43 protein-coding genes and 2 pseudogenes (2 of these 45 cut by a window edge) are annotated in these 57,671 nt (G+C 37.5%); 15 read left to right on the top strand and 30 right to left on the bottom strand.

All coding sequences use genetic code 11. The features are described 5' to 3' along the window. From ACFIJZ_RS01720 to ACFIJZ_RS01710, 3 genes are all read left to right on the top strand, one after another. Positions 1-1,164, top strand: partial view of a cytochrome bc complex cytochrome b subunit gene (locus tag ACFIJZ_RS01720; protein WP_375630843.1) — the 3' portion only. It extends 90 nt beyond the left edge of the window; only the last 1,164 of its 1,254 coding nucleotides appear in the window; its start codon lies beyond the left edge, outside the window; the stop codon is at positions 1,162-1,164. Further along, complete coding sequence (locus ACFIJZ_RS01715; RefSeq protein WP_375630841.1) at positions 1,158-2,054, top strand: cytochrome c1; 897 nt, start codon at positions 1,158-1,160, stop codon at positions 2,052-2,054. Before ACFIJZ_RS01720 ends, ACFIJZ_RS01715 begins: the two co-directional genes overlap by 7 nt. Positions 2,055-2,164: 110 nt before the next feature. Beyond that, entirely contained in the window at positions 2,165-2,605 is a 441-nt protein-coding gene (locus ACFIJZ_RS01710) for a PRC-barrel domain-containing protein (RefSeq protein ID WP_273791238.1), read from the top strand. A gap of 159 nt (positions 2,606-2,764) precedes the next feature. On the opposite strand, the gene ychF is transcribed toward ACFIJZ_RS01710, so the two are convergent. After that, on the bottom strand, positions 2,765-3,868 hold the full coding sequence (gene ychF, locus ACFIJZ_RS01705; protein ID WP_375630839.1) for a redox-regulated ATPase YchF: 1,104 nt from the start codon (positions 3,866-3,868) through the stop codon (positions 2,765-2,767). Positions 3,869-4,134: 266 nt separating this feature from the next. Between ychF and ACFIJZ_RS01700 the strand changes: the two genes are divergently transcribed. Further along, entirely contained in the window at positions 4,135-4,878 is a 744-nt protein-coding gene (locus ACFIJZ_RS01700; RefSeq protein ID WP_273791236.1) for a L,D-transpeptidase, read from the top strand. 190 nt (positions 4,879-5,068) lie between these two features. Here ACFIJZ_RS01700 and pth read toward each other — a convergent pair whose 3' ends face one another. Continuing rightward, positions 5,069-5,695 (bottom strand): aminoacyl-tRNA hydrolase, encoded by a 627-nt coding sequence (gene pth / locus ACFIJZ_RS01695; protein WP_375630837.1) that lies wholly within the window; start codon positions 5,693-5,695, stop codon positions 5,069-5,071. A 76-nt stretch (positions 5,696-5,771) separates the two neighbouring features. Then, positions 5,772-6,401, bottom strand: a complete 630-nt coding sequence (locus ACFIJZ_RS01690) for a 50S ribosomal protein L25/general stress protein Ctc (RefSeq protein WP_375630835.1) — start codon at positions 6,399-6,401, stop codon at positions 5,772-5,774. A 292-nt stretch (positions 6,402-6,693) separates the two neighbouring features. Between ACFIJZ_RS01690 and ACFIJZ_RS01685 the strand changes: the two genes are divergently transcribed. Further along, entirely contained in the window at positions 6,694-8,193 is a 1,500-nt protein-coding gene (locus ACFIJZ_RS01685) for an ATP-binding protein (protein WP_273791233.1), read from the top strand. On the opposite strand, the gene ACFIJZ_RS01680 is transcribed toward ACFIJZ_RS01685, so the two are convergent. The 4 genes from ACFIJZ_RS01680 to lgt form a co-directional block, all read right to left on the bottom strand. Then, positions 8,190-9,122 (bottom strand): ribose-phosphate pyrophosphokinase, encoded by a 933-nt coding sequence (locus tag ACFIJZ_RS01680; RefSeq protein ID WP_273791232.1) that lies wholly within the window; start codon positions 9,120-9,122, stop codon positions 8,190-8,192. The two genes, ACFIJZ_RS01685 and ACFIJZ_RS01680, sit on opposite strands and share 4 nt — an antisense overlap. Positions 9,123-9,596: 474 nt before the next feature. Next, positions 9,597-10,388: a peptidoglycan editing factor PgeF gene (gene pgeF, locus ACFIJZ_RS01675; protein WP_375620697.1), complete on the bottom strand. Its 792-nt coding sequence runs from the start codon at positions 10,386-10,388 to the stop codon at positions 9,597-9,599. A 102-nt stretch (positions 10,389-10,490) separates the two neighbouring features. After that, positions 10,491-11,570: a class I SAM-dependent methyltransferase gene (locus ACFIJZ_RS01670; RefSeq protein ID WP_273791230.1), complete on the bottom strand. Its 1,080-nt coding sequence runs from the start codon at positions 11,568-11,570 to the stop codon at positions 10,491-10,493. Further along, a complete protein-coding gene (gene lgt / locus ACFIJZ_RS01665; protein WP_375630832.1) occupies positions 11,545-12,423 on the bottom strand; it encodes a prolipoprotein diacylglyceryl transferase in 879 nt (292 codons plus the stop codon). Before lgt ends, ACFIJZ_RS01670 begins: the two co-directional genes overlap by 26 nt. 305 nt (positions 12,424-12,728) lie before the next feature. Between lgt and ACFIJZ_RS01660 the strand changes: the two genes are divergently transcribed. Together ACFIJZ_RS01660 and ACFIJZ_RS01655 are read left to right on the top strand one after the other, a co-directional pair. Continuing rightward, positions 12,729-12,974 (top strand): accessory factor UbiK family protein, encoded by a 246-nt coding sequence (locus tag ACFIJZ_RS01660; protein ID WP_375630830.1) that lies wholly within the window; start codon positions 12,729-12,731, stop codon positions 12,972-12,974. A 403-nt stretch (positions 12,975-13,377) separates the two neighbouring features. Beyond that, positions 13,378-13,878 carry a YbjN domain-containing protein gene (locus ACFIJZ_RS01655; protein WP_375629408.1) on the top strand — a complete coding sequence of 167 codons (501 nt, stop codon included), beginning with the start codon at positions 13,378-13,380 and terminating at the stop codon, positions 13,876-13,878. A gap of 45 nt (positions 13,879-13,923) precedes the next feature. Here the strand turns inward: ACFIJZ_RS01655 and ACFIJZ_RS01650 are convergent, their stop codons facing one another. Next, positions 13,924-15,264, bottom strand: coding sequence for an ATP-binding protein (locus ACFIJZ_RS01650; RefSeq protein WP_273791227.1), 1,341 nt, complete (start codon positions 15,262-15,264; stop codon positions 13,924-13,926). 8 nt (positions 15,265-15,272) lie between these two features. Beyond that, positions 15,273-15,977: a response regulator gene (locus ACFIJZ_RS01645; protein WP_375630828.1), complete on the bottom strand. Its 705-nt coding sequence runs from the start codon at positions 15,975-15,977 to the stop codon at positions 15,273-15,275. A gap of 144 nt (positions 15,978-16,121) precedes the next feature. On the opposite strand from ACFIJZ_RS01645, the gene ACFIJZ_RS01640 reads away from it, so the two are divergent. Then, positions 16,122-16,772, top strand: a complete 651-nt coding sequence (locus ACFIJZ_RS01640) for an MBL fold metallo-hydrolase (protein ID WP_273791225.1) — start codon at positions 16,122-16,124, stop codon at positions 16,770-16,772. A gap of 69 nt (positions 16,773-16,841) precedes the next feature. On the opposite strand, the gene ACFIJZ_RS01635 is transcribed toward ACFIJZ_RS01640, so the two are convergent. Beyond that, a complete protein-coding gene (locus tag ACFIJZ_RS01635) occupies positions 16,842-17,465 on the bottom strand; it encodes a BA14K family protein (RefSeq protein ID WP_375630826.1) in 624 nt (207 codons plus the stop codon). Between the two features lie 579 nt (positions 17,466-18,044). After that, positions 18,045-18,665, bottom strand: a pseudogene (locus tag ACFIJZ_RS01630) (sensor histidine kinase); the annotation flags it as partial. Between the two features lie 4 nt (positions 18,666-18,669). On the opposite strand from ACFIJZ_RS01630, the pseudogene ACFIJZ_RS01625 reads away from it, so the two are divergent. Next, a pseudogene (locus ACFIJZ_RS01625) lies at positions 18,670-18,981 on the top strand (MBL fold metallo-hydrolase); the annotation flags it as partial. A 69-nt stretch (positions 18,982-19,050) separates the two neighbouring features. Here ACFIJZ_RS01625 and ACFIJZ_RS01620 read toward each other — a convergent pair. The 3 genes from ACFIJZ_RS01620 to ACFIJZ_RS01610 form a co-directional block, all read right to left on the bottom strand. Beyond that, positions 19,051-19,833 carry a BA14K family protein gene (locus tag ACFIJZ_RS01620; protein WP_273791223.1) on the bottom strand — a complete coding sequence of 261 codons (783 nt, stop codon included), beginning with the start codon at positions 19,831-19,833 and terminating at the stop codon, positions 19,051-19,053. 627 nt (positions 19,834-20,460) lie between these two features. Next, positions 20,461-22,770, bottom strand: a complete 2,310-nt coding sequence (gene uvrB, locus ACFIJZ_RS01615) for an excinuclease ABC subunit UvrB (RefSeq protein WP_375630824.1) — start codon at positions 22,768-22,770, stop codon at positions 20,461-20,463. 258 nt (positions 22,771-23,028) lie between these two features. Then, positions 23,029-23,343, bottom strand: coding sequence for an SH3 domain-containing protein (locus ACFIJZ_RS01610; protein WP_375630822.1), 315 nt, complete (start codon positions 23,341-23,343; stop codon positions 23,029-23,031). A 338-nt stretch (positions 23,344-23,681) separates the two neighbouring features. Between ACFIJZ_RS01610 and greA the strand changes: the two genes are divergently transcribed. Beyond that, the gene (gene greA / locus ACFIJZ_RS01605; protein ID WP_007347010.1) at positions 23,682-24,155 is read left to right on the top strand and encodes a transcription elongation factor GreA; all 474 of its coding nucleotides are present in this window, start codon (positions 23,682-23,684) and stop codon (positions 24,153-24,155) included. A gap of 17 nt (positions 24,156-24,172) precedes the next feature. Further along, complete coding sequence (locus ACFIJZ_RS01600; RefSeq protein WP_375630820.1) at positions 24,173-25,231, top strand: glycosyltransferase family 4 protein; 1,059 nt, start codon at positions 24,173-24,175, stop codon at positions 25,229-25,231. 1,202 nt (positions 25,232-26,433) lie between these two features. Here the strand turns inward: ACFIJZ_RS01600 and ACFIJZ_RS01595 are convergent. Continuing rightward, complete coding sequence (locus ACFIJZ_RS01595; protein ID WP_273791219.1) at positions 26,434-27,828, bottom strand: TrkH family potassium uptake protein; 1,395 nt, start codon at positions 27,826-27,828, stop codon at positions 26,434-26,436. 310 nt (positions 27,829-28,138) lie between these two features. On the opposite strand from ACFIJZ_RS01595, the gene trxB reads away from it, so the two are divergent. Together trxB and ACFIJZ_RS01585 are read left to right on the top strand one after the other, a co-directional pair. Further along, a complete protein-coding gene (gene trxB / locus ACFIJZ_RS01590; RefSeq protein ID WP_375630817.1) occupies positions 28,139-29,095 on the top strand; it encodes a thioredoxin-disulfide reductase in 957 nt (318 codons plus the stop codon). Positions 29,096-29,137: 42 nt separating this feature from the next. After that, positions 29,138-30,043: a LysR family transcriptional regulator gene (locus ACFIJZ_RS01585; protein ID WP_273791217.1), complete on the top strand. Its 906-nt coding sequence runs from the start codon at positions 29,138-29,140 to the stop codon at positions 30,041-30,043. A gap of 1,156 nt (positions 30,044-31,199) precedes the next feature. Here ACFIJZ_RS01585 and ACFIJZ_RS01580 read toward each other — a convergent pair. The 3 genes from ACFIJZ_RS01580 to carB all read right to left on the bottom strand — a co-directional run bounded on the left by ACFIJZ_RS01580 (position 31,200) and on the right by carB (position 36,663). Then, positions 31,200-32,402: a pyridoxal phosphate-dependent aminotransferase gene (locus tag ACFIJZ_RS01580; protein WP_375630815.1), complete on the bottom strand. Its 1,203-nt coding sequence runs from the start codon at positions 32,400-32,402 to the stop codon at positions 31,200-31,202. Between the two features lie 320 nt (positions 32,403-32,722). Then, positions 32,723-32,932: a cold-shock protein gene (locus ACFIJZ_RS01575; RefSeq protein WP_012754908.1), complete on the bottom strand. Its 210-nt coding sequence runs from the start codon at positions 32,930-32,932 to the stop codon at positions 32,723-32,725. Between the two features lie 245 nt (positions 32,933-33,177). After that, positions 33,178-36,663 carry a carbamoyl-phosphate synthase large subunit gene (carB, locus tag ACFIJZ_RS01570; protein ID WP_375630813.1) on the bottom strand — a complete coding sequence of 1,162 codons (3,486 nt, stop codon included), beginning with the start codon at positions 36,661-36,663 and terminating at the stop codon, positions 33,178-33,180. Positions 36,664-37,482: 819 nt separating this feature from the next. On the opposite strand from carB, the gene ACFIJZ_RS01565 reads away from it, so the two are divergent. Further along, on the top strand, positions 37,483-38,007 hold the full coding sequence (locus tag ACFIJZ_RS01565) for a methylated-DNA--[protein]-cysteine S-methyltransferase (protein WP_375630811.1): 525 nt from the start codon (positions 37,483-37,485) through the stop codon (positions 38,005-38,007). On the opposite strand, the gene ACFIJZ_RS01560 is transcribed toward ACFIJZ_RS01565, so the two are convergent. The 9 genes from ACFIJZ_RS01560 to thiC all read right to left on the bottom strand — a co-directional run bounded on the left by ACFIJZ_RS01560 (position 38,004) and on the right by thiC (position 49,710). After that, positions 38,004-40,325, bottom strand: coding sequence for an ATP-binding protein (locus ACFIJZ_RS01560; RefSeq protein WP_375630809.1), 2,322 nt, complete (start codon positions 40,323-40,325; stop codon positions 38,004-38,006). The genes ACFIJZ_RS01565 and ACFIJZ_RS01560 overlap by 4 nt on opposite strands. A 285-nt stretch (positions 40,326-40,610) precedes the next feature. Further along, on the bottom strand, positions 40,611-43,238 hold the full coding sequence (gene pepN, locus ACFIJZ_RS01555; RefSeq protein ID WP_375630807.1) for an aminopeptidase N: 2,628 nt from the start codon (positions 43,236-43,238) through the stop codon (positions 40,611-40,613). Between the two features lie 73 nt (positions 43,239-43,311). Continuing rightward, positions 43,312-44,151, bottom strand: coding sequence for a uracil-DNA glycosylase family protein (locus ACFIJZ_RS01550; protein ID WP_273791211.1), 840 nt, complete (start codon positions 44,149-44,151; stop codon positions 43,312-43,314). A 446-nt stretch (positions 44,152-44,597) separates the two neighbouring features. Further along, positions 44,598-45,356, bottom strand: a complete 759-nt coding sequence (locus ACFIJZ_RS01545; protein ID WP_273791118.1) for a hydroxymethylpyrimidine/phosphomethylpyrimidine kinase — start codon at positions 45,354-45,356, stop codon at positions 44,598-44,600. Continuing rightward, a complete protein-coding gene (locus ACFIJZ_RS01540) occupies positions 45,347-45,952 on the bottom strand; it encodes a thiamine phosphate synthase (protein WP_273791117.1) in 606 nt (201 codons plus the stop codon). The genes ACFIJZ_RS01545 and ACFIJZ_RS01540 overlap by 10 nt, the downstream gene beginning before the upstream one ends. Further along, entirely contained in the window at positions 45,949-46,722 is a 774-nt protein-coding gene (locus ACFIJZ_RS01535; RefSeq protein ID WP_273791116.1) for a thiazole synthase, read from the bottom strand. The genes ACFIJZ_RS01540 and ACFIJZ_RS01535 overlap by 4 nt, the downstream gene beginning before the upstream one ends. A gap of 4 nt (positions 46,723-46,726) precedes the next feature. Beyond that, positions 46,727-46,924, bottom strand: coding sequence for a sulfur carrier protein ThiS (gene thiS / locus ACFIJZ_RS01530; RefSeq protein WP_375630804.1), 198 nt, complete (start codon positions 46,922-46,924; stop codon positions 46,727-46,729). 3 nt (positions 46,925-46,927) lie between these two features. Then, complete coding sequence (gene thiO / locus ACFIJZ_RS01525) at positions 46,928-47,878, bottom strand: glycine oxidase ThiO (protein ID WP_273791114.1); 951 nt, start codon at positions 47,876-47,878, stop codon at positions 46,928-46,930. After that, entirely contained in the window at positions 47,875-49,710 is a 1,836-nt protein-coding gene (gene thiC, locus ACFIJZ_RS01520; RefSeq protein WP_273791113.1) for a phosphomethylpyrimidine synthase ThiC, read from the bottom strand. The genes thiO and thiC overlap by 4 nt, the downstream gene beginning before the upstream one ends. 3,358 nt (positions 49,711-53,068) lie before the next feature. Between thiC and ACFIJZ_RS01515 the strand changes: the two genes are divergently transcribed. Next, complete coding sequence (locus tag ACFIJZ_RS01515; RefSeq protein ID WP_375630802.1) at positions 53,069-54,043, top strand: tail fiber protein; 975 nt, start codon at positions 53,069-53,071, stop codon at positions 54,041-54,043. Positions 54,044-55,170: 1,127 nt separating this feature from the next. On the opposite strand, the gene ACFIJZ_RS01510 is transcribed toward ACFIJZ_RS01515, so the two are convergent. The 3 genes in view from ACFIJZ_RS01510 to ACFIJZ_RS01500 are tightly spaced (at most 5 nt apart) and all read right to left on the bottom strand, a layout consistent with a single transcriptional unit that may run on beyond the window. After that, a complete protein-coding gene (locus tag ACFIJZ_RS01510; protein ID WP_375630800.1) occupies positions 55,171-56,004 on the bottom strand; it encodes a heme ABC transporter ATP-binding protein in 834 nt (277 codons plus the stop codon). After that, positions 56,001-57,098, bottom strand: a complete 1,098-nt coding sequence (locus ACFIJZ_RS01505; protein WP_375630798.1) for a FecCD family ABC transporter permease — start codon at positions 57,096-57,098, stop codon at positions 56,001-56,003. The genes ACFIJZ_RS01510 and ACFIJZ_RS01505 overlap by 4 nt, the downstream gene beginning before the upstream one ends. A gap of 5 nt (positions 57,099-57,103) precedes the next feature. Then, positions 57,104-57,671, bottom strand: the 3' portion of a protein-coding gene (locus tag ACFIJZ_RS01500) for a hemin ABC transporter substrate-binding protein (RefSeq protein WP_273791109.1). The gene runs 335 nt beyond the window's last position; the window shows 568 of its 903 coding nt (coding positions 336-903); the start codon falls outside the window, past its right edge; the stop codon is at positions 57,104-57,106.

Raw genomic sequence — 57,671 nt, 5'->3', positions numbered from 1 at the left:
TTTGTGACTTTTCCTGTTCCACGTAATCTTAATTACTTTTACACATTTGGCGGTATTTTGACCATTATGCTTTTATCACAGCTCTTGACTGGTATTGTCTTGGCTATGCATTATGTTCCAGATATTCATTTGGCTTTTGAAACCAGTGAACGATTTCGGCGTGAAGGGCAGTTTGGTTGGCTTTTTCGTCCATGGCATTGTGTAGGCTCTTCGTTTTTTTTTATTGCTGTTTATATCCATTTGGCACGTGGACTTTATTATGGTTCTTATAAAAACATGCGAGAAATGGTATGGGTTACAGGTATTTTTATTTATATCATCATGATGGCAATAGCATTTTTTGGTTATGTGCTTGTTTGGGGGATGATGTCTATTTCAGCGGCTTCAGTGATTGCAGGGCTTTTTAAAACGATACCTTTGGTGGGGATATGGTTGCATGAGACACTTCTGGGTGGTTATGTCGTAGGACAACCAACGTTGAATCGTTTTTATGTTTTCCATTATGTTTTATCATTTGTTTTGCTTCTTTTTGTGGGGCTGCATATTTGGGCAATCCATTGTGTTGGGCAAGGTAATCCAACGGGTCTTGCTATACAATCAGATAAGGAAACAGTTCCATTTTCGCCTTATGCGCTTATCAAAGATATTTTTGCTATTACTGTTTTTCTGATCTTCTTTGCCTGGTTTTTGTTTTATATGCCCGATTATATGGGGCAGGCTGAAAATTATAGTGTGGCAGATCCTTTAAAGGTACCTCTTCGTGTGGTTCCAGAATGGTATTTTTTGCCTTTTTATGCGATGCTTCGTGCTATAACTTTTGATATTGGTATTTTCTCTTCAAACTTTGTTGGTTTTGTTTTATTCGTCAGTTCGATTTGCATTTTAATTTTTGTGCCATGGTTAGACCGTTCTAAAATATGTTCAGCAAGATATCGACCTGTTTATAAAATTTTCTTTTGGGCGTTGGTTATTGATGTCGTTTTTCTTGGTTGGTTGGGGTCAAGAGAAATAAGTGATAAAATTCTTTTATGGACACAATTGGCTACTGTTTATTATTTTATATTTTTTTTGGTTATTTTGCCGATTTTGCCAGCGTTTGAAAAAAATTGTTCTCTTCCTTCTTCAATTATGCAAGATTTAAAACAGAAAAAGAGACTATGGTAAATGTTTTTGTCGGACTGATTTTTATTGTTGCTATGAGCTTTTCTGCTCAGAGTTTAGCGAGTGATGACTCTGATCAGGAAGAGGGATTTATTTCTTTTCCTTTACAAGTTCCTAAAAAACAAGAATGGAGTTTTTCAGGTCCATTTGGGCTTTATGATAAGGCGCAATTGAGGCGCGGATTAAAGGTTTATAAACAAGTTTGTTCCAGCTGCCATGGTCTAAAATATGTGGCTTTTCGCAATTTAAAAGCTCTAGGGTATGATCAAGAACAGATTAAAGCTTTGGCGGGGCAATATGAAGTGCGCGATGGCCCTAATCGAGAAGGAAAATTTTTTAAACGTGCTGGGGTTGCAACGGATTATTTTCCTTCTCCCTTTTCACATGAAGAAGAAGAAAGATTTATTTTGAATAGTGCTTATCCTCCAGATTTGTCATTGATGGCACGTGCACGTGGGGTATCTTTGCCGTTTCCTGCTTTAATTACTGATGTATTAACTCATTATGATACAGCTGGTCCAGATTATATTACAGCTCTTTTAACAGGATATCAGAAGGCACCGAAGGAGATAAAAATTGCGAATGGTTATTGGTATAATCCTTATTTTATTGCCGGTAATTCTTTAACGATGGCTCCTCCTTTGAGTGATGGTATGGTTGCTTATGAAGATGGAACTCCAGAAATCATTGAACATTATGCGCGCGATGTTTCTGCTTTTTTGATGTGGGCTGCTGATCCTCATATGGAAATTCGTAAAAAAACCGGTTTTCGTGTTATTTTATTTTTAATCATTTTTGCAGGGCTTGTTTATATTTTAAAAAATCGTATTTGGTGTGGTTTAGAAAAAGAGTTAGAGAAAGAAACAAAAGACGAAATAAAGAGAAAAGGGTAAAGCGACAAGGCTCGAAAGAGTATAGAGTATAAAGAGCATAAGGAACAAATCTTTTTATGATGCATTGAGGTTTTATAAAGTAAAAGCAAAGTAAAAATGGAGATGTTAAAATGAAAAAAATTGCATGTACTACTCTTATGTCAATTTTGATGGTTTCTAGTACTTATGCTCAGTCTTTTGAAGTGCCTTCAAAACCTGAAATGATCTCTTCGACGGGTATTGTACAGGTGGGGATAGATAAGTCTGTGCGTTATGTGACACCTTTAGCAACGGATTTTGTAGCTTCCAGTCTTATAGGCGCCAATGTATATAATATAGAAGATGAAAATATTGGTGAAGTAAAAGATATTATTTTACGTGAAAATAATATTGCAGGATTTGTTATTGCTGTTGGTGGTTTTCTTGGCATAGGCGAGAGTTATGTGGTCGTTTCTCCAGAAACAATCCAGATGACAAATGATTATGGTAAATGGAAACTCATTACAAATGCGACAAAAGATTCTTTAAAGGACGCTCCAACATTTAAATACGAAGGGCGTTGGACACGCTAATTTTATATTTTCATTCTTTAATGGATAAAACTGTTGCTATCATAATCATATGCTAGCAACAGTCTTTTTGTTCTAAAAACTCTTGAGAGCTTTTGCGACAAGATTCCAGGGAGCTATTACCAAAGTTTTCAAGATAAACTATTAAGGCAGAGTGAAGATTTAAGTATTATGTTTAAATAACATGATATCGCCATCTTGCACAATGTATTCTTTTCCTTCATCGCGGGCTTTTCCTGCTTCTTTTGCACCGCTTTCTCCACCCAGAGCAATATAGTCATTGTAGCTGATGGTTTGGGCACGAATGAAACCGCGCTCAAAATCTGAGTGAATAACGCCAGCTGCTTGGGGAGCTTTTGTACCACGCGTAATTGTCCATGCTCGTGTTTCCTTAGGCCCACAGGTGAAGTAAGTAATGAGATCAAGTAAATGGTAACCAGCGCGAATGAGGCGATTGAGACTCGGTTCAAAGAGTCCTAAAGCATTGAGATATTCTGATGCTTCAGCATCACTCAGTTGTGTGATTTCCGCTTCGATAGAAGCAGAAATGATAATGCTTTGCGCATTTTGCTCTGTTGCCATTTTTTCAACTGTTTGGGTAAAGCTATTTCCATGAGCGGCGTCATTTTCGCTTACATTACAAACATAAAGTACAGGCTTGGAGGTTAAAAGATTCAAGCTTTTAAGAATGTGGTGTTCATCGGAAGAGATATCTTTGAGCAATAACCGGACAGGGTTTCCCTGTTGCAGTATGTTTAATGCTTTTTCCATAATAGGCAAAATTGTGAGAGCTTCTTTGTCTTTTCCGGTTGCTCGTTTACGAATTTGTATGATTCGTCTCTCAAGACTTTCAAGATCCGCAAGCATGAGTTCGGTTTCAACCGTTGTTGCATCACTAACAGGATCAATACGTCCCTCTACATGGGTAATATCTTCATTTTGAAAACAGCGTAAAACGTGGACAATGGCATCGACTTCGCGAATATTGGCTAAAAATTTGTTTCCTAAACCTTCGCCTTTTGAAGCTCCTCGCACAAGCCCCGCAATATCGACGAAGTTAATGCGTGTAGGAATCATTTCTTTTGAACCAGCGATTGATGCAATTTTTTCCATTCGTAAATCTGGAACAGCAACTTCACCGGTATTGGGTTCAATGGTACAGAAAGGATAATTGGCAGCCTGTGCAGTGGCTGTTTTTGTTAATGCATTAAAAAGAGTTGATTTCCCAACATTAGGTAATCCGACAATACCGCATTTAAAGCCCATGAGAGTCTTTCTTTTCGTTTGATTTTATAGTCAAGATAAAGCTTCTTTTTTATAGCATATTTTCATAAGAGTTATAGTCCTTGCCTTGCGATAAGTGAGAAAAAAGTATAAAGTAGCAGGTATCTGCTTTTTTTACCTTAGTTCTTCTTATCTTAATTCTCTCCTTAGTTTCAAGGATAAGAAAACTTCGAATTAATGTTAATATTGTGCTAAGTTTTTCATGGTATGCAAATCTGCATAAATAATTAATCGGAGAAAATAGAAGAGTGTTATCTCGTTGTGCCTTTTTAATTGCAGCACTTTTGGCTTTGGCTGGATGTGCTACGCATCAGTCAGATATGTCATCGGTTTCTTTTCAACAAGTTCGATACATTCCACCAGAAATACAGGCTTTGTATGGTCCTGTAACGAATGAGACTTATTCGTTACCTGCTGTTGATCTTGCGACAATTGATCCAAAATATTGGCGACAAGAAGTGATTTATTATACATCTTATCCAGCTGGAACATTGGTTGTAGATACGCAAGAGTGTTTTCTTTACCTTATTGGTGAAAATGGAAAAGCTTTGCGTTATGGGATTGGGGTCGGTAAGGAAGGTTTAGCATTTGAAGGTGAGGGGGTTATACAGCGCAAGCGTCGGTGGCCAAATTGGGCTCCTACTGCAGCTATGATGGCTCGAGAACCAGAACGTTATGGACATCTTGGGAAAGGAATGCCACCAGGACCCGATAATCCATTAGGTGCGCGGGCACTTTATTTGTTCAAAAATGGGAAAGATACACTTTTCCGTATTCATGGTTCACACGAATCGTGGTCAATTGGGCGTGCTATTTCAAGTGGGTGCATTCGTTTGCTTAATCAAGATATTATCGATCTTTATGATCGTGTTCCCGTTGGTTCGCGTGTTGTGGTATTGCAAAACAATAGGAGTATTCCTACAGTTTATAGTCAACAATCAAATGGCTATGATCCGCTACAGTCGACCATTCAGCCAAATGAATTTTTTTAATTTTGGGGAGAAGATTGGAGAGAGCTGTTTAAGTGTTTTGGTTTTCTGTTCAATCTTCTCTTTTTCTTAAAAGAGAAAATAAGCCTTTCTTTTTCAAAAGTGCATACAAGCTTGTATTCTGATTCTATTTTTTAGCTTCTCACGTTGCCAACAGATTTTTCCTTTGAGAAAGTTTATAAGAGGATTTTTTTTAAGAGTTCTTATCCATATTCTTCACGCGACTGGGACACTCAAGCCAATGGTTTTGATTGTTTTTTATCGTTTGTGAAACTTCATTCATAAAGAGGGATTTCTCATCTTTTATAAGGAGAGCAATATTTTTTGCAATTGCCTCTAAGAGAGGGGATAACCATTCTTGATCAGATTTGGTGAAATTTCCCAGAACATGCTGATGAACAAGTTCTTTGCTTCCAGGATGACCAATTCCTATGCGTATACGACAATAGTCAGTACCACAATGGGCATCAATAGACTTAATGCCATTATGCCCATTATTTCCTCCACCAATTTTTATACGAACTTTTCCCGGTGACAGGTCTAACTCATCATAAATGATGATCAAATTCTTCAAATCTAATTTATAAAATCGCAAAGCTTCGCCAATAGCTTGACCAGAAAGATTCATGAAAGTTTGTGGTTTTATAAGAAAAATTTTCTCATTACTTATGAAACCATTGGAGATTTCTGCTTGAAACTTCTTTGACCATGGAGAAAAAGAGAAGGACTGATAAATGGCATCAACAGCCATAAAACCGATATTATGGCGGTTATTTTGATATTGTAAACCAGGATTGCCAAGACCAGCAATAAGCCACATGTGTATCTTCAGTCAAAGTATGAGTAAGGGTAATGCCTCATAAATTAAGGCGGAAAAAATTCCCGCCTTTTGAGTTTTATGAAGTTTCCGTGTTTTCTTCATCATTTTCTTGCTCAGAAGTTTCATCGCTGACATCCATGCCAGCAGGAGTTGCAATAGTTGCAATGGTAAAGTCTCGATCTTGGATGATGGGAGTCACATCTTTTGGCAGTTGCACTGCTGAAATGTGAATAGAATCACCAATAGAGTAGCTGGAGAGATCAATTTCAATAGCTTCAGGAATAGCACTTGCTGGAGCTGTACATTCAATTTCGTGCCGAACAATATTGAGGACACCACCCTTTTTAAGTCCAGGTGCCGTATCTTCATTGAGGAAGTGGACAGGAATATTCACTTCTACAACGGATTTTGCTGAAATGCGTAAAAAGTCTACATGGAGGGGAAAGTCACGCACGGGATCTAATTGATAATCTTTTGGCAAAACCATAATTTTTTGCTTGTCAAGAATAATCGTTGCAATGGTGGTACGAAAGCCACCGGCATGAATTTTGTAGAAAATTTCTTTATAGGGAACTGTTATTGCCAAGGGTGGTTGTTTTTCACCATAAATGACAGCAGGAATAAGACCGTTGCGGCGAAGTTCACGGGAGGACCCCTTACCAACCCGCTCGCGTTTTTCGGCCTTAAGAGTGTAGCTTTTACTCATAATTTAAGTCCTTTTTACATGATTGGAGATCCTTCAAAAACAGTAATAGTTTTTGCATGGATATGAAGATATGCGCTAACCAACAGCGATCACTCCATTCTACGTTGCCTCCAAGGGTGTCTACGCAGAAGTTTGTTCTATAGTTCAAACTATTCATAGATGCAAGAGTTGTGGGAAAAATCGATGATTTCTACCGTTAAAAAGGAGGAAATGTTACAAATTGCGGTGTGGATGGAGAATCAACCAATATGTGCTGGCACTGATATGTTCAAAATCAAACACTGGAGATGTTATGAAGGTTGAGATTGCCTTGGGTGAGATGTCAGAGAATCGTGCTTTGCATAAATCGATGCCAGCACTTCTTGACTTAGAAGAATTATTGGCGACACGTCTTCTTGTACAAGGTAATTCCGGTTCAGGGAAATCACATCTTTTACGCCGTCTTTTGGAGCAAAGTGCTAAGTGGGTGCAGCATTGTGTAATTGATCCAGAAGGCGATTTTGTAACTTTGGCAGATAAATTTGGTCACGTTATTGTAGAGGCTCAACGTAGTGAATTAGAGTTGACTCGTATTGCCCATCGCATTCGACAACATCGAGTTTCAGTGGTATTTAATCTTGAAGGCTTGGATACTGAACAACAGATGCGTGCTGTAGGGGCTTTCCTTGGGGCACTTTTTGATGTGGAACGTGATTATTGGTATCCTATGCTTGTCGTTGTCGATGAAGCACAATTGTTTGCTCCAACTGCAGCAGGAGAAGTTTCTGATGAAGCGCGTAAAATTTCTTTGAGCGCTATGACCAATCTTATGTGTCGAGGACGTAAACGTGGTCTTGCTGGTGTTATTGCGACACAACGTTTGGCTAAGCTTGCCAAAAATGTTGCTGCTGAAGCTTCAAACTTTTTAATAGGGCGGACTTTTTTAGATATTGATATGGTGCGCGCTGCTGATCTTTTGGGAATGGAGCGTCGCCAAGCGGAAATGTTTAGAGATCTTGAACGGGGAAATTTTATAGCTTTAGGCCCTGCTTTATCACGACGTCCCTTACCAATCATTATCGGTTCTGTTGAAACTTTGGCACGCTCTTCTAGTCCTAAATTAATGCCACTTCCAACAGAGCGGGATGATGTGCAAGAGCTCGTTTTTACTGCTTCACCAGAGGAAATTTTAACGCCATTTAAACAAACACGAGAGCCGATGAGGGAAAAATCAATGCACGAGATGTTAGAGGAGGTAGTGCATAAAAAACAAGAGCTGTTGGAAGAAAACCTGAGTTTATTTCCTGAACTTTCTGATGTTGAGCGTGACGGCCAAGCAGAACATATTATTCGGGAAATTCTTGAGGATTCTGAGGCTTTTTATCGTTCAACAGCGGTGCTTTATCAAGATTTTTCAGTTCGTTGCCGTATCCATGGTATGTCAAAGGTTCCTTTTAATCTTTCACAATTTCGGCGTAAATTGGCTATTGCTCAGGCTTTTGTTGATGAACAAACGGCTGTCAGTGAACATTGGAAACATATTTTGCAGATATCAGAAAGTTTGGAAGAAGATGTTCAAGGAGTCTTCTTGAATGTGGCACAGGCCGCATTAGGGGGAAAGCCATGTCCATCTGATGCATTTTTAGCACGTCTTTATGGAACTCATTCTTTAAGCCGTGCACGCCGACTTTTAACCTACTTTGAAGAGCGTGGACTTATTGTTATTCATACGCATTTTAGTGGTCAACGTATTGTTGCATTTCCTGATCTTGGTGTTGAAACAGCACCGGGAGACCCCAAGGAACCACTTTAACCAAATAAGCTGGAAACCGATTGTTCTGCTGCTGTCCTTGCTATTGCTTCTCCAATAAGGTCGGCAATGGGCAAAACACGAATATTATGGGTTTTCTCAATAGCTTGTGTTGGCATAATTGAATCTGTAATAACCAATTCTTTCATCTCTGAATTGGCAATTCGTTCGATTGCATTACCAGAAAGAACACCGTGCGTGATATAAGCCGTGACACTATTGGCACCATGTTTAAGCAGAGCACTTGCTGCATTGCATAAAGTTCCACCTGAATCAACAATATCATCAAGCAGAAGGCAATCTTTTCCCGATACATCTCCAATGATATTCATAACTTCTGATTCACCGGGGCTTTCGCGACGTTTATCCACAATAGCGAGCAAACTGTTCAAGCGCTTGGCGAGCGCGCGCGCGCGAACCACACCACCCACATCAGGTGAAACAACGATAACATTTTCAAGAGAATAATGCACTTTGACATCGCGAGAAATGACAGGAACAGCATAGAGATTATCCGTAGGGATATCAAAAAAACCTTGAATTTGTCCTGCATGAAGGTCCAATGTTAAAACACGATGGGCCCCTGCTTCCGTAATTAGGTTGGCAACAAGTTTTGCAGAAATAGGAGTCCGCGGTCCTGGTTTTCTATCTTGGCGGGCATAGCCAAAATAGGGGATAACAGCTGTAATACGACGTGCAGAAGAACGACGAAGGGCATCAATCATGATGAGTAATTCCATCAAATGATCATTTGCGGGATAGGATGTAGATTGCAAAACAAAAACATCTTGGCCACGTACATTTTCATGCAGTTCTACGAAAATTTCTTGATCAGCAAAGCGCTTTACAGTTGCTTTGCCTAAGGGGATGTTCAAATAATTTGCAACATCTTCAGCTAGGCGTGGATTAGAATTTCCGCAGAAAAGTTTCATAGTAGAACCTCTGAATCATCATGGTGAGAATGCGACACGGTTTTTAATTTCTTTTTATTAAATTGCAAGAGAACAATTACAAAAGCCTTACAATTTTATCGATTATTATTAAAGAGCTATGCAGTATGTTTTCTCTTTTTCCAAAAGTTTGTTACTTTTAGAGCAAAGTTTTTTCTCCATGCGGCAAAGAAATACATATTGATTAATCTTTTTGGTTATTACTTTATAAAAATGCTTTCAATATGGGGAATGTTTCATATTTAAGATGAATGAAGGGGAGTGATAAAAAGAAGTATCATCTTGCCTTCAATTATTATAACCAAACATTGAAAATGATCACAGCGAAGGCTATCATATTTTATGTGCTGGTAGATAATTTTGTGAAAAAAGCAAAGTCCAATGGGATTTATTTTTACATTTGGGTAAAAAGTTTAGTTTTGCAGTTTTGGTATTGTTCTCAAGTATAAAAGGGGCTCATCTTTTGTTTTTCAGCATAATAGCAGAAATTTGCCGTCCGTAATCGGGTTCGTTGCGGTGTATTGCACGGCGATAGGAGAAAAAACGCTGTTCATCTTGATAGGTACAAAGCTCTACACAAGAAGCATTAACGCCTGCTTCTTTGAGTTGGTTTATAATAAATGCCCATAGATTAAAATAAAAGCGATTTATTTTGTCTGTTTTTAAAAAATATTTTTGGTATTTGCTGTGGTAATCAATAAATTGGTCGTAAAATTCATTTGTTACTTCGTAGTGATAAGGGCCAATACAAGGTCCAAGGACTGCTGTTATTGATTGTCTTTTGGCTCCTTGTGTTTCCATAACAGCAATTGTTTTCTCGATAATTCCATTTAAGCTTCCACGCCAGCCAGCATGAGTTGCAGCGATGACTCCAGCTTGTGGATCAGCAAACAGAATGGGTCCGCAATCTGCTGTAAGAACCCCAATAACGAGTTCTGGGGTGGTCGTAACCAGAGCATCAGCTTGAGGAGGTGCACCGATAGTTGCTTGATGAGCTACGACAACGTTACAGGAGTGTATTTGATTGACTGTGACTAAATTTTGCGCCTCAATAGAAAAATAATTGGCGATCAAAAGACGATTCTGTACAATATATTCAAGCTGATCATTTGAACCTTTCCCAACATTAAGACTATGATAAAGATTTTTTGAAACACCACCTTGACGTGTAAAAAATCCATGTTTTATCCCATGGGTGTGTAAAGTAGAAAGATTTTTTGCAAGAATGGGATGAGGGATAGATTTCATAAAAGTTCCTTATGGAGATTATTTGAAATGAGGATGGAGATGTTCATATTTGTCAATGAATATTTCAGATACTGATGTGCTTATTGACAAAAGCGCCGATCATCAAAATTGAGGAGGTATGGAGATGTTTTTATCACTGAAATGTAAAACTTTAAATAATTTTCCCATCTGATCTGGACCAGCGAGCCGTTCGATGTCTTGGCGGATTTTGTCTTGCAAAGGAGCACTTTTGCCAACTCCAAGCTGGTTTGCGCGCTCCAGTAGCCCCATTTTAAAAAGAAATTCTCCTTGCTCTAAGATTTCAGCAAAACAGCCCTGTTCAAGAGCTATGTTTTTTAAAAAAGAAAAATCAACATGGGATGTTAAATCATGTTCACCAGGGGCATCAAAAACATCACGAAATCTATGTTTTGAGAGTGCTTGCAAGGTATCGCCAAAGGCAAGCTCACAAGCACCATAGTCGATAAGTAAAGCAGAACCTGTCACTTGCACTAAATGGTGGCTGATTTGTTGCATGAATTGATGCCGTAAAGGGGCATGTTCAAAAATTGTTCCGTCAGGCACTTTAGAACAATAGGTTTGTAGACAAGAAGAGGGAAGTTTATGCGGGGCAGCAATAAAGATGAAATCTCCATTTTGATTGACTGTAATGCAGCGCTCTTTCCATTCTCCATTGACTTTAATATATTGGTTGATAGGGAGTGTATCGAGAAATTCATTAGCAATGAGGAAGAGAGGTTTTGAAGGAATTTGATTAAAATTTTCAATGCTATGGATTTGTTTTTGATAAGAGCAAAGGCGCTTTTTTTGTTCTTTTGCAAGTTTTTTGCTTATTTCGATCAAAAAAATTTCAGCAGCATTAAATGCTCTTGTAGAAAGCTTTTGGATGGTTCGCAAAATGTCATCCATCAAAATTCCACGTCCTGGACCTATCTCAGCGAGGATAAAAGGATGAGGACAACCTTGAGCTTTCCAGCTCGCAAGAGTCCAAATGCCAATCATCTCTCCAAATAATTGGCTTATTTCAGGTGCTGTAATGAAATCACCATCACGTCCAAAAGGTGTTTGTGTTTGATAATAACCAAACTGAGGATCTGTAAGTGCCAACGTCATATATTGGCTAACAGTGATTGGTCCATTAAGGACAATAATTTCTTTAATTTTTTCTTTTAGATTGGCCATTTTCTGTCGATTTATATTTAAAGGCGTGGAGAAGAAGATAACCCCCTAAAAGAAGCATGGGAAGAGATAAAGCCATGCCATAGGTAAAACCAGTAGAATGGAAAAGTGTCGAAAACCATTCTGGATCTTCTTGAGGCGCACGGTAAACTTCAGAAATGCTGCGTGCTACTGCGTAGCCTATAATAAATGTTCCTGATACAGTACCGGGACGCTTTAATGCTTTGAACCCAAAAATAAGAAGACACAGGATGATAAAGAGAAGAAATCCTTCCATAAATGCTTCGTAAAGCTGGCTTGGATGGCGCGGTAAATAGTAAGGATCGAGAGGAAAACAAACCGCCCAAGGATGTGTAGTGATATTGCCCCATAACTCTTGGTTGATGAAGTTGCAGATTCGTACAATGCCGATACCAATAGGAGCACCTGCAGCAATGATATCAAACATGGCTCGTATGTTAATATAATTTTTACGGGCAAACCAGATCATAGCAATGATAATACCAATAAGTCCGCCATGAAAGGACATTCCCCCATCCCATACGGCAATGATAGCACTTGGATGGTTAAAATAGTAAATGGGATCCCATACAAGAACTTGTCCTAAACGCCCTCCGATAACAACACTTATGGCAGACCAGACAACAAAATCTCCGATCTTTTCTTTATCCATAGGAGGGTGGTCTCTATACCATAGAGATGTTTTTTTTAATAATTTTTGCGCATACCACCAAGCAAAAAGAATACCCAGTACGTAACCAAGTCCATACCAATGAAGTGCTATGGGACCTAGCTGGATAATGACAGGATCAAGGAAAGACGGAAAAGCAATGGCTGGACAAGACAGATTGTTCATGAGTTAAGCATTTTACATTATACGAGATGAATATGAAGTGACTCTGATGGTCAGAAATGACAGATGAATGCACAATGGTCAAGTCAGTAGGGAGGCTAGTCAGAAAGGGAGATAGATTTCCACTGATTTATCGCGGTAAAAAAATATGGTGATAAAGGAATATTAAAAAATCTTAAACAAAATCGTTATGAAAAGTCTACATAGGATGTAAAATATAGAGTAAAAGGAACAAATTACAGTATCTAAATGTTATGAGAATACGCTATAATGCGTGCGTCAATAATTAAAATTTAAGGAAAAATGTTATGCGTAATGGATCAAATCGTATTCTTGATGAATTAGCAAAATTAGCAACGGATGCTGCTGACGTTGCGCAAGGCATACGACGTGAAGCTGGAACAGCTTTTCGTGTGCAGGCTGAAAAGATAGCAAACAAGCTTGATCTTGTTTCTCGCGAAGAGTTTGAGACTTTTAAGGAGATGGTGCTGAAAATCCATGCTGATAATGCTGATTTGAAAAGGCGCCTTGATGATTTAAAGAAAGGTGATTAAAAAAACGCAGACACAAAAAAGTAAAATAGTTTCTTAAAAAAAGAATCTTCAAAAAATATCCCCAATTTTTCAATGTGATGCGTGAAACTAAAAAATGCTTAATCTTGAGTCTGTTAGAGCGGAGCATTTGTTTATTTTTGATTTTTTTTTGGGTAAAATACATTTTTTTGAATCAGGGGGGCTGGCGCTATGAAATTGTATCAATACACTGAAAAGACTTGATGATTCGTTTTATGACTATCAGGTTGCCCTAAACAGCGCGATTGTGTTCTGGGTGTTTGTGTACTGTCGATGTTTTTATGTGTATTTGTTTGGTGTAAAGGTTCTGATTGTAGCAAAATATTGTTACAGTTTAGACGTTTTATATTCTGTTGACAATGTTTTAAGATGATTGAGGATTGTGATGAGGCTTGCATTTTGCGCCACAGAAAGAAAAGAGCACCCTGTTGACTTTATCGAACAGATTGCCTGTGAATATGATTGGTCGTTTGAGCGGGATGCACAAGATGAAATTAGCGTTTGTGTGGAAGGAAAACGCGCAAACTATCGTCTTGCTTTTTCATGGATGGAAGAGCATGAAGCACTTCATTTAGCTTGTTCGTTTGATCTCTCTACTAAAAATGCTCGAACAGCTGAAATACAGCGCTTATTGCTAGCAATTAATGAAAAGTTGTTGTTGGGACATTTTGATTACTGGCAAAGGAATAATTCAGTCATTTATCGACAAGGTCTTCTTTTGGCTGGTGGGATGCATCCATCTCATATACAGGTTGAAACATTGTTGATACATGCACTTAAAGCCTGTGAAAGCCATTATGTTGCATTTCAGATGGTTGCTTTGTCGGGAGAAAGTGCTTACAAGGCACTACAGTACACTTTGTTTGAAACTGTAGGGAATGCCTAAAATATACAGTCTGTTATTTTTACAGACGGTTTGCGGAAATATTGCTCATAGGGGGACATCAAGAATAGCGCGCACTCCCCCGAGTGGGCTCTCATCTAATTGTATATTGCCACCATGGCTGCGTGCTATGTCTTGAGCAATAGAAAGACCAAGTCCTGTTCCACTTGCATCTTGATTTCGCGCTTTATCAAGTCGAAAGAATGGCTTAAAAACTTCTGTGCGCATATCTTCATGAATTCCAGGTCCATTATCATCGATTATCAATATAAAAGATTCTTGTTGAGAGTTAGCGGTTAGTTTAACAGTCGTGCCGTAACAAAATGCATTTGTTACAAGATTGCTGACTAAGCGTGTGAAAGCACGGGGACGTACTTGTATTTCTGTAGGACCTTCAATGGTGTAAGAAAATTGACGTTTGTGAAGACGAGCATCGGTGGAGAATTTTTGCATAAGAGCATTTAAATCAAAAGTCTTGACACTTTCACTTCCTTCACCACGAGCAAAAGCAAGATAATCTTCTAACATATTTTGCATGTCACTTACATCTTGCTCAAGCGGTTTAATATCAAAGTCAGTATTTACTAATGCCAGCTGAAGTTTAAAGCGTGTAAGAATGGTTCTTAAATCATGACTTACTCCTGAGAGCATCATGGTACGTTGTTCAATTTGGCGTTCAATACGTTCACGCATGCGTAAAAAAGCGATGCCTGCACGACGGACTTCATCAGCTCCTTGTGGTTGAAAACCTTTTGGTAAAGGACGACCGCGTCCAAAGCTTTCTGCTGCTTCAGCCAATTGTTGAATCGGTTTGATTTGATTGCGCAAGAAGTAAATTGCTATCAGCAATAAAACAAGAGCTGTTCCTACCATCCAGCTTAAAAAAATAGCAGTATTGGAAGCATAGGCTTGGCTGCGTGGAGCAAAGACGCGTAAGATGTTGTGACCAAGGTGGATACGGATTTCAACAAGATCAGAATCTCCTACGGTATCAATCCAGAAGGGACGGTTAATTTGGCGGGTGATTTCTTCACTTAAAAAATAGTCAAGAATTGCAAAAAATGGCTTAGGTCCTGGAGGGGGTAAGGAGGTAGGAGATAGAATAGAAATATTTAATCCCATACGTTGTTGTGCAATACGCTTGATATCTTCATAGTTATCTTGTTGGGGATATGTTTCAAGAATATCAATAATGGCTGAAATATCATGCACGACAGCCGTTGAAAGACGCTCGGTTACCATTTGCCAATGGCGTTCCATAAAGACATAAGCAATGACCGTTTGCAGAAGCACCATGGGAGCGATAATAATGATTAAAGAGCGAGCATAAAGCCGTTTAGGCATTTTTTTCGTTAACCATCGAAGAAAAAATCTTAAAGGTTTGATCATTCTTGTGCCTATTCAATAGAGAGTTTATACCCTATTCCTCGCACGGTTTGGAGCCATATAGGCAGTGCTGGATTTTTTTCGATCTTACGACGAAGGCGGTTGATCTGCACATCAATGGCACGTTCACTTATATTGCTGTCATCTGTCGCGAATTTATGGCGCGGAATTGTATCGCCTGCATTTTCGGCAAACATGACCATTATTTCTTGTTCTTTATCTGTTAATTTAATAATTTCTCCTCCTTTTTTGAGTTCGCGTCGTGAAATTGAAAATATATAAGGACCAAAAACGATTTGCTCAATTTTAGGTTGGCTAAGGGGAAAACCACGTCGTAAAATGGCGTTGATGCGAAGGAGAAGTTCACGAGGGTCAAACGGCTTAGACAGATAATCATCGGCCCCTGCTTCTAATCCACGGATACGATTGTCTATTTCTGATAAAGCTGTTAGCATCAAGATAGGAACATCTTTTGTTTGGCGGAGTGAATGAGTGAGATCAATACCGTTTTCGCTAGGCATCATGACATCAACAATAAGAAGATCAAAATCTAAACTTGCCAACAGTCGTCTTGCTTCATTCGCATTGGCTGAAACTGAAACACGAAATCCATTTTTAATGAGAAACTGAAATAAAAGATTGCGAATACGAGTATCGTCATCAATCACAAGAAGGTGAGGGGCATCGTCACACAAAACTTGAACGTGATTGGTCATTCTTAAAAAAACCTTGATAAAAATTTAGTTTACACAAAATGCAAGTTTACATAAGTTGTATAAAGCTGTCGAGCAGCACCTTTACCTTAAAGGAGAGAAAGTTTTATTTATAAATTTAAAAAAGTTACTTTTGAAAAGGATATTATGGGTAGTCTTAATATACATATTATTCCCGTTACGACATTCCAACAAAATTGCACTTTGCTTTTTGATAGTGAATGTAAAACGGGGGTTCTCGTTGATCCTGGTGGTGATTGGCCGCGGATTCAAGACGTAATCGAAAAGAATGGTGTTATTGTCGAGGCTATTTGGGTAACACATGGTCATTTTGATCATGTAGGAGCAGCAATGCAAGCGAAAGAAGCGCTTAATGTAAAAATTATCGGTTCACATCGCGATGATAAGCCTGTGATGGATGCTGTGAGCGAAAGCGCAAAAAATTATGGCATCACTGATGCTTGCATCTGTATTCCTGACAAATGGTTAGAAGATGGTGAGTGTGTTCATTTTGCTGGACATGTGTTTAAGGTTTTTCACACCCCAGGACATTCCCCTGGTCATGTTATTTATTTCAATGAAAAAGAGCGCTTAGCCCTCTTGGGTGATGTTCTTTTTCGTGGTTCTATTGGACGTACGGACTTCCCCTTCTGTTCCTATGAAAAATTGATGCAATCTCTTCGAGAAAAAGTTTTACCCTTAGGCGATGATGTTTGTTTTATTTGTGGGCATGGTCCCAAAAGTAGCATAGGCTATGAGCGCCAAAATAATCCTTTTCTTCAAGATTTTAATATATGAGCAAACAAAAAAACGCTTTGAAGCGTTTTTTTGTGCCATTTAAGACTTATTAGTAAGGCGGAACAAAAGTTAATTTATTGGGGCATAACAAACGTGTTCCAAACCATTACGGTCTCGGAAAGTTCCTGTTTTAGGGTTGAAAGAACGGTATTTTTTCTTGCAATAGTTAAGCCAATCAGACTCCCATGATTGTTGTACTGGCTCATATTCCACCGTTTGCGGAGCTTCATAAATTATCTGTTCTTGTGGAACCTGTTGATATACAATTTGATGCTGTGGTGCGGTTTGATAAACAACTTGTGGCTGTTCTGGTTTTTTTAAAATTTTGCCGAGAAGTGCACCTGCTGCAAGAGCAAGAATGCCTATTGCTAAAGCTTCTCCTGAGTTATTTATATTAATACTACTGTGTTTTGTCTTTTTGCGCTCGACATAATGATATGTCTTGTGTTCAACATGATGGTGTTGTTGTGCTCCCCATTTATGGCTAACATAATGACGCTTGTGGGGATTATCAAAAGAGCGATGTTCACTATGAGAAAAATGGGAGCTAAAATTGTGAGCTGGTAAACCAGCCTCCCTCCTCATATCATAGCTATGATACCATGCCATATCTGCAAGCGTTGGATTTAATGGCATCAAAACGGTTGCAGTAGACATTGCTGATAATACCGCTAATCTGAAGAGTTTTTTCATAATGATGCTCCTTGTGTAAATTCGTATTTTTCACATCCTACACGTTTCAAACTGAATAGAGCCTGAACAATTTTGGACTTTATTGTGACAAAAAAATAAAAATTCATTTAGTTAAAACATTGCCGGTACAGTAAAATAAAATCATGACAAAATTTTGATTTCAATTAATGTAATATTCTTAAGGTTAATTAAGCAGCTTGTATTGAGAGCAGCAGATTTTTTACTATTGGTTATAAATTCTTTATTGATGAGTACTTTTTTATTAATTGACACAATATGAATTAAACAATAGGTGTATGAATAAAAGTTATCGTTTTTTATTATAGGCTTATGGTGCTAAGATAAAATCTTATTTGTGTGATAGAATACAGTCCTGTTTGACTACTCTCTTGTGAGGTTAAATATTGAGTTCGATATCAGATTATAACTGTATAAGATAATATATTGCGGGAACTTTTTTTGATATATGGGAAACATTCTCTTTAATTTTTTTGTGCTCATTTAGGTTTTAGAAGTGTTTTTGGCATGTTTTGATAGTTTTAGGGATTTTTTTATAACGTGGTTTAACAAGAAAAATTGCTAAAGGGGGACATCAATAATAGCGCGTAAGCCCCCTAGAGGGCTATCATCCAATTGAATATTGCCTCCATGGCTACGTGCTATATCTTGAGCAATAGAAAGGCCGAGTCCTGCTCTACTCGCATCTTGATTTTGTGTTTTATCAAGTTTAAAGAATGGCTTAAAGACTTCTGTGCGCATATTTTTATGAATCCCAGGTCCATCATCATCAATAGTTATGATGAAAGATTCTTGTTGGGATATGGCTGTTAGTTTGACAGTATTAGCATGACAAAATGCTTTTGATACAAGATTGCTGATGAGACGCGTGAAGGCATGGGGGCGTACTTGTATTTGTGTAGGGCTTTCAATGGTGTAGGAAAATTGACGTTTGTGAAGATGCGCATCGGTAGAGAATTTTTGCATAAGAGCATTTAAATCAAAAGTTTTAATATACTCACTTCCTTCACTACGGGCAAAAGCAAGGTAATTTTCTAACATATTTTGCATGTCGCTCACATCTTGCTCAAGCGGCTTAATATCAAAGTCAGTATTTGCTAACGCTAGTTGAAGTTTAAAACGGGTGAGAATGGTTCTTAAATCATGGCTTACACCCGAAAGCATCATGGTGCGTTGTTCGATATAGTTAGAAGATGGTGAGTGTGTGTATTTTGCTAGACATGTGTTTAGGGTTTTGCATACACTAGGACATTCCCCTGGTCATGTTATTTATTTCAATGAAGAAGAGCGCTTAGCCCTCTTGGGTGATGTTCTCTTTCGTGGTTCTATTGGACGTACGGACTTCCCCTTCTGTTCCTATGAAAAATTGATACAATCTCTTCGAGAAAAAGTTTTACCCTTAGGCGATGATGTTTGTTTTATTTGTGGGCATGGTCCCAAAAGTAGCATAGGCTATGAGCGCCAAAATAATCCTTTTCTTCAAGATTTTAATATATGAGCAAACAAAAAAACGCTTTGAAGCGTTTTTTTGTGCCATTTAAGACTTATTAGTAAGGCGGAACAAAAGTTAATTTATTGGGGCATAACAAACGTGTTCCAAACCATTACGGTCTCGGAAAGTTCCTGTTTTAGGGTTGAAAGAACGGTATTTTTTCTTACAATAGTTAAGCCAATCAGATTCCCATGATTGTTGTACTGGCTCATATTTCACCATTTGCGGAGCTTCATAAATTATCTGTTCTTGTGGAACCTGTTGATATACAATTTGATTTTGTGGTACTATTTGATAAACAACTTGTGGCTGTTCTGGTTTTTTTAAAACTGTACCAAGAATCGTACCTGTTGCAAGACCAAGAATACCCATTACTACAGCATCTCCTGAGTTTTCTATATGAACATTACGGTGTTTTGTTTTTTTGCGCTCGACGTAATGATACGTTTTGTTTTCAATATAATGATAATGGTGGTGGTGGTGATGATGGTGTTGTTGTTCCGTCTTACTATGTTTGGCTACAAACCTTTCATGTTCGGCTTTAAATCTTCTTTTGCCGTCTTCAAAACTCTTGTGGAAATCATCAACAAACTTTTGGAAATCATCAGAAAAAAAACCACGTTTTCTATCAGAACAATGGGAGCGAGAAAAACCGCAAGGCGGGATATCAGCTTTCTTCCTTATTTCCCTTATCGCATCATCTGTTTCTTTACGCATCTTCCTCATCATATCATCTATTTCTCTCGAGATAGAGTCACTACGATTCCATGCCATATTCGCAAGCGTTGCATTTAGCGGCATCAAAACGGTCACAGTTGACATTGCTGATAATACCGCTAACCTGATCACTTTTTTCATAATGATGCTCCTTGTGTAAATTCGTATTTTTCACATCCTACACGTTTCAAACTGAATAGAGCCTGAACAATTTTGGACTTTATTGTGACAAAAAAATAAAAATTCATTTAGTTAAATCTACCACGGAGACAGTACAATAAAATCATAACAGAATTTTGATTTCAATTAATGTACTCTGCTTGAGGTTAATTAATAAATTTGTATTGAGAGTACCCGATTTTTTACTATGGGATATAAAATCTTTATTTATTGGTACTTTTTTATTGTTTGGTACAATATGAATTGAACAATAGGTGTATGAATACAAAGTTATCATTTTTTATCATAGTCTTATGGTTCTATGAGAAAGTCTTATTTTACTTTATTTGTGTTATAGAACAGTGACTTATTTGAATATTTTTTTGTAAGGATCGATAATATTGAGTTAAATATCAGAGTATAACTGTATAAAATAATATATTTTGGAATTTTTTGTAAAATGTTCTTTCTTATGTTGTTTTAGACAAATTGGAGCACCCTTGATGTTGGAGGTTGTCTATTTTTCGAATAATGCTGTTTGCTTTTGAACCTTAGTCTTTTTTAGAAGAGCTGAAGATTATTTTATGCGGTTTGAAATTTCTTACTCCTTCATTGATTGCGTTTTTTTCGTTTTATTGTTGCTTGATTAGGGGTGTTTTTACGAGATTTTCCTTTTTGATTTTCCAAAATACCAGTGTCCATGGTTGGTCCCATGTGTGCAAGGTCTGGTTTGGAGAAAAGACTTTGTTGTAACACGGGCTCATGGGTGGATTGTTCGCTATGATGTGTTAAGGGATTTTCTGCGAGTTCTAGTTCTATCTTTTGTAATTGTTTGATTTCATCGCGAAGTCGCGCTGCTTCTTCAAAATTAAGATCAGCAGCTGCTTCATGCATTAATTTTTCAAGGTGTTTAATATGAGATGCTAAATTGTTGCCAACTATATTTTTTTTCTCGATAACATCAGGGATATTTGTACGAACATGGTTGTTTTCATCGCCTAAATTGAGAATATCTCCGATATTTTTTTTGATACTTTTCGGTGTGATATGGTGTTCTTCATTATAGGCTATTTGTTTTTGTCGACGTCTTTGTGTCTCCTGTAAGGCTCGTTCTATGGAACCAGTGATCGTATCTGCATAGAGGATAACACGGCCATCTACGTTACGTGCAGCACGTCCGATTGTTTGTATGAGGGAAGTTTCAGAGCGCAAAAAGCCCTCTTTATCGGCATCTAGAATGGCAACAAAACCACATTCTGGAATATCTAAGCCTTCTCGGAGCAAGTTGATACCGATGAGGACATCAAAGGTGCCAAGCCGAAGATCGCGTAGAATTTCAATGCGTTCTAATGTATCAATGTCAGAATGCATGTAGCGTACACGAATGTCTTGTTCGTGGAGATATTCAGTTAAGTCCTCAGCTATACGCTTTGTGAGAACTGTCACCAATGTACGGTAGCCTTTTTGAATTGTTTTACGAATTTCATTCACAACATCATCGACTTGATTTTTGGCTGGACGAACCTCTGTTGGTGGGTCAACAAGCCCTGTTGGGCGAATAACTTGTTCCGCAAAAGTGCCGTGAGATTGTTCTATTTCCCAGCGTCCAGGTGTTGCGGAGACAGCAATCGTTTGTGGGCGCATAGCATCCCATTCTTCAAAGCGCAAAGGACGGTTATCCATACAAGAAGGGAGGCGAAAACCATATTCTGCTAGTGTTGCTTTTCTACGAAAGTCACCTCGGTACATGCCCCCAATTTGGGGAATGGTTACGTGGCTTTCATCGATAAAAACAAGAGCATTATTTGGAATGTATTCGAACAAGGTTGGTGGTGGTTCTCCGGGTTTTCGTCCTGTTAAATAACGTGAATAATTTTCTATTCCGGCGCATGAACCGGTGGTTTCTAACATTTCTAAATCAAAAATTGTACGTTGTTCTAAACGTTGTGCTTCTAAAAGACGTCCAGCTGCGTTCAACTCATCGAGGCGTTGAACGAGTTCCATTTTGATGGCTTTCATTGCTTGATTGAGTGTTGGTCGCGGTATTACATAGTGTGAATTGGCATAAATTTTAATCGATTGAAGATCGCCTGTTTTTTGTCCGGTGAGAGGATCGAATTCCGTAATTGTTTCCACTTCATCGCCAAAGAGCGAAATACGCCAAGCACGATCTTCGAGGTGGGCAGGGAAAATTTCGATTGTATCCCCTCGTACACGAAAGGAACCACGAATGAAATTGATATCTTGTCGATAATACTGTTGAGAGACTAAATCAGCCAAGAGTGTTCGTTGATTGAGTTTGTCCCCTTTTGCTATTTGGAAGGTCATGGCCGTATAGGTTTCTACGGAACCAATTCCGTAGATGCAGGAGACAGAGGCGACGATAATAACGTCATCACGCTCTAAGACGGCGCGTGTTGCAGCATGACGCATCCGGTCGATTTGTTCATTAATTGAGGATTCTTTTTCAATATAGGTATCAGAGCGTGCAACGTAGGCTTCTGGCTGATAATAGTCATAATAGGAAACAAAATATTCGACGGCATTATGGGGAAAAAAACTTTTAAATTCACCGTAAAGCTGCGCTGCTAGAGTTTTATTTGGTGCTAAGATTAAAGCTGGACGCTGTGTTTTTTCAATGATATTGGCCATTGTATAGGTTTTTCCTGAGCCGGTAACACCCAAAAGCACTTGTGTACGTTCATCTTTTTGAATTCCCTCAACCAGAGTTTTTATGGCTTGAGGTTGATCTCCCGCGGGTTTAAAAGATGTTTCGAGTTGAAATGGAATACCACCTTCAGACTTTTCAGGACGAACAGGGCGGTGAGGTGTCCATAACGCGCCATTCTTAAAAAGAGGATTACCTGAAGCAATAAGAGCAGAAAGAGCTTCTACTGTTGCAGTAACACCATTTTTCATTGTTGTATCCTTTGATAGAAAAGTGTTGGTGATTTTAAAGAAAATACTAATTTTTACAAATTTATTACGACAACAGCAAAACGTTATTGAACAGATTTATTTTGGTTTATTAGAGCTTTCATTAGGATATTGATCAAGTTTTTCATGAGACGAGTTCTTTGAAGTATTTCTTTGGAGGGGGTATATTTGTGGTTGTTCGTGGACACTATTGCATTTTTGCCATGATGATATTCAAGAGGGCATAAGTTATTATGGCTGTTATGGAGAATAATCGGTATGTTTGGGCACTAAAGACATTGTATATGTGTGATAAAGATCGTTTCCATCTTTAAATGAAAGATAACGAGATGACACCCAACCTATTTGAGTGTTATATCGGATATGGCACCAATTTCCTTCACAGTTTTTAACAAAAACCAATTCTCCAGCAGAGATTAAGCCGCAAAGCGCATACTGAGTGCTGGGACCTGTTCTAAAATTAAGATTTCTCGTAACAAAAGCATCTGCTGCCTCTGATATTGTTGTGGCTAAAAAGAAAGAGCCAAACATAAAAAAAATGACGATTTTTTTCATTTTTCTGTAAAGAATTTCTTTAGAGATTTTCTATCCTTCTCTCTTCATATCCCATATGATTTCTTTTACTAGATTATGATAAAACAGAAAAAAATACAATTCTTTCTTCTTTAGGACACTTTAAAGAGAATAGTGAAGTTTAACGTTTTAAACACCAAAATGAGATGTTTTAATCACTATTTGTGCATGTTTTGTTTCCTTTATTTATTTTTGTATGGAAAACAGCGATACTGTACTATATAATAAAAAAGATCGTAGTTTTCGGATTCCAAAAGTAATTTTGGAAGCCGTTTTTTGTATTTTTATTAAACCTTCCGTGTAATAGAAAGGGACGGATTATGGAAAAAGTTCCGATGACTACAGCTGGTTTTGAGAGTCTTAAAGAAGAGTTGCGTTGGCGTCAACAACAGGAGCGTCCGCGAATTATTGAAGCAATTTCTGAAGCGCGTGCGCATGGTGATTTATCCGAAAATGCTGAGTATCACGCAGCTAAAGAAGCGCAAAGTCATAATGAGGGGCGTATAAATGAGCTTGAAGATTATATCGCGCGAGCAGAAGTTATAGATGTCTCGCGTCTTTCAGGTGACAAAATAAAATTTGGCGCAACCATTAAACTCTTGGATGAGGACACTGAAGAAAAAAAAGTGTATCAGATCGTAGGAGATCAAGAAGCTGATGTAAAGGTTGGTAAAATCTCTATTTCTTCGCCTATCGCACGTGCACTTATTGGCAAGCAAGAAGGTGATGTGATTGAGGTGAATGCACCAGGTGGTGCGCATAATTATGAGATCATTAAGGTTCAGTACATCTAAATAACATATGGATTATTATGCGTGTATCTTTGGACGAAACTGAGGTTATTGCGCCTCACTTTAAAAGGCGTTTGTCGGGAGTAACATCTACGATTATTCAGCTTATTCCAATGCAACGCGAACAGGGTATACGTATATCCACTTTGGGGTTTGGTTTACCACAAACTTTACCGGCTCTTGCCTTTAGGGACCTTTTCGGACTTTGGAAAAGTCCGAAAGGGAAGCCATTTCGTATTTGGCATGCACGACGCAATATTGAGATGCTTTGTGGGATCTTTTTACGCGATGTTTTGCGAATGAAGCTTAAACTCATCTTTACTTCGGCTTCACAACGTCATCATAAGCCTTTTACCAAATGGTTGATTCGCTGTATGGATAGGGTTATAGCTACCAGTACACGTACGGGCGCTTATCTAGAAGTGCCTCATAAGGTTATTATGCATGGGGTGGATGTGAGGCGTTTTACTCCACCACAGACTTTTGATGATTGCTTTTCTTCGACAGGATTTCCAGGAAAATATGCGGTAGGATGTTTTGGGCGTCTGCGCTACTCAAAGGGAACAGATTTATTTGTTGATGCCATGATAGCATTATTGCCTGATTACCCCGAATGGACAGCACTTATCGCTGGTCGTACGACAGAGCAATATTATCATTTTGAAAAAGAGTTACGCCAAAAGATTGCTAAAGCTGGTCTGGATGATCGCATTATTTTTCTTGGTGAGATTCTGGACATCCCTTTGTGGTATCGTCGTTTAACACTTTATGTTGCACCTTCTCGTACAGAAGGTTTCGGTTTAACGCCATTAGAAGCAATGGCATCACAGGTTGCGGTTGTAACGAGTGATGCAGGAGCTTATAAAGAATTGGTTGTAGAAGCGACAGGAACAGTTGTAAAAGCAGGAGATGGTTCGGCTTTAACCGCAGCAATTGAACCTTATTTTTCTGATGTGGAAAAAACATTGGCAGCCGGAAAGAAAGCTTTAACCCATGTTCGTACTCACTTTCCTTTGGAAAAAGAGGCAAGCAAGATTGAAAGTGTTTACAAAGAACTGTTTGCGGAAAAAACACTTTGATATGATATCAAAAATCTTCTTGAGGGATGATAAAAAGTATTTTCCTTAAAGGTTTTTCATAGTCATCAAGAAAACAGCTCAATGATATAAATGTTATTTTACAAAATTTATATTGTCTTTAGTAGAACACTATAAAAAGTTCCCAAAATTTTGGATAAAAGATTAAAAATGTATACGCTTGAGAGCGATATGTAGTTTATGATAAAGCATACTAGGAGAGAGGAAAGCTACTTTTATTCATTGATATTTTAGAATAAGAAAATAATGCTTTAACTCAAGTCTGGGGATTTATGCACTATCTTATACGGTGTCGTACTGATATTGTTCGTTTTGTAAGACTTAAATAGATAGCAAAAAAACGTTTTCTTTTCTTAAAAAGATAATGATGCTATCTCCATGAATAAAATAGTCGTACATATTTTCAATAAATTCATAATAAGATGGATTTAAGATCAATATATATGATTTTTATAGATAATTTACCTTTTTAATTTGAATAAGAGCTTTGAGTACCGTAAGATTTTCTTATGTCAAATCTGTTGATATTAAATCAATGAGAGCTATCCTCTAGCACATCACAATCGGAAGAAGGCATGTGGTGGATAAAAACTATTGAAGACAAGGTGTAAAGAGATTTCTTATAAATTGTCTGAAATGCAAGCTGTTACGACATTAACAGAAATAATATGGTGGTACTAATTTATATCTTATTTTGTAGTACCGACTTGCACCTTATTGTTATTTAAGTAAAAATGATGGTGACCATTTTATATCTTTCATGAAGGCTGTCGTGGAATGGGGGTGATGAGTACTGTGAGATGTTTTTTTATAAGCTTGTGAGTTCGTAATATAATAGCATTTTTTTCTATAAGGAGGTAACTCTATTAAAGAGAAAAAACACTTTTATCAGTAAATATTCATATTTTTTGCATGAGAGATTATTCGTAAAAAAGAATGTTCTATGCGTCCACTTTATTTGATAAAGAAGATCAATAAAGTGAAGCTTTATATGTTATGACTTTGAAAATATTGGTATTTGATTGTTTTTGTTGAATTATTTTTATATCATTGATATGATGATTTGTATAGAATTTTAGAAAATCTTCAGTGGATTGAGTAAGGGGTGAATATTATGATGCATACTGTTCACACCTTTTTATCTTGTAAATTTTTTATCATGGTAGAATAAAATACTCTCTGCATTAGAATTGTTCACGCCAGAAAGCGGGAATAAAAAGGACGAATATTGTTATGATTTCAAGGCGTCCAGCTAACATTAGAAAACTTAAAATCCATAAAGCATGGTCGTTGATTGTAGAGAAATTACCAGTGGGGCCAATAATATCTCCAAAGCCTGGACCAACATTTGAAAGTGCGGTTAAGACCCCCGTAAAGGCAGAGGTAAAGTCAAGACCGGTTGTAAGCAAAAGTGCAGTGCCGATAACAAGGCAAAACATATAAAGACAGACAAAAAACAAAACGGCTTGAGCAACATCATTTGATATATTTGAGTGATCGTAGCGCGCTTTTACAACGACATTAGGAGAAAGAAGTTTTTCTATATTTGTTTGTGTAATACGCCAAAGAATAATGAGGCGATTGATTTTCATGCCACCAGAAGTAGAACCAGCACATCCGCCTGTAAAAGAAACAATGAAGAAAATTCCAAGCGCAAACGGTCCCCAAAGTTGATAATCTTCAGCGCTATAACCTGTGGTGCTAATAATGGATGAAAGGTGAAAAATGACATCAAGGAAAATCAAGTGGAACGCGCGATGATCATAAAACCGTAGCCATGCCGCTAAAGCAAAGCTGAAAAGGAGAACGATATGGAGAAAAACAATCACTTGTGGGTCAAGGAAGCGTTTGGAGTGTCCAGGAAGGACTAATTTAACATAAAGTACGAAGGGTAAAGCAGAAAGCAACATGAAGATTGTTGAAATAATTAAGATGGCTGGTTTATCAGAAAAATAGCCAAAAGAAGCATCATGCGTTGAAAAACCAGCTGTTGCTACTGTACTCATTGCATGGTTAATGGCATCAAATAAATTCATGCCTGCAGCAAAATAAGAAAGCATACAAGCCAATGTTAACCCAACATAAGCGATGATAATTCCGTTAGCAATTTGGTTGATGCGAGGCAATATTTTTTCAGATTTATCAGATGATTCCATATGAAAAAGTCGCACGCCACCCACACGCAGTGAAGGCAAAATTAAGAGGGCTAAACCGATAAAACCAATGCCCCCAATCCAGCATATAAGAGAACGCCATAATAAAATACTTCGCGATAAATTATCAAGATCAGAAAGGACTGTGGAGCCTGTTGTTGTAATTCCAGAAACAGATTCAAAAATGGCTCCTGCTAGAGAGATGGGAAGAGGAGAAAGATAAAGAGGTAAGGCACCTACGATGCTTCCTGTAAGCCAAAGACAAACAGTGAGCATAAAGCCAAGCCGTGCTGAAAAGCGACAAGTAGCTCCCTTAGTTGCTAAAAGAATCAGCGTTGCTAACATGGTGGTTATGGCACAAGAATAGAGAAAGCTTATCCAATTACGATTGTTGTCGTGCAAATCCACAAAAATTGGCAAAAGCATTGCTCCTCCCATGATTAAGGCAAAACGTGCACAGACATTGATAATAAATTGAAAAATGATCGTTCCCTATCTTTGTATCTCTTTTTATTATGGTTTTGTGCTCATAAGAAGTTACATTTTTCTCTTTATAGGATAAGGATTAATTCTTAACATTAGCGTGCCTTGATGAATTAGTAATCAGACCTTTTCATAAAACTTGAAAAGAAGTATACATAACATAATTAGGGCTCTTGAAAAATATTTTTTTAAAAGGCTGCATTCCGTTATCATTTATAGAATAATTAATTTATAATAAAGTGAAGGGGATTTAATGGTGCAATCGCATATTCGTCTGCTGATTATTGGCTCAGGTCCGGCTGGTTATACAGCGGCGATCTATGCAGCAAGAGCAATGCTTAAGCCGGTTTTGGTGACGGGCTTGCAGCAGGGTGGACAATTAACAATTACAACTGATGTTGAGAATTATCCAGGTTTTGCAGATCCCATTCAAGGACCATGGTTGATGGAACAAATGGCAAAACAAGCTGAGAATATGGGGACAAAAATTGTCTATGATACAATTATAAAGGCTGATTTGTTGAAGTATCCTTTTGTCTTATATGGGGATTCAGGAACACAATATTCTTGTGATGCACTGATTATTGCAACAGGAGCTCAAGCACGCTGGCTTGGTTTAGAAAGTGAACAGACCTTTATGGGCGGAGGTGTTTCCGCTTGTGCTACATGTGATGGCTTTTTTTATCGTGATAAGGACGTTATTGTCGTGGGAGGAGGAAATACGGCTGTTGAAGAAGCACTTTATTTATCGCATTTGGCTAAGAGTGTAAGCGTGGTTCACAGGCGGGGGCAGTTTCGGGCAGAAAAAATTTTGCAAGATAGGTTGCTGGCTTGTAATAATGTGCGTGTTTTTTGGGATCATGTGGTCGAAGAAATTCTGGGGCTGCCAGCACAGGGGGCAATGGGCGCTGTTGTAACAGGGGCACGTCTGAAAAATGTTAAGACAGGTCATGAGATGAAAGTGAATGCAGAGGGCATATTTATTGCCATTGGGCATGATCCTGCTGTTTCTCTGTTTGAAGGACAGCTGAAACAAAAACGAGGCGGCTATTTATGGACAGCACCGGACTCAACAGCAACAAGCATTGCTGGTGTTTTTGCTGCTGGGGATGTGACAGATGAAACATTCCGCCAAGCTGTAACAGCTGCGGGAAGAGGATGTATGGCAGCGTTGGAAGCAGAACGGTTTTTGGATATATCCAAGCGTTAGTAACTCATTGAGAAAATAGAGAATATAGAGGTAGAATTAATTGTGGCGCCACCGTTGGATTGGGATAAGTTAAGGGTTTTTCACGCTGCAGCAGAAGCGGGATCTTTTACGCATGCTGCTCAAAAACTTCATTTATCTCAATCAGCCGTTTCACGACAGGTTTCGGCTTTAGAACAAGAGGTTGGGGTATCCTTATTTCAACGTCATGCGCGTGGTTTGATTCTTACAGAACAGGGAGAAACTCTTTATCGTACAGCTCATGATGTTTTGATGAAGCTTGAAAGTGTGCGTTTGCAATTAAGTGAAAGCTATGCAAAACCAACGGGGCACTTGCGTGTGACCTCGACCTTTGGAATGGGGGCAGGGTGGATTGCAGAGCGTATGCCAGAATTTCTTAGTCTTTATCCTGATATGCAGGTTCAGCTTTTGCTTTCCGATGAAGAGCTTGATTTGACAATGTGTCATGCGGATTGTGCTGTTCGCTTACATCAACCCAAACAACCTGATCTTATACAAAGAAAACTCTTTACAATTCATATGCATGTTTATGCTTCGGAAAAGTATATTGCAAATTATGGAAAGCCGGAAAAATTATCTGATCTCGATGAGCATCGTATTATTTCGTTCGGTGAACCTGTTCCACCTTATTTGTCTGGTTTAAATTGGTTGGAAAAGGCTGGTAGAAGTGATGGATCATTGCGCGTTTCAGTTCTACAAATCAACAATATCATCTCAATAAAGAATGCGCTTATGCGTGATCTTGGGATTGCTGTGCTTCCTGATTATATCGTCAATAATGATGAGCATTTGGTGCGTCTTTTTCCTGATATGGTTGATATTCCTTCTTTTGATACTTTTTTTTGTTATCCTTATAATTTAAAGAATTTGGCAAGGTTAAATGCTTTTCGAGATTATATTTTTTTAAAAGCTCGTCAGTGGTCTTTTTAATATTAATGTCTTAATTTATAAGGAACAATTAGCTGTTTTGCAACTTGAGACTCCCGTAATATTCTTTCGTTTCAAATTTGCTCATATTGAATCAATTAAAATTATTCGTTGCACATTAAAAGTGGAGGGAGTCTGCGCGGGTAAATATTTTTGAAAAAAGGGATAAATGTTTTTTTACAAATGCTAGCAAACGTGAGAGCTATTATATAATGGACAATCGTGTGATGGTGTAGCTTACATTTTTATATTTAATTAAAGAGAGTGCTACATAATGGAGACAAATTTAAAGCTATGTGTTTATTGCATAGCAGATACGCTTAAGTCTTTATTGTGCTTTTGCTTATAAAATGACATAGAATGCTATCTCTTGATTATGTTGCCTCCCAGTGCGTTTTCTTGAGTGTTCCCTTACGAAGATCTATCAGATTGATTTTATCTCTGAAGATTTTCCAAATTTGCCGGACAATATGTCCGGCTTTTTTTTATTATTTTTGAAAGAGTCCTTAGAAATTGCAATATATGGGAAGATGATAAGGAAAAAATTTCGAAACTTGTGGATATCCAACAATTTTTTAAGAATACTAAAATTCAATGAGGAGTTTAAGAGAGATTTATCCTGTTATACCATAAAAGTCTGTCTTTTAGGGGTGTGATATAAAATATTTAAAACCTTATACATGAAGTGCTTTTTATTAGAGTGTGAGGTGAATATTTAAGGCAGGTCTTGTTCATAAAGCCTATGAAGTAAATCAAGTAGTTATTAGATAGAACTTAAAGGAAACTGGATTGCTTACACAACGATGGGAGGTGGCTTCTTCTTCATTTTAGGACGAAGAAGAAGCCGAGAAATAGAAGAGATTTTATTGTAAGGGCCTTTGATTATAAGGGCAATTGTGTTTAAAAGCGCTCGGTCTTTTTTAGAGTTATAAATTGAATGGAGAAAGCAGAATAGGTTTTTCATCTCTTATGATAATAGACCGATTCATTTATTTGATAGCTAGATTTTTTTGATCTTTATCTACAGCCTCTATTTTTGTGTTTATTCATAGATATTTTTGCTGAATCGATAGATTTAGACCATGACACAGTTTCCGATATTTTCTCGGATATACTGACATTCGGTAAAAACAATCACAAGAGATGATATTTAAAAATTTTAAATTAGACTGTTGCAAAAGCGCTGTATACGTATACAAGCTTCTTCAAGTAATTCTTCTGATGTTGCATAAGAAATACGAAAAGCTGATCCAAGTCCAAAAGCAGATCCTTGGACGACAGCAACAGCTTCTGTTTCTAGAAGCGCTATGGCGAAGTCCTCATCATTGGTAATACATTGGCCGTTAGGTGTTTTCTTTCCAATAATTCCGGAGCAAGAAGGATAAACATAAAAAGCACCCTCAGGCGTTGGACAGTGAATGCCAGGAGCTTGATTTAGCATGGAGACAACGAGATCACGGCGTGTTTGAAAAATACTTTTATTTTTAGCAATAAAGTCTTGTGGCCCGTTGAGTGCTTCAACCGCAGCCCATTGTGAAATGACACTTGTTCCAGATGTTTGCTGTCCTTGAATGGTATCCATGGCTTTAATTAATTCTTTTGGTCCGCCTGCATAGCCGATTCTCCATCCCGTCATCGCATAGGCTTTAGAAACACCATTCATTGTGAGTGTACGCTCATAAAGCGCTGGTTCTACTTGAGCTGGAGTAACAAAGGTAAAACCCTCATATGTGAGATGTTCATATATATCATCGGAAAGGATATAAACATGAGGATATTTTACTAAAACATCTGTGAGTTTTTTCAATTCATTATGTGTATAAGCAGCACCTGATGGATTTGAAGGAGAGTTAAAGATGAACCATTTGGTTTTGGGGGTAATGGCAGCTTCTAGCTCTTGGGGTTGGAGTTTATAAGAAAATTCGGCTTTCGTTTCTAAAAAGACAGGCTTACCATCGTTGAGTGCGACCATTTCTGGATAACTAACCCAATAAGGGGATGGAATGATGACCTCATCTCCTTTATTCAAAGTTGCCATGAATGCATTAAAGAGAATTTGTTTTCCACCGGTACCAACAATAATTTGTTCTGGTTGGTAAAGAAGGTTATTTTCTCTTTTAAACTTTGCAGAAATTGCTTGGCGCAATTCTGGAATTCCAGATATGGGAGGGTATTTTGTTTCTCCTCTTCGAATAGCTTCAATAGCCGCGTTTTTGATGTTTTCTGGGGTATCAAAGTCTGGCTCTCCAGCACTTAAAGCAATAACATTGCGCCCTAATGCTTTTAAATGGCGGGCCTTTTGAGAAGCAGCTATTGTTGCAGAAGGTTTGATAAGAGACAGTTTGTCGGCAATAAAAGCCATAATTTTAAATCCTTATATTATATCAACAAATGGTTATTGCTTTAAGGATATTCTATAAGAGATTATATTGTATGCAATAAAAAACTTCCAAAATACTCTTACACGGGCTTTATATTCTTCTTTTTTGAGATTTCACAAGATAATCTCTTTGTAGATTTTATGAAAGTTTTGAGGAAGTATAAGGGAGGTTTGATAAATTGTGCAAAGGAGATAAGCAGTCTTTTATGTTAACAAGGTAAAATGATGCTTTATACAAAATAAAAAAAATCTTCGTCATTACAGACGAAGATTTTTAAATAAAATATTGCAGAATTTAAACTTTAAAGGGCTGCAAGGTTACCAGCGGCAAATTTTCCTGAACGACGATCTTGAAGAACATCATAAGAAATTTTTTGCCCTTCATTAAGACTGTTTAGACCAGAACGCTCGACAGCAGAAATGTGTACAAATACATCTGCACTACCATCACTAGGTTGAATGAATCCGAAACCTTTTGTTGTATTAAACCACTTAACTGTTCCTGTAGACATAGGAAACTCCTTAGAATATATAATTATATTGAGTATTGAAGCTTTCATTTCTTCAATACGGTTGTAGATCGAAATTAGGTGGGAGAAGTTTCGTCGAAAGTGCAGATTGCACAGGAAAGAAAGTCACGTAACCGAAAATTCGATGAAACCTCTATAAAAGTTTTTGGAACAAAAAGCAAGTCTTAATCAATTTTTATATAAAGAAAAAATAAGGAAACAGTGTACATTTTGTTAAGTAGAAAAATTCAACTGAAATAACTTTGTAGTGAACGTACTTCAAGGCGCCTTTTTTTGAGTGCTTTGATCGCTTCTACAACGGCTTCGGCTCCAGCTATTGTTGTATAATAGGGAACATTTTGCATGAGGGCTGCATAACGTAATGATTTTGAATCTGAGATGGCACTGGCCGTGCTAGTTGTATTAAAAATCAATTGAATTTTGCGATTACGAATAGCGTCTTCAATATGGGGGTGTCCCTCTAGAACTTTGTTAATTTTTTTTGCTTCAACGTGGTGTTCGGTGAGAAATTTTTGTGTTCCACTTGTGGCGACAACAGAAAAGCCAAGCTCAGTTAAACGTTTTACAGGATTTAAGATGCGTTTTTTATCTTCATCTCTTACAGAAACGAACAAAGTTCCCTCTTTAGGGAGTTTTACACCAGCTCCAAGTTGGGCTTTAGCAAAAGCAAGCGAAAATTCATAGTCAAGTCCCATAACTTCACCGGTTGAGCGCATTTCTGGACCAAGAAGTGTATCAACACCTGAAAAACGAGCAAAAGGAAATACGGCTTCCTTGACGGCAATATGTTGTTTTTTTTGCAAAGAAGGTAATCCACCATAAGCCTGAAGAGCATCATGAAGCGTTTCTCCTGCCATAATACGTGCAGCCATTTTAGCAATAGGGCGACCAATCGTTTTTGCAACAAATGGGACAGTACGTGAAGCACGGGGATTGACTTCTAAGACATAAATGGTGTCATCTTTTATAGCATATTGTACATTCATTAAGCCGCGAACATGAAGTGCTTGTGCTAATGCTTTGGTTTGACGCTCTAATTCAGTAACTATTTTATTTGAGAGCGTATGGACTGGTAGAGAACATGCTGAATCACCAGAGTGGATACCAGCTTCTTCAATATGTTCCATAATACCAACGATTAGTGTTTCTTTGCCATCACATAGACAATCAACATCTACTTCAATTGCTTCTGTTAAATAGGTATCAAAGAGAAGCGGATTTTTACCAAGCAATATATTGATTTGTCCTGTTGTGTCGTTAGGATAACGGACTTTGATATCTTCTGAAATTAATTCAGGGACACTCTCAAGTAAATAATTTTGTAAGCTACGTTCATCACGAATAATTTGCATAGCACGTCCTCCTAAAACATAAGAGGGACGTACAACCAAAGGGAAGCCTAGTTCGTGGGCAATGAGGCGTGCTTGTTCAATGGAGTGGGCAATACCATTTTGAGGTTGTGTTAAATTAAGTTTAAATAACAGTTTTTGAAAGCGGTCTCTATCTTCTGCTAAGTCGATAGCGTCAGGTGAAGTACCTAGGATGGGGATATTGTGTTTTTCTAGAGCGCTTGCCAATTTCAAGGGTGTTTGTCCGCCAAATTGGACGATGACTCCAACCAAATCTCCTTTTTCCTGTTCTGCTTCTAAAATAGCGATAACGTCTTCTGTTGTTAAAGATTCAAAGTAAAGGCGATCAGAGGTATCATAGTCGGTTGAAACTGTTTCAGGATTACAGTTAATCATAATCGCTTCAAATCCTGCATCACGCAGTGCAAAAGCAGCGTGGCAGCAACAGTAATCAAATTCAATACCTTGCCCAATGCGGTTTGGTCCACCGCCTAAAATAGCAATTTTTTTGCGTTCAGAAACGTGTGCTTCCGAGTGCTCTACACCTGCAAAGGGAACTTCATATGTTGAATACATATAGGCTGTAGGAGAAGAAAATTCAGCGGCACAAGTATCAATCCGTTTGAAGACGTGTTTAACATTCAGTGATTTACGTAAAGCAGCGATATAATCCGGTTCTTTCCCTGTAAGGGAGGCTAATCGCGCATCTGAAAAGCCCATAGCTTTTAACATACGTAAATTATCTGCGTCTTGGGGTAATCCATGAATGCGGATACGCTGCTCCATTTCAATGATGGAGGCTATTTGTTCTAAAAACCACGGATCAATTTTGCTAATTTGGTGAATCTCATTTAAGGGTAAGCCTGTGCGCATGGCTTGAGCAATATAGCGTAGACGATCAGGGCTTGGTATGGCAATGGCTGAGCGTATAGAACTTTTTTCATCACCTTCAGCATGCTCTGGAATCACAATTTCATCAAGACCCGTAAGCCCTGTTTCAAGTCCACGGAGTGCTTTTTGTAACGATTCTTGAAAAGTGCGTCCAATTGCCATGACTTCTCCTACAGATTTCATCGCAGTTGTGAGGACAGGTGATGAACCGGGAAATTTTTCGAACGCAAAACGAGGAATTTTTGTCACAATATAGTCAATAGAAGGTTCAAATGATGCTGGTGTTGCACCACCCGTGATATCATTTTTTAATTCATCAAGTGTATAACCAACAGCCAGTTTAGCCGCTACTTTGGCAATGGGAAACCCCGTTGCTTTTGAGGCAAGCGCTGAAGAGCGAGAAACACGCGGATTCATTTCAATAACAATGAGGCGCCCATTTTCAGGATTGACAGCAAACTGTACATTGGATCCCCCCGTTTCAACACCAATTTCGCGCAAAACAGCAATCGAAGCATTACGCATACATTGATATTCTTTATCGGTTAAGGTGAGAGCAGGTGCTACAGTGATCGAATCACCGGTATGAATCCCCATTGGATCAATGTTTTCAATAGAACAAACGATGATACAGTTGTCGTTCTTATCACGAACAACTTCCATCTCATATTCTTTCCACCCTAAAACACTTTCTTCAATTAATACTTCTGTTGTTGGTGAAGCTTCAAGCCCACGTTCAATAATTTCATAGAATTCAGAGCGGTTATAAGCGATTCCACCACCAGTTCCACCAAGGGTGAATGAAGGACGAATAATAGCTGGAAGCCCAACAACATCAAGAGCTTGAACTGCTTTTGCTGTTGCATGAGCGATATAATGTTGTTTGCGATCAGCTTCGGTATGTCGCCAGTTGCGCTCAAGTTCTTCGAGTGCTTTGTCAAGCGCAGCACCAGAAAGTTTTGCTTTAAGTTCAGCACACGTTTTTGCGTGTTGTTGGCGATTTTCTTCTTTCAGTTCTGTTGCATTGGCTAACATAGAGCGTGGCGTTTCCAAACCGATTTTTGCCATCGCTTGGCGGAATAAAGCACGATCTTCAGCTTTATCAATAGCATCAGCATTGGCTCCTATCATTTCAACATGATAGCGGTCTAAAATACCCATACGCTTTAATGATAAAGCAGTATTGAGGGCTGTTTGTCCTCCCATAGTGGGCAAAAGGGCATCGGGACGCTCGTGAGCAATAATTTTGGCAACTATTTCAGGAGTAATGGGCTCTATATAAGTTGCATCAGCTAGATCTGGATCTGTCATAATCGTGGCAGGATTAGAATTTACCAAAATAATTCGGTAACCTTCTTCTTTTAATGCTTTACAGGCTTGAGTGCCTGAATAATCAAATTCACATGCCTGACCAATGATAATAGGTCCTGCTCCGATGATAAGAATAGATTTTATATCTGTGCGTTTGGGCATGGCTTTTTCCTATGACAAATATCTGTGTGCGATTGTTGCGGGCAAAATATTTTAGTTCTGAGGCTACCGTCATTTTATAAGTTAAGTGACAAAGAAAGTAAGCATTAAAATACCTTTTCCATGCTTTTTTTCATAAAATTGAAGATAAATTTCTTTTTTGAGTTGAGTCATCTCGTCAGTTTATCAAAAGTATGACCTTTGATAAAAAATAATAACAGTGCTCCAACAAATTAGAATATTCAAGCATACTGTGGAGCATAAAAAGCCGAGACATCTTTCCAATCCATTGCCGGCATACTTTCTTTGTGTTTTATGACGTTTTTTGCTTAAGAGAGCACGCGCTTTTTCTGTTGCTTGTAAAACATAAGCTATTATTTATGGTTCGATGGGATTTCGTAAAATAAAATGGGAAGCTTATCGTGTTGTTCCGTAAAATACTGCCGTTTAGAGTTGTGATATAAGGTATGAAAATTTACTACATTAAGGTGTTTTTATTAGAGTGTATGATAGAATTCAGAGCAGGATTTGTCTGTAGAGAGCTTATGAAATAAACCATATCAAATGGTTTCAATTGGAATCTGTTATATAAAAAGCAAGATTGTTGATAGATCCGGTTCTGGTCGAAGTTTCCGTTTTAGGGTAGGAAGACAGTCAATCTATGTATCTTTCCATTTCATAAAAGGGTGAGAGTGTATTTTAATACAATGGCTAAGGATATAATTTCAGAATGATTTTGTTTGTTTTTTAAAGATAGTGAATACTCTCCTTTTACTTTATGGATGATGTTCAAGACTTATTTAAAATATAAAGAAGGCTAAAATGCTGAATATTTCCCAAACGAGAGTATTCTGTCTGAAAGATGTATCAATAGGAAAGCTTTTGGTGGCTAGGTCTCAAAAAGGGATTTGTCATATAGCGTTAGGAGACACTATAGAGCAATTATTACAGGAGTTTACGATACGCTTTGGTGATGCACAACAAGTTGTAGGTGACAATACATTTAAGAGAGAAGTTGCCCATATTATAGCCATGATAGAAACACCTAAGCTGGTAAAAAAATATAATTTTCCCTTAGATATAAATGGTACAGTTTTTCAACGACAAGTATGGGCAGTATTATGTGATATACCATGTGGTGAAACAATTTCATATGAGATCTTAGCATGCCGTATTGGTATGCCGAAAGCTTTTCGTGCCGTTGCTCATGCCTGTGCACGTAACGAATTGGCTATTATCATTCCGTGTCATCGTGTTGTGCGTAAAAATGGTTTTATTTCAGGGTATCGTTGGGGGGAAAAACGGAAACAGATTTTACTACAACGGGAACAAAATAGAAAAATTTAACTTTGTGTGATGGGCATTATAATCGTTACAGTTGTTCCTTTCATTTCTTTTGAAGTAATTTCAAGTTTTCCTTTGTGGAGTTCTAGCAAGGAGCGTGAAATGGCTAATCCAAGACCTGAGCCCGTATGAGATTTAGTGAGCTGATTTTCGACTTGTTCAAAAGGTTGCCCAAGTTTTTTAATTGCTGATTGGGGAATACCAACGCCTGTATCTGTAATTTTAAAAATAAGGTTATTTTTTTTCTTGAAAGCGCAGACGTCAATATTTCCGCCAGAAGGCGTAAATTTAACGGCATTAGAGATGAGATTAAGGAAAATCTGTTTCATTGCACGACCATCAACTTCAGCATGAAGTTCTGGGGTAATGTTTGTTGTAACAACAATATTTTTTTCTTGAGCTTGAGGTGTTAGTGTTCGTACTGCTTCACTAATGATGGGCTCAAGATCGGTATTTTTACAATCAAGCGTAAATCTTCCTGCTTCGATTTTTGACATATCAAGGATGTCATTGATAAGGGTTAGAAGATGGGTTCCTGAATTGTAAATATCATGCATATATTCCTTATAGCGTTGTGAACCAAGAGGACCAAAAGTCGATTGCAACATGATATCTGAAAAACCAAGAATAGCATTCAGAGGCGTGCGCAATTCATGAGACATATTGGCTAAAAATTCTGATTTAGCCTTATTAGCACTTTCGGCGCGTTCTTTTTCTGCTTTCAAACTTTTATTAAGTTTTTCAACTTCTGTTGCGCGTTGTTGAGCACTCCCTCGCGCGCGCTTGAGTTCTTGAATGAAAGAAAAAAGACGCCTTTCACTGTCTTCAAATTTTTCCTGTTGTTGTTTAAGCTCAGAAATGTCAGTACCAATACAAACCAATCCTCCATCTTGGGTTCGTCGTTCGTTAATTTTGAGCCAACAACCATCTGCCGTTTGGCGAATACTGGTTAAGTTACCAGTACCATCATCTTTAAGGGGATATTCACTGAGTGCAGGGCGTGCCATGGCTTCGACCGTTGCACGTTGGATACCTGATTGGAGAATTTGTTTAGGAATAGCGGCATATTCGCAAAATTTGCTGTTGGACATGACTAAACGTCCTTCAGCATCCCACAAAACGAAAGATTCTGAAATGTTTTCAATCGCATCACGGATACGAAGGTCGGCTTGCGCTGTTTGTTCAGCCAATTGTTGCTGTTCACTAATATCGAAGGAAATACCAACCAAATGGGGTTCTTCTTCTTCAGTAACTTCGGCACGAATGCGCATCCATACATAATGACCATCAGCATGACGCATAGGAACGTTAATATCGATATGCTTCTTTTTACCGCTCATTAATTCCTGAGCAAGATCAAAAAAATTCGCATCATTTGGATTGATAATGGCGCTAATTTGGGAAATTGAGAGCAGTGCATCTTGAGGGACATAGCCGAGCATTTCGTACATTGCTCGTGACCAGTAGACACGTCCACTTGCCATATTCCAATCCCATAGTCCACAGCGTCCACGCATCATTGCCATATCAATACGGTTTTGAATTTTTTCTGAAACAAGATCTGTTTTGCGTGCTCGTACAATTTGGTTGTAATAAGCATAAAGAAGAGCGAGGATAACGCCACTAGTTCCAATAAACATGGTTATATTTAACGAGAGAGCTTTCCGCCATTCCATGTAAATATGTTGCATTTTTTCACTGATGAATACCCCATATTGTCCATTTTCTGTTTGCTGAAAGGAAGCGAGAGCAGGAATATCTTTTCCTATTGTAATTTTCATGATTCCAGCATGTTTTCCTAGAGCTTGTAAAGCAATGCTTTCAGAGGTAAAATCCTGTAAGGGTTTTCCTAAGACAATCTCGGAACTTGATGAAGCTAGGACATTGCCTTTTTGATCGACAATAGCAATAACAGCGCTGGTTTTTATAAGACCTTTGTTACGAAAATTAGTCAGGATATTTTGTAAATGATTATGAGAAAGAACAGCAGTTTTTCCTTGTCGAGTGGCTGCAAGTAAGTCACGGTCAATCGTATTGGTAATATGAGAAGCTAAGAGAGTGATGGTAGAATGCGTGTTTTTATCAATTGTGTTGCGCCAATCATAGATTGATAGGAAACGGATCGCTGCTAGCGTAACAAGAAATGCAAGAATTACAAATGGGAGTGAACGTCGCAGCCAAGGTTCAATAAAAAGAAGTTTTTGATAGGCAGGACCAGAAAACAGATTGGTACGCTCTGTCCGCTCCTTGCGACTTTGAGCGCTTGATTTTGAATCAGCATACACCTCCCTTGGCGCATTATATGCGTCCAATTTAGCCATCTCGCGTTCCTTTAATTCTGGAATAATGTGATTTAAAAACTGCTTCGATATTCATAGTAACCCCATCGAGTGCAATGAATCAAAACAGGAGTCTTCTGTCCAGTCTTTTTTTTAAAAAAATAATTTTACTTTTATAATTTTGGAATATGAAAAGAAAAAAGCACTTTAAACGTGACCTATAAACAGGCTTAGATTACCTGTTTATAGGTTTAATGATGATCGAATAGTTTATAGAATTTATTTTAAAAAATATTATAGCATATTGATTTAAAATAATTTTTTGTTTTAAGTGAGCAGACGATTAATGATATCAGCAACATCGCTTGATAATTTTGGCGCAACAGCAATCATTTTTAATTCAGTTTCAAGTTTTTGTTGTCGAATAGGTTCTAATTGTCGCCAAGAGCGCATCATTGTTAATAATCGTGAAGCAAGCTGTGGATTTTTTTTGTCAATTTCCAAAATGACTTGGCAAAGAAAATGATAAGACGCTCCATCCATCCTATTAAAGCCCGTGAGATTGTTAGAGGCAAAAACACCGATTAGGGAACGTACACGATTAGGATTATCTTGTGAAAAAAGCGGATGTTGCATGAGCTTTTGAACATTCTCGAGTGTTGATGTGCCAGCAACCATTGCTTGAATAGAAAACCATTTATCCATGACCAAAGGGTCATGCCGATAGCGGTTTTCAAAATCATTTAAGGCATTTTGTGCCTGCTCACTTTCATTAAAACGCTTCACGAGAACAGCGATACTAGCCATACGGTCAGTCATATTATCAGCTGTTGCATATTGTATAGCAGCTCGATTTGGATTAGCTTCAGCAATGGAAAGGTAATCCAGTATGATATTCTTTAATGCTCGTTTTCCAGCTTGTGCAGTGTTTGGTGAATAGGGCTCTTGGGTTTGCATTTGTCCATAGAATTTTGTTAAGAGCTCTTGATGAGTTTGTGCAAGTGAAGCTAAAAACTGATTGCGGACATAATGAATACGATCTGGGTCAATATTTTTACCGATTGTATGAGCAAGCTCAACTTCACTAGGTAAATTTAAACAGAAGGCACGAAATTCAGGCTCTAAGGTTTCATCTGTTATGATCGTTTCAATCAGCTTTAGCAAAGCAGAAGAGAGAGTTGCTTTTTCTTGTGTTTTATCTTGAATGCTTTGAATCAAAGCTTGCGTCATTAAATGATTAAGAGATTGCCAGCGATTGATGTGATTGTCATCATGTTGTGCAAGAAAAATAAGTTCTCTTTCATTGAATGGAGTGTGTAGAATGATTGGTGCTGAAAAGTCCCGCAGCAGTGATAAAACGGGTTTTTCACGCAGTCCCTTTAATGTAAACGTTTGGCTTTCCTTGGATAAAAGCATAACATCTGATTGAATATCTGTATCTGCTTCATAGGTGAGGTTTTCTCCGTTAGGTCCTAACAAGCCAAATACGATAGGGATAAGCATGGGCTTTTTTGTATTTTGTTGTGGGGTTGCGGGAATATGTTGCTTTGCATGAATTGTTAAAACACCATCGCTATAATGACTATCGATTTCTACATTGGGTGTTCCTGCCTGTTCATACCATAGCATGAATTGGGAGAAGTCTTGACCAGACACTTCAGCAAAACAGGTAATAAAATCTTCAATTGTACAAGCTTGTCCATCATGACGTTGAAAATAAAGATCAGTGCCTTTACGAAACAGAATAGGACCTAAAATAGTTCGTATCATGCGAACAACTTCAGCACCTTTTTCATAAACAGTTGTGGTGTAAAAATTATTAATTTGGCTATATTGACGAGGACGTACAGGATGCGCAAGAGGTCCTGCGTCTTCTGCAAATTGCGTTGCTTTTAATGCTTTTACATTTTCAATTCTCTGTAGGCTGCGTACATTTTGATCTGATGAAAATTCCTGATCACGATAAACAGTGAATCCTTCTTTTAAACAGAGTTGAAACCAATCGCGACAGGTAACACGATTACCGCTCCAATTATGGAAATATTCATGTGCAATGACACGTTCAACATTTCTATAATCCTGATCGGTTGCTGTTTCAGGATCGACAAGAACATATTTATCATTAAAAACGTTAAGGCCTTTGTTTTCCATTGCTCCCATGTTAAAGTCGGACACAGCAACAATATTGAAAACATCAAGATCATATTCGCGTCCGAAACATTGTTCATCCCAACGCATGGAACGTTTAAGAGCATCCATTGCATAGGTTGCGCGTTCGGTTTTTCCTTTTTCTACATAGATACCAAGCTCAATACGTCGTCCAGATACAGTTGTAAAATGGTCTTCTAACTTATCAAGATCTCCACCTACTAAAGCAAAGAGATAAGATGGTTTGGGATAAGGATCTTCCCAAATGGCAAAATGGCGATTATTCTCTAAAGTTCCTGTTTCCACCAGATTACCATTGGAAAGCAAGATTGGGATTGTTTGGGAATCTGCTTCAATTTTCACTCTATAGGTAGAAAGAACATCTGGGCGGTCGTAAAAATAAGTAATACGACGAAAACCTTCCGATTCGCATTGTGAGCAATAAACACCATTTGAAAGGTAAAGCCCCATAAGTTGGCGGTTGCTTTCAGGATTCAGTTCTGTAACCAATTTCAATGTAAAAGGAGCCGTTGGTGGCGTTGTAATTTCTAAACGTGAAGGCGTCACTTTATAAGTGTTTGGGGCTAATATCTCATCATTAATAGAAACGGAAATTAAAGTAAGATCATCACCAGAAAGAACAAGAGGTGTTAATTCTTTTGTATCGTGACGGGATTCAATAGACAATATGGCTGTAACATAGGTTTTTGTCGGTGCCAATTGGAAAGAAAGTTGTGTTTTAGGGATAACGTAAGGGGTTGGTTGGTAGTCTTCCAAACGATAAATAGATGTTATTGGCTGTTTCATAGTTTTTTCCCATTTGTATTTTAAGAGTTAAAGAAGGGTGTGTTAATTTTAGAAGCAAGATAGGATTAAAGAATTACAAAAGGCTGTCGAGGCGATTTTTTACTTCTAAGAAGTCTATCCATGTAAGCTTCTTTTGACTAGGGGTTCTAAGAAGGTAGGCTGGGTGGAAAGTTGGCATAACAGGTATTTTTATATTATCCTCGCTTTCATAGATATGCCATTTCCCTCTTGTTCGGATAATCCCATTTTGAGATCCAGTAAGAAACTGTGCAGCAACACCTCCCAGTGCTATAAGAACACGAGGACGCGCTAAATAAATGTGCCGTTCAATAAAAGGGCGGCACAAGGCAACTTCTCTTGGTGTTGGTGTACGATTTCCTGGTGGACGCCAAGGAATAGTGTTGGCAATGTAAACATTATTTCTTGTTAAGCCAATTGATGCGAGGATTTTATTAAGCAACATCCCGGCTTTTCCCACAAAAGGAATTCCTTGTATATCCTCGTCTCGTCCTGGTGCTTCGCCTATAAGCATTAGGGGGCTTCCTGCTGTTCCATCTGAAAAACAGGTATTTTTTGCTGTCAATTTTAATGAACAGCCATTAAATGCAAGGAGAGCAGATTTTAATTCATCAAGTGTCTTGGCACTTTTTGCACTCTCTATAGCTGTGGATTCATTTTGTATAGTCCTAGAGTTATGCAGCTGATGATGATCTAATTTTACGGTTGGAGATGTTTTGGGAGATGCTTGTTGATTATGAGAAATGTTCACGACAGATATTAATTTTCTCTCTGAACAAGCAGACTGCTTAAAACGATCAATAGGGAAATCCGTCAGAACGGCATCCGCACCACTTTCTTTATAAAAGTTTAAGAGTTCTTCATAGGAAATTGAGCACGGCGTTTGATTTAACATTTTACTTTTTCTAATGATCTAGCGATTATAGATCAAACAAAATTATCCTTCAAGTTTTATTAAATGTATTCGCTAGCCATTAATGTATAAGAACGCTGATAGGATTCTCTCTTTTCACAAAAAAGGCAAATCGTAAAATGCGAGTGTTCGCGATTATATACATCTTTAAATGTACAATTTGTTTAAATTGCGCTATTTCAACTTTTTAAACAGACTAAACTCATTCATAATAAAAGATTTTTTTACTGAATGCAAGTGGTGTTATAATATTTGTTATCATTGTATTATATATTTAATACTTAATGAAAGTTACTTTTGTAGTATTTTATTTATAAAATAAAGTATATTTTTTTTTATTATTATATTTTTTAAATAATTTTTATTAAAAAATAAATATATTAATGAATATATAAATATTAATTTTATATGAGAAAAATACTAAGACGTTATAAACTATTTTTACAATGGGTTAAAAGCAATGTGTGGATATATTCTTTTGCTTTTTTTACCGCTGAAATGAGAGGTTCATTTAATGCTAAATGCGCTGCAATAGCGCTTGAGAGAATGCAACCTGTTCCTCGCATTGTTCCTTTTAAACGTGGAGTAGAGATATTTATGACTTCAGTTTTGTCAATGAAGCTATCAATTGCAAGAGGCCCCTCCGCATGTCCCCCTTTTACTAAAATAGAGCGAGCTCCCAATGACAAAAGTTTTTTTGCTTGTTGTATTGCTTGCTTATCATGAGATGCCAATGGACTTTGGCTAAGAAGAGCGAGTTCTTCTCTATTCGGTGTTAAAAGATCAACATGAGGAAGCAGTTTATCGATCATAGTGTCGATGATTGTTTCCGTTATTAGTTTTCCTCCTGATGAAGCGACAAGTACAGGGTCCAAAATAACTGGAACATGGGGATAGTCTTTGAGTACGTTACAGATTGCTGCTATAATTGCTTTTGTCCCCGTCATACCGATTTTTATTGCGCTTATTGGATTTGCTTCTAGGGCAGCACGCATTTGCGCAGCGACGAGGTCTCCACGCATTGGAATGATTTCGACAACGCGATTATCATCTTGTACGTTAACACAAGTAATTGCTAAATTTGCTTTTATTTGAAAATGCGCAGAGGTTTCTATATCACGAACAATACCAGCACCTCCTGTTGGATCAGTGCCCGCAACAATAAGAATGGAAGGTATCAACGCCATGTTTGTGTCACTTTTATCCACTGCTGTACACGCTCTTCAGGTTTTTTATGGAGGATAATATCAGTCACAACAGCAGCACTATTTGCTCCTGCTTTTAAAACACCAACTGCGCGTTCTGGTGTTAAACCACCAATACCCACCAAAGGTAAAGCACCAATCCGCTTTCTCCATTGTTTGATTTTCTCTAATCCTTGCGGCATCCATTTCATTTTTTTTAAGATTGTCGGATAAATAGGACCAAGTGCAATATACTCAGGATTAGCAGAGAGTGCGGTATCCAATTCATGTTCATCATGTGTACTAAGACCAACTTTTATATCACTTTTACGAATTGCGTGAAGATCAGCATTGCTCAGGTCTTCTTGTCCCAGATGAATAAAATTGCACTTTTCATCAATTGCTATTTCCCAATGATCATTAATAATTAATTGTGCTCCCAATTTATTGCATATGTTTTTTGCACGCTTGATATGTTGACGGATTATTTGTTGATTTTCATGTTTCATACGCAATTGTACGAGCTTGATACCAAGAGGAAGCAAACGTTCAATCCAATCAGCGTTATCAACGATGAGGTAAAATGGATCCAGTTTCATGAAAATACTGCTTTTCCAATGATTGGCGTTGAAGGGACTGCTACACTGCGTGCTTCGATCATGCCAGCTTTATATCCCATACGTCCTGCTTGAACAGCTTTAGAAAATGCTTCAGCCATTAAGACAGGATCACCTGCTTTAGCAACTGCGGTATTAAGCAGTACTGCATCATAACCGAGTTCCATCGCAATGGCGGCATGTGATGGGCGTCCAATGCCGGCATCAATAACAAGAGTAGCATCAGGAAGGTAAGCACGGATAGAACGCAATCCATCAGTATTATGAGGTCCTTTGGCAGAACCAATAGGAGCACACCAAGGCATAATAACACGGCAACCAATGTCAAAAAGTTTTTCAGCAACAATGAGATCATCCGTTGTATAGGCAAAAATTTTGAAACCTTCATTGTTTAAAATTTGAGCAGCTTCGATTAAGGAAAAAATATTTGGCTGTAAGGTATCTGAATTACCGATAATTTCGAGTTTAATCCAAGCCGTTTTAAAAAGATCTCTTGCTAATTGGGCTGTGGTTACGGCCTCTTTAACAGTATAACAACCAGCAGTATTAGGAAGCACTGTTACCCCAAGTTCTTGAAGAAATTTCCAAAATTGTCCACCTTGTTTTCCACCTGCAGTTTCACGGCGCAAGGAAACAGTTACAATTTCCGTATTCGATTTATGAATAGCATCACGAAGGATTGCTGGTGAAGGATATTGCGCTGTACCTAATAGAAGACGGGAAGAGAATTGTCGTCCATAAAGATTCAGCATAATTTTAGCCTCCTTGCATTGGGCTTAAAATTTCAATTTTATCTCCTTCATGCAAGACAAATTGGCTTCGTGCATCTATGGGAACAACTTCAGCGTTAACAGCAGTTGCAAGCCAATTTCCTTCATACCCCAATTCTTCAAGCAAGAGACCGAGAGTCATAACTTCTGTTTGGACTGTTTCACCATTAACAAATACTTGCATGTTTTATTCCAATGCCAATTCCATTGCTCGTTTTGCCATTTCTGGAGACAACAGAAAACCATGTCTATAAAATCCATTAATAGAAATAAAGTTACCATCTTTATGCACAGAAGGGAAGTTATTAGGATAACATGGACGAACACCAACGCCAGATTCAATAATTTCTGCTTCAGCAAAAGCAGGATGTAAAGTATAAGCCGCGTTGAGCAGTTCCATCATTGATCTTACAGAGATTGCACCATCAAAGTCACTTTCAATCATCGTTGCACCAATCATAAAAATATTATCTTGTCGAGGTACAATGTAGAGAGGAAACCGTGGATGAAGAAGACGAATTGGACGCGAAATTTTAATATCGGTGCAGCGCACGAGAAGCATTTCACCACGTACGCCCCGTATATTTTTATCTTTTCCTAAACGTGCTATTCCTGTCGCATCAATAACAATATCAAATTTTTTTTCAGCTATTTCTACATCAACAAAACAGGCTCCATTGTTGAGAAGCTTTTCTTTTAAAGCCATAAGTGCTTTGCGAGGATCAATATGGGCTTCATTTTCATAAAAGAGTGCACAGTTAAAACGTTCCGCAAGATCTGGTTCAAGATGAGCTATTTCTGTATTATCTACGGTTTTGTGATTATGCGTACGCACAGAAAATCGTTCAAGCTCTCCTCTATCTCGTGTAGGTGCAACCACTAAAGTGCCTTTTTGTATGACAAGGTTGGGGAGCGTTTTACGCCACCATTGTATAGCTTGTACACCAAGATCTTCAACAATTTGTTCTGCACTTTCCCTTTCACAGTAAGGTGCAAGCATTCCTCCTGCATACCAACTAGCACTTCCTATAGGTGAATGAGGGGGGGCCGATACAGTAACAGAAGCACCTTTTTGCTGTAACATAAAGGCAACTGTTAAGCCGCCTACACCTGCACCTTTGATAAGAATGTTTTTCAACTGTTTACTTTCTTTTTTTGAGGAGGAACAGTTTCCATATAAAGGTCACCATTTTTCTGATATTTTTCGGCCATGGCGATCATACCTTCCCCTTTTGTTTTTCTTATTGCAGCTGCCTCACGAATATCATGGGAAATACGCATAGAACAGAATTTTGGTCCACACATGGAACAAAAATGCACTAATTTATGGGCTTCTTTAGGCATTGTCTCATCATGAAAGGCACAGGCTGTTTCTGGATCAAGAGAAAGGTTAAATTGATCGTGCCATCTAAAATCAAATCGTGCACGCGAAAGAGCATTGTCGCGCAATTGTGCTCTAGGCAAACCTTTAGCAAGGTCAGCGGCATGAGCAGCAATTTTATAAGTGATCACACCAGTTTTTACATCATTCCTATCGGGGAGTCCTAGGTGTTCTTTAGGTGTTACATAACACAACATAGCAGTTCCAAACCATCCAATCATAGCGGCACCAATTGCTGATGTAATATGGTCATAACCAGGAGCAATGTCCGTTGTAAGAGGTCCCAAAGTATAAAAAGGCGCCTCATGACAAAGATCTAATTGTTGCTCCATATTTTCTTTAATTTTGTGCATTGGGACATGCCCAGGACCTTCAATCATAACCTGTACATCTTTTTTCCAAGCAATTTTTGTCAATTCTCCCAAAGTTTTAAGCTCTGCAAATTGGGCTTCATCATTGGCATCGGCAATAGAGCCAGGGCGCAATCCATCCCCCAATGAAAGAGAGATATCATATGTTTTTGCAACATCACAAATTTCATCAAAATGTTCATAGAGAAAGCTTTCTTTGTGATGATGGAGACACCATTTTGCCATAATAGAACCGCCTCGTGAAACAATACCTGTTACACGATCAATGGTCATAGGAATAAATGGTAATCTTAATCCTGCATGAATGGTAAAATAATCAACACCTTGCTCTGCTTGCTCAATAAGGGTATCACGGAAAATATCCCATGTTAAGTTTTCGGCAATACCCTGTACTTTTTCGAGTGCTTGATAAAGAGGGACTGTTCCGATGGGCACAGGAGAATTTCGGATAATCCATTCACGAATATTGTGAATATTTCGTCCTGTAGAGAGATCCATAACTGTATCTGCTCCCCAGCGAATGGCCCAAACCATTTTATCAACTTCTTCTTCCATAGATGACGTTACTGCTGAATTACCAATATTGGCATTAATTTTAACACGGAAATTACGCCCAATAATCATGGGTTCGCACTCTGGATGATTAATGTTTTGTGGAATAATGGCGCGTCCACAAGCAATTTCATTGCGAACAAATTCGGCAGTATAAATTTCTGGTATTGATCCAGAAAATGTTTCATTTGATGGTACATTCTGCCGTTCTTTTACTGCTAATCCTTCATTTTCTCGTATAGCCACATATTCCATTTCTTCGGTAATAATGCCTGCGCGTGCGTAAGCCATTTGTGTAATTGCTTTGCCATTTTTTGCTCGTAAAATAGGACGTTTTTGTTTAAAGGCTGGTGTAAGGTTTTTATCAGAAGTCAATCCATTATCTTCAGGTTTAACTAATCGTGCAGGATAAGTTTCAGTATCATCCCGCTTAGAGAGCCAAGGCAAGCTAATTGCCGGCAAGCCTTTTGTAATATCAATGATCATATCTTTATCTGTGTAGGGGCCAGAAGTATCGTAGACGTTTAAAGGTTTTTCACCACTGCCATCAGTCAGTGAAATTTCACGCAATGGTACGCGCACATCAGAAAAGAGAAGGCTCTGTTGATAAATTTTGCGTGAAGCGGGAAAGGGGCTACAACTGATTGATGGAGTATTTTTCTGCACAAACTTTTTCCTTATAGACACAGAGTTCAAAAATAGGTTGCGATGTTAATGGAGTTACGATGTTAATGGAGATGTATTCAAATTATCAATCACGAGCATTCGGGTGAATAGGAATAATATTGCTTTGTAGCAAAGAAAATCCAATACAGCTCAAGCAAAGTTATTTTGAAAATTGATACAATATCTATTCTAATATTTGCATGCCTCCTCCCACTTGAAGTATTTTTGTTAATACGAATATGGTTGGCTTAAATATCTATATTGTCAATCATAAAAATATATTTTAAACGATTTTGGTGTGTTTTTAAGAGTGTAAATAGATATTATGAAGTGATAAACTATGATATTGAAGCTTTTATAAACCAGAATAAAGTTAAAAACGGATTATCAGGGAAAAAGTAGATAGTTTATGGCTCTGATTGAGATTTTTTTCATATTAAAATAATAACTCAGAATACCATAAGATTCTCTCATCATACATTTTTTCATATAAAATCACTTCCTTGCACGTCATAAGTGGGGGCGTATGGGGCAAAACACTTGAAGAAAGGAAGCCAAATGTCATTTAATGAACATTCTAAGATGTGAGGACTGTCAAAACGTGGGGGACAGTAAAATGTATAATGGGTTCCAGCTTGTATCTTCAAAAGCTTAACGCTGATGATCTATAATGGCTTACTATTTTATTATTGACGTGCGCTGTCGTAAAATAAAAGGAGTATATTTTGAGCAATATTTCTTAAAAAAGTGCGTAATATGCAATATCATTATATTTTGTTTGGGGCATTATATTCTTCATGAGGGGGATGTTCCCATTAAGAATGCGATAAACAAAAGCGTGAAACAATACCTAATCTTTATTATTAAAAATAATATTGTTTTGAATGTTTTGAAAATCGTAAGCTGAATTAAAAAATGATGATGAAAATGAACAAAGGCTTTTTATCTTGAAATTTCATCAACAATTTTAAATAGTTGGAAGAGAGAGGAAAGCAAAAGGATGTATCTCAGCACAAAAGTATACGTAAATTCATTAATTAGTTTGCAATAGAAATGCGTGCAAAGCGCTGTGTTTTAGCTTAAGACGAGGTGAAAATTCATTTTCTGAGACATAAAGCTCTTTGTTTTCAAGGTAAAGTTATTCAAGTGTCATGTGATATCGTGCAACAATATTACAGATAAGAAATCACTAATTATATACAAAAAGCTTTCTAATTATAATGAAGTGCTCTTATTATTATAATACAACAAGAGAAAAATTGAGAAAATTTGCGTCAAAAAAAATTTTAAACACTAAAATAGGTAATAATTAAAATAAACACAAACAAAGAATTATTATAATGATGATTAATAAAGCCGAAAACCAATTTTTGAATAAGTAGGGAATTATGAGGAAGAGTAACCAAATTCCCACCAATATTACTATTATTAACAGTATTATAAATGGTAGCCATATAAAAGCTGCAGCTATACAGCCAGTGATGATTGGTGCACCCCAAAGATAGACAAATGTGTTGACAAGAGATTCATAAATAAATTCGTTAGTGAATTCTTTATCTGCAGTATCATAGCATTCTATAATCGCTTTGCATTACTCCACTCACATCATAAAACTCGTTATGCACCTTATGAAGGATATAAAAACAGCTTATCTTTTAAATCTTGTTAAAAAGATCATATTTAAGTAGTGCAATTATACTAAATAGTGAGGTAAATGCTGGAAGGAATAGAAAAGGACACCTAAAATATTTTTTTTTAATTCTACTGTAACGATTTTAAGCATCCCCCCCCCCAATGAAAAGATTGTAAACAAAAATCCTAATATACTGCATACGATAAGATCTCCAAAACTCATATTCCCATCTTTCTTTTTGAGTGTTGGTTTTGTTGATTCATCAATACGTATTATATTTTTGTAGAATAGATCACATTTTATTCATGTATTGTAAGGTTATATATTAGCGTTATGTATGTAAAAAGTCTGGAATTTCTGAGTTTTTTATTACCTAAAGAAAATGTTTCTGACATTAGAAAATATAGCAATAACTTCAAAAACAGTAAAAATAACCCCATCGAGAGCTGGTAAAGGGTGTAGCTAATAAATGATGTATATTTTAAAGGGAAGATAGAAGTTCAAGGTGCAGAGAACACTGAAAATAAAGTCGGTAATGAGTGGAGAGGATATTTTATTTGGAAAAGACAAGCCATGGATAGTCCAATTGTCTGGCTACTTATGCAAGATTTTGTAAGGTGTTTTCTTTGATAGTTAAGGGTATAGCAAGTGTTAAATCGATGGAGCGTATTTTTTGTTTGGATTGATGAAGCAGATGAGTTAGAAAAACAGTTTAGAGAATGCTTTTTGATATTGTCATGAATTAAGAAGAACACCAATAATTGCAAGATGTTGTTTAGAATGATTTATTGTTCTTGCAAAAAAGATATACATATAATAATATATAGAGGCAGATGTGCTAAGTGTGGGAGGGGAAAAGTTGGTTATGGGGCGTTTAAAAAACAAGGATATTGTTCATAAAAATTGGGGGAGGGTGCTAGGTTATGCTTTTTAATTTTTTCCGGATCGGATACAACCTTCAAATTTTGTGAAGGTGTGTAGTGTTTCTTTAGTATTTCAAAGTATTTCTTTTCAGTTCAATGAAAGCGTGAGGAAATAGCCATATTGAATATATTCTCTATGATGTATTTAGATTGAACAAAAGCTTGTTCAAAAAAACATTGGTGATAATCCTGTAACACAATTTCAGGAATAAATTGAATAAAATAGAACAAAGTATCTGCATGTGAATAAAAACATAATGAAGCATGCAAAAAATTTGAAGCTAATTTTAAAATTTTAATACAAATGATAGCTAAAAGATAGAATTTCTTTGTTTAAAATATATGGTATAAAATATCGACGAGATAGATTTAAACTATTGAAAAAATAAAAAAAGATAATGTTTAAGTCAGAAACTTTCTATGTGGGTGATAAGTTATTACATTCAGTAATGGTTATATGAAATCCATAATAAGAAAAATTTTGAACAGTATTTATAAATTTTGCAACAAGATGCAAGATTTGAGAAATAATTATATAACAACAGCAAAACAACAAAACAAGATACTGAGTAACCTCAAATGAGGTGGTTACATTACACATTAGAAGAGAAAGCATTAATACTAATGTTATGAAAAGCGTCTGGTGAATTTAGGTTATAAAATTGGAAGGAGTGAAGAGAGATAAAATGCGTAAATACGGATGGTACAGTGGTTATGATGTACCAATCAACAGCGGCCGCACATTTTAGTGCACAGAACGAGAAATTGTTAGAAAAACTATGAAAATAATGGGGGATTTAAAATGTCTAATATTTACGATTGGTCTCTAAAGGCTGATGAAAATGCTTATTCAGATAGTATCATTAATTGGGCAGAAGGTCAGCCGCCTAGTTCTGTTAATGATAGTGCACGGGCGATGATGCAGCGCGTACGTGAATATCTTGCAGATAATGGAGGATCTATTAATTCAAGCTTTACAGTAAATGTGGATGATAAAACAACATTAATTACTTTAAAGACAGTTTCGCCTATAAAGAAATACAACAATGATATCGTCATACGTTTTAAAGCTTGTGGTGTAAATATTGGCGCGACAACCATAACTGTTAATAATATAGGAGAAAAGCTTATCTATAAAGCCACTGATGTGGGGGTTATACCATTAGAAGGTGGAGAATTTCAAACAGATGGCATTTATGAAATGGTATACAATAATGGTGTTTTAATAAAAGAGCATGAGGGTTGGTATTTATTAAATCCTACACCACCAAAGATAGAAAGTTTTCCCGCTGGATTCATTGCAACATTTGCTATGCAAAATGTGCCAAATGGTTGGCTTTTATGTGATGGTAAGGCCTATAAGCGTGAAGATTATCCGCTGTTATTCAATGCAATAGGTGATAAATGGGGAAAAGACAGCAATAAAACTTTTAAAGTTCCTGATTTTAGAGGCATGTTTTTACGCGGCTTTGATAATGGTCGGGGTTTAGATGGTGGTAGAAAGTTTGCGGATGAACAACAAGATAGCATAAAATCGCATACGCATATTGGAAGCATTGAAAACGCAGGCGAGCATGCACACAATTTTGAGTATCAAGGGGTAGGCTGGCCCGTTGGTGATATTGGGAGACTCCCGAATCATTATACTTATAATACGACCCTGAAAGGGAGAACAGCTTCTGCTGGTGCACATACACACAAGGTAACTCTTTCCCATACGGGTGAGGCAGAAACGCGCCCTGTTAATACAACCGTTGTCTATGCTATAAAATCATGAGTATGGTCGGGTCCATAAATAATCTATAGACCTTGATAATTTTGTTAACGCGGAGCAATTCCGCGTTATTTTCTATGCATATGAAGAGGAAATCTATATTGTTAATAGGATACTTGAGAGAGTCAAAAAACAATTTAAAAATGATTAAAAGAAAGAGTTAAGGATATAATTTATTTTATAATTGTATGATAACATAGGGAAAATATGTAAAAATCATTTAAACTGTACCGTGAAGTGATCTAGAGATACATTTTTTCATAAGGTGTTTTGATAGGGGGTAAGGTGATAAAATTATTCAACCTGAGGCATAAATAAAGTACAATATTTTAACGTTTTTTTGTGCAAAAACAGCATACCCCCGTATGAGTTAATTCATCTTATAAAGATATCTCTCACCTTGTTGTCGATTTCATTTCTTTGCATTGCCATGGTGGAGGCTTTATCTGTAAATGATAGTACTCCTTGAGTGGAATCATCATTATGCTTGTGAAGCAGAAGACAAACGCTATTTCTATACTCTCTCCTCATCCCTATATTTCGCATTGTTTTTGCATTAGGGGGGCTTACAAGAAGTGTTATTGAGTTTATTTTAAAGTTTTTATTCAATAGGTTAATTCTTTGTGATATGCCAATAAACAATTTTTTAATAGAAAGAGAAAAGTAAAAAATATTAGTATAAATTAATATTTATTTATAAAAAAAGTTAAAGTATATGTGTTATAAAGAAGATGTTACTATTAAAGCTACAAACAAATCTTTTGTGGAGGGGAGAAAAGTACTTGATTTCTATATGGTCCTTAGAAGATATAAATAATACACCCGTTATTATAACAAAGGCATTTGTACGCATTTCTTGAATCATTTTTATAAAGATAAAAGTGATAGAAAGAGTAGGAAAACGCATATTTATGTTGTATAAATTCGTATTATCTAACAGTTTGATAGCAAAACAAAACTTCACATGTTTTTAGTTACGTAAAATCTTGAAAGATTTTAAACTGGTAGTTTTTTCAAAAAATATCTTTAGGGTGCTTGGTCTTCTTTTTTAATGATAGATGACAAAAAGGAGTTCATATAAAAATAAAAAAGATTCTTGAATATTTGCGTGTTTTATTTTGCTATGGACTTTAGTTTTTAGATTGAAGCCGACAGCTTAGAGATCTAATTTCATAGGAGGATGCCGTTTGAGGGAGTATAAAAGGGATATCTTCTTTAGGTAATTCAGAAACGTTTAAAGAACAATGATAAACATTGCGGAGATTTTGTGTTGTCAAAACATTAGTTGCATTTCCTTCGCAATAAATCTCACCTTCCTTGAGCAAGATCATGTTATCTGCATAATGTGCCGCGAGATTGAGGTCATGAAGAACAGCAAGAACGCCGCCACCAGAATAGGAAAATTGTTTAGCAATATCCATAACGATGATTTGATGTTGAATATCGAGGCTAGCAATAGGTTCATCTAATATCATCCAGCGAGGAATCCCATTATGAACAGGTTTCCAGACTTGGCAAAGTACACGGGCAAGTTGTACTCTAGCTTGTTCTCCGCCTGATAATTGGTGATAATACAGGCTGCCATAATCAGAAAGGTCAACGCACTCTAAAGCTTTCTGGATAAGATTTTGCAATTCGGTTGTGGCAAAGGTAAATTGGTTTACAGAAAGGCCAAGTCCTACAACTTCATGGACTAAGAATGGAAATACGAGCGTTGTTGATTGTGGTAGTACAGCGCGCATTTTTGCCATTATATGAGTCTTTGTTTGGCGTACATTATAACCATTTAAGGTTATTTTTCCGCTGTAAGGAATTTCACCACTCAGAGCTTTGATAAAAGTACTTTTTCCTGATCCATTAGGACCAATAATAATGGTAAAAGCACCACTTTTAGCTTGAAGATTAATGTGTTTAAGAATCTTCTTCTTTCCGCGCTGAACACAAATATTTGTCGCTTCAATCATGAAAAGTCTGTTCCTCTTTTGCATATAAGGATCCATAGAAAGAAAGGTGCACCAAAAAGTGCTGTTACAATCCCAATCGGCAATTCAGCGGGGGCAACAATTAAGCGTGCAAACATATCAGCAAAAATAAGTAATGCTGCTCCCAGGAGAGCAGAGCAAGGAATGAGATAGCGATGATCAGGACCTATGAGCTGACGTAAAATATGAGGAACAATAATACCAATAAAACCAATACCACCACTGACAGCAACAGCACTACCACACATAAGAGCAACAAGGGGAATAGCAATATTTTTGACGCGTTGAATATGGAAACCAATATGGCCAGCAACAGCTTCTCCAAGAGCAAGGGCATTAAGTGCTCGTGATAAAAAGGGAGAGAAAAGAAGACCAATAACGATAAAAGGAAGAACGAGCCATACTTTTAACCATGTAGCGCCCGCAAGAGAGCCAAGACTCCAAAAAGTGATATCGCGCAGTTGTTGGTCATTTGCGACAAAAATCAATGTTCCGACAACTGCACTGCTTAATGCACCAAGAGCAATACCAGCAAGCAGCATGGTTGCAATAGAGGTAAAGCTATTATGCGTTGCTATTATGTAGAGAATAATCGTTGATAAAAGTCCACCAAAAAAAGCACCTATGATAACTTTATAAGGCTCTAGAAAAGGTGCAAATGAAACAGGAAAAGCAATACCGACAACAATTGCTAAGACTGCTCCAAGTCCAGCGCCTGCTGATACACCTACAATTCCGGGATCTGCAAGAGGATTACGAAAAAGCCCTTGCATAAGAACACCAGAGACAGCTAAAGCTGCTCCAATCAATAATCCCAAGATAACACGGGGAAGCCTTATGTCTATGAGCACGAGGTAATCACGCGTTTTACTACTTACCGAAAAATCTTGTGTAAGCATCACATGGAGGAGATCAACGAAAGAAACTTTTGCAGCACCATTCAAGAGCCCACCAAAAATACTGAAGATAAGGAAGATTATTAAGCTTAATAATAAAATCTTCCCCTGCTTTGAACGGCTTATTTTTTTACCTTCTTTTGCTTCAGGTAAATGCATCATGGATGTACCGTCTACCATTTTTATCAGCTCTTACCGTTTTGATTTGCACCATAAAGTATCTCAATAAGCTCTCTTGATGCGTCTGCAGTGCGTGGACCAAATCCCAAAAAATACATGGCATCCATCTGTTTTATGGCATGATTTTTTGCTGCAGTTGTTGCTTGAACTGCCGGTATGGCTAAAATCTTATCAATGCTGGTTGATCTTGCACCATGTTTTACAAGTAAGATAACATCGGGATCTGATTTCAATAACGCTTCGCCGTTGAGAAGTTTATATCCTTTATAATCGGTGATAGCATTGATAGCGCCTGAAAGTTTTATCATACTATCAGCTGCAGTACCCGTTCCAGATGCCATGACGCGTCCATTTTGCACAGAGAAAACAAAAAGAACACGCTTTGGTCTTGTTACTTTCGCCAAAAGCGCATCGTTGTCTAAAAAATTACGCTTCAATTTCTCAATTAACGCAGCCGCTTGCACTTCCCGATGAATGGCTTGACCAACGAGGCGAATCTTTTCTATCACATTTTCACGGGAGTAGTCTTCTGGTATGATCACCAGAGGTATCGATGTTTTTTTGAGAATATCA

This window comes from Bartonella sp. CL70QHWL (genome assembly GCF_042194855.1).
Lineage (GTDB): Bacteria > Pseudomonadota > Alphaproteobacteria > Rhizobiales > Rhizobiaceae > Bartonella.
This window is presented reverse-complemented; position numbering and strand designations above follow the sequence as displayed.

Bases quoted from the DNA above. Each gene is read 5' to 3' on its own strand.
- ACFIJZ_RS01715 (WP_375630841.1), top strand. From the start codon at position 1,158: ATGGTAAATGTTTTTGTCGGACTGATTTTTATTGTTGCTATGAGCTTT.
- ACFIJZ_RS01710 (WP_273791238.1), top strand. From the start codon at position 2,165: ATGAAAAAAATTGCATGTACTACTCTTATGTCAATTTTGATGGTTTCT.
- ychF (WP_375630839.1), bottom strand. From the start codon at position 3,868: ATGGGCTTTAAATGCGGTATTGTCGGATTACCTAATGTTGGGAAATCA.
- pth (WP_375630837.1), bottom strand. From the start codon at position 5,695: ATGTGGCTTATTGCTGGTCTTGGCAATCCTGGTTTACAATATCAAAAT.
- ACFIJZ_RS01690 (WP_375630835.1), bottom strand. From the start codon at position 6,401: ATGAGTAAAAGCTACACTCTTAAGGCCGAAAAACGCGAGCGGGTTGGT.
- ACFIJZ_RS01685 (WP_273791233.1), top strand. From the start codon at position 6,694: ATGAAGGTTGAGATTGCCTTGGGTGAGATGTCAGAGAATCGTGCTTTG.
- ACFIJZ_RS01680 (WP_273791232.1), bottom strand. From the start codon at position 9,122: ATGAAACTTTTCTGCGGAAATTCTAATCCACGCCTAGCTGAAGATGTT.
- pgeF (WP_375620697.1), bottom strand. From the start codon at position 10,388: ATGAAATCTATCCCTCATCCCATTCTTGCAAAAAATCTTTCTACTTTA.
- ACFIJZ_RS01670 (WP_273791230.1), bottom strand. From the start codon at position 11,570: ATGGCCAATCTAAAAGAAAAAATTAAAGAAATTATTGTCCTTAATGGA.
- lgt (WP_375630832.1), bottom strand. From the start codon at position 12,423: ATGAACAATCTGTCTTGTCCAGCCATTGCTTTTCCGTCTTTCCTTGAT.
- ACFIJZ_RS01660 (WP_375630830.1), top strand. From the start codon at position 12,729: ATGCGTAATGGATCAAATCGTATTCTTGATGAATTAGCAAAATTAGCA.
- ACFIJZ_RS01655 (WP_375629408.1), top strand. From the start codon at position 13,378: ATGAGGCTTGCATTTTGCGCCACAGAAAGAAAAGAGCACCCTGTTGAC.
- ACFIJZ_RS01650 (WP_273791227.1), bottom strand. From the start codon at position 15,264: ATGATCAAACCTTTAAGATTTTTTCTTCGATGGTTAACGAAAAAAATG.
- ACFIJZ_RS01645 (WP_375630828.1), bottom strand. From the start codon at position 15,977: ATGACCAATCACGTTCAAGTTTTGTGTGACGATGCCCCTCACCTTCTT.
- ACFIJZ_RS01640 (WP_273791225.1), top strand. From the start codon at position 16,122: ATGGGTAGTCTTAATATACATATTATTCCCGTTACGACATTCCAACAA.
- ACFIJZ_RS01635 (WP_375630826.1), bottom strand. From the start codon at position 17,465: ATGAAAAAACTCTTCAGATTAGCGGTATTATCAGCAATGTCTACTGCA.
- ACFIJZ_RS01620 (WP_273791223.1), bottom strand. From the start codon at position 19,833: ATGAAAAAAGTGATCAGGTTAGCGGTATTATCAGCAATGTCAACTGTG.
- uvrB (WP_375630824.1), bottom strand. From the start codon at position 22,770: ATGAAAAATGGTGTTACTGCAACAGTAGAAGCTCTTTCTGCTCTTATT.
- ACFIJZ_RS01610 (WP_375630822.1), bottom strand. From the start codon at position 23,343: ATGAAAAAAATCGTCATTTTTTTTATGTTTGGCTCTTTCTTTTTAGCC.
- greA (WP_007347010.1), top strand. From the start codon at position 23,682: ATGGAAAAAGTTCCGATGACTACAGCTGGTTTTGAGAGTCTTAAAGAA.
- ACFIJZ_RS01600 (WP_375630820.1), top strand. From the start codon at position 24,173: ATGCGTGTATCTTTGGACGAAACTGAGGTTATTGCGCCTCACTTTAAA.
- ACFIJZ_RS01595 (WP_273791219.1), bottom strand. From the start codon at position 27,828: ATGCTTTTGCCAATTTTTGTGGATTTGCACGACAACAATCGTAATTGG.
- trxB (WP_375630817.1), top strand. From the start codon at position 28,139: ATGGTGCAATCGCATATTCGTCTGCTGATTATTGGCTCAGGTCCGGCT.
- ACFIJZ_RS01580 (WP_375630815.1), bottom strand. From the start codon at position 32,402: ATGGCTTTTATTGCCGACAAACTGTCTCTTATCAAACCTTCTGCAACA.
- ACFIJZ_RS01575 (WP_012754908.1), bottom strand. From the start codon at position 32,932: ATGTCTACAGGAACAGTTAAGTGGTTTAATACAACAAAAGGTTTCGGA.
- carB (WP_375630813.1), bottom strand. From the start codon at position 36,663: ATGCCCAAACGCACAGATATAAAATCTATTCTTATCATCGGAGCAGGA.
- ACFIJZ_RS01565 (WP_375630811.1), top strand. From the start codon at position 37,483: ATGCTGAATATTTCCCAAACGAGAGTATTCTGTCTGAAAGATGTATCA.
- ACFIJZ_RS01560 (WP_375630809.1), bottom strand. From the start codon at position 40,325: ATGGCTAAATTGGACGCATATAATGCGCCAAGGGAGGTGTATGCTGAT.
- pepN (WP_375630807.1), bottom strand. From the start codon at position 43,238: ATGAAACAGCCAATAACATCTATTTATCGTTTGGAAGACTACCAACCA.
- ACFIJZ_RS01550 (WP_273791211.1), bottom strand. From the start codon at position 44,151: ATGTTAAATCAAACGCCGTGCTCAATTTCCTATGAAGAACTCTTAAAC.
- ACFIJZ_RS01545 (WP_273791118.1), bottom strand. From the start codon at position 45,356: ATGGCGTTGATACCTTCCATTCTTATTGTTGCGGGCACTGATCCAACA.
- ACFIJZ_RS01540 (WP_273791117.1), bottom strand. From the start codon at position 45,952: ATGAAACTGGATCCATTTTACCTCATCGTTGATAACGCTGATTGGATT.
- ACFIJZ_RS01535 (WP_273791116.1), bottom strand. From the start codon at position 46,722: ATGCTGAATCTTTATGGACGACAATTCTCTTCCCGTCTTCTATTAGGT.
- thiS (WP_375630804.1), bottom strand. From the start codon at position 46,924: ATGCAAGTATTTGTTAATGGTGAAACAGTCCAAACAGAAGTTATGACT.
- ACFIJZ_RS01515 (WP_375630802.1), top strand. From the start codon at position 53,069: ATGTCTAATATTTACGATTGGTCTCTAAAGGCTGATGAAAATGCTTAT.
- ACFIJZ_RS01510 (WP_375630800.1), bottom strand. From the start codon at position 56,004: ATGATTGAAGCGACAAATATTTGTGTTCAGCGCGGAAAGAAGAAGATT.
- ACFIJZ_RS01505 (WP_375630798.1), bottom strand. From the start codon at position 57,098: ATGGTAGACGGTACATCCATGATGCATTTACCTGAAGCAAAAGAAGGT.